A 55203-nucleotide genomic window follows, 5' to 3' on the forward strand; every position below is an offset into this window, starting at 1 on the left:
GGGGCTTGGGGTGGACGGACTCGACCGCCAGGCGCAGCTTGCGCGCCACCGCCTCGGCCCCCAGCGTGAATGGCGGATCACCGGCGCCTTCGAGGCGTTTGATCACGGCCTGATAGCTTTGCTGGTGGACGCTTGCACTGGGATCGATCCAGCGCTCGAACTTTTCCCTTCCGGTGGCCCGGAAGTGGCTCGTGACCGGCCCGGTCTGGATCAGTACCGCCTCGATGCCGCTGCCGCCCAGTTCCTGACGCAGGGTGTCGGTCAGGCCTTCGAGGGCGTACTTCGAGGCGTTGTAGGCGCCCCGCCACGGCAGGCCGATAAAGCCGAGCACTGAGCTGTGCTGGACGATGCGGCCATGGCCTTGAGCCCGCATCGCCGGCAGCACCGTGCGAATCACCGCCTGAGCGCCGAGGACATTGGTTTCGAACTGCGCGCGCAGGGCTTCGCGGGGCAGATCCTCGACCGCCCCCGGCTGGCCGAACCCGGCGTTGTTGAAAACGGCATCAATGCGGCCGTTAGTGCGACCGAGCAGGGTATCCACCGCGCGCTGAATGCTCGCGTCATCATCCACATCCAGGCGCAGCGCATCGTCCAGGCCATCATGCTGCAGGGCCTCGACGTCCTGCGGCTGGCGTGCCGTGGCAAAGACACGCCAGCCGTGGCGTTGCATGGCGAACGCGCAGTGCCGGCCGATGCCGGTGGAGCAACCGGTGATCAGGATGACTGGCTTTGTCTCTGCGCGTTGCGGGGTCTCAGACATGGTCCGTTCCGGTCAGTCGTAGGTCGTTGTGGGTCAGCGGCTCGCCGCCGGCTTCGGTCACCCGCACCGTGTTGCTCATCCCGATGCCCCATTGGCCGGGGATACGCAGCATCAACGGCAGATGAAAGACCATGTTGGTCTGGAACTCGCGCTCGACGCCGCGGGCTATGAACCCGGAGCCCTCCACCCATGAAGGCGGGAACTGGAGCCCGACGGTGTAACCGAACACACCCGAGAAGAACGCCCGGTCGGCAAGTGGGGCGAGGGCCGCCTCGGCTGCGGCCGCCGCGTTATCCATCGACACACCCGGGCGCATGTGCTCGATCAGGGTTGTGTGGATATCCCGGATGCCATCCGCCACCCGACGCATGTCATCGGTTACGGACCCCGCGACGCGTGTGCGCATCATTGGTGCGGTATAGCGCTGATACGCCGACCCGAACTCGATGAACACCGGGTCACCGCCCGCCACCGTGTGACGCTGGTGGTTGCAGTGGATGACGCTTGATCGCCAGCCGGCCGTGACGATCGGCTGCAGGCTCATGAACTCGCTGCCGGCGTTGATCATGGCCGCCGATCCAGCGGCGGCGAGCTGCTGGTCCGTCACGCCCGGGGCGATCAGCTGCTCGGCAGCGGCGATGCCGGCCTCGGTGATCCGGGCGCTTTCCCGCAGCAGGGCGATTTCGGCGTCGCTTTTGACGATCTTGACGGCATCGACCAGTCCCGAGGCATCGATGAGGGGCCGATCCGGGAGTGCGTCCGCGAGTCCGTCCCTGAAACCGGTGCGCAGTGCGGGTCCCCAGTTGTCCGTGCCGATGGGCCCGGAAAGCCCCAGGTCGGCGATGATGCCGGCCATCTGCTCCGCAGCGCCGTTCGCGTCTTCCCAGCGATAGCCAAAGACCGCGTCCACCCGGGCGGTGGTCACGGCCGGGCCGGTCTCGATGGAGGGTACCTGCAGCACCGCTTGTCCGGGTGGGTTGCCCCCGGTCGTGAGCAGTAGTGCGGTATGCACCGAGACCTCGAAAGTGTTGTAGCCGGTGAGATAGCCGATATCCGCCGCGTCGGTGACCAGCAACCCGTCCAGGCCGGCCGCCGCCATTCTCTGCGTGACGGCCCGGCGGCGCCGATCGTACTCGGCGTCATCGAATGGCCGAGTCAGTGAACCGACGCGCTCGGCAAGCACTTCGCGATAGCGATTGAAATCCATGGATGGCTCCCTCTGGCTGGCTGATTACACAATGTGGGACTTCCCGCGATGTTCGTCCAGAACGAGGCGGTCATCCCTGTTCCCGATCCCTTGCACACTCGTCACCCACATCGTTTATACACATCCCCGATACACATCCCCGATACACACTGATCGATACACATTGTGGGTGTGCAAGCCCTCCGGAAGAGGCATCCGCTTCTCGGGATCTTTGGCCTGTACTGGATACCGGATGTGTACGGCCATGCGCTCCAGCGCCTAAATGGCGATCAGTCGGATTAACGATGAGTAAGGCGGCAGTCGGCGGTCGGTGGTGAGCAAGTAAGCAGGCAATCTGAGCGTTTGGGCAACCAGCAAGCGGTCGAATGGATCGCGATTTCCCAGAGGCTCGCGACACTGCAGATCACCCGATTGTCAGGGTTGCTGAGATCGGCCTGCGTGGCTTGAGGCAGTCGCTCGGGTTCTAGCAGTGCGTGCAGGAGGATGTTGGTGTCGAGTGGAAAGCTGCGACTCTCCATGTCATCGCGCGTTATTCACTGCCGTAAAACATTGCTTCGATGGCTGACCGATTCTGATCGTCAAAATCAGCCGGCACCTGAAATTTACCCTTGCCGAGTCCAAGGCGTCGCGGTTCGGTGGTGCGAGTTTCCAGTGCGACGAGCCTCGCAACGGGCCTGCCTCCGCGAGCGACCACGATCTCTTTGCCTGCAGACGCCTCTTCGACATACCGAGAGAGGTGCGTTTTTGCCTCGTGAATATTGATCGAGTCCATCGTAGCGATACCTGAATGATGAGAGGACGTCGACATCAAGTAGGTCCACGTTAGTCCACTTAGGCCAATTCGTAACCATATTGTCTTTACACATCATCTACGCCAGCAACACCGCCACCAGCCCGGTGATGAACACACCGTCAAACGTCCCCGCCCCGCCAATCGAGGCCAGGGGTGAGCCGAGGCCGCGCACGTCGCGCAGGCGCAGGGCGTCGGCGCCCAGCAGCACGCCCAGGGTGCCGCCGATATAGGCCAGCGGGGCGCTGCTCTCAGGCGCCAGCGTGACGGCCGTCACCGCCGCGCTGATCGGCGCGATGAAGATCGGCATCCCGATCCCGACCCCACTGACGGGCCGGCTGAACGCGTAGCAGATGCCGGTCTGGATGGCGACTGCCGCCAGCACGATCCCCGGTGACAGCGGGTTGTGGTTGAGCAGATAGACCGTGAACGCCACGGGGATAATGCCGCCGCCGACATTGACTGCGATAAGCACTTTGTCTGGGTTGAGCCGACGGGCCATGGCGGTCATCCAGCGCAGCCGCTCGGCCCAGCGCGGATCGGGCTCGCGGGTGGCATCGACCGTGAATAGCGGCAGGTTGATGCTGCTGCCGAGCAGCGAGGTGATCAGCAGCAGCATGGCGGAGCCCTGCGACAGTCCCAGCTTGTCAAAGGCGACGGTCACGACGCCGATCTGGATGAACACGAACAGCGTGGCGGCGAGAAAGATGGCAGCGATGATCTGAAGCGGCACTGACGGACTCCTGATGATCCAAAACCGGCTATCATGGCTTGCATTGGGGCAGTCGCGCCCCGACTCAATAACCATTGCACAGGTGACAGGGACCCACAGCATGCCGATCTATGAATACGTTTGCGATGACTGCCGCCACGAGCTCGAGGCACTGCAGGGCATGAACGATGCCGTGCTCACTGAATGCCCCGAGTGTGGCCATGCCGCGCTGCGGCGCAAGATTTCCGCCGCCGCCTTCCGGCTGAAGGGCAGTGGCTGGTATGAGACCGATTTTAAAAAGGATAACCGCCGCAATCTGGCCGGGGATCAGGCCGTGAGCGCCAAGTCCGAGGGGAAATCGGCCGAAGGAGGACGCAAGGATGGCGGCAAGTCGGCCGCTGCGGGCAAAGACAACGGCGCGGGCAAGGGCTCAGGTAAAGCCTCTGGGGGCAGCGCCAAAGAGTAGTTTCGCACCCTGCAACCCGGTTGGGACGGCTTGCCTGCCCCTCCCCCACCGCTTAACATTCGCCGGTTTAAATGATCCATTAATGGCGGTTTGATCCCTATGCGCACCCACTACTGCGGCGATGTCACCGAGGCCCTGCTCGATCAGGATGTAGAAATCTGCGGCTGGGTGCACCGGCGGCGGGACCACGGGGGTGTCATCTTCATTGATCTGCGCGACCGCGAGGGTCGCCTGCAGGTGGTGTTCGACCCGGACCGCGAGGAGGCCTTCGCCACCGCTGACCGCGCCCGGCCGGAGTGGGTGCTGCGAATCAGTGGCCGGGTGCGTCGCCGGCCGGAGGGGACCGCCAACGAGAACCTCGGCTCGGGCCAGGTCGAGGTGCTCGCCCATGACATAGAAGTGCTGAACACGGCCAAGACGCCGCCGTTCCAGGTCGACGAGGACGACGTTGGCGAGGACGTGCGCCTGCGTCATCGCTACATGGATCTGCGCCGCCCGGCGATGCAGCAGCACCTGATCACCCGCGCCCGGGTGACCAGCTTCATGCACCGCTTCCTCGATGGCTACGGCTTTCTCGATATCGAAACGCCCATGCTCACCCGCGCGACGCCTGAGGGCGCCCGGGACTTTCTGGTGCCAAGCCGCCTGCATGCGGGCAGTTTCTACGCGCTGCCGCAGTCGCCGCAGCTGTTCAAGCAGCTTCTGATGATGTCGGGCCTCGATCGCTACTACCAGATCGTGCGCTGCTTTCGGGACGAGGACCTGCGGGCCGACCGCCAGCCCGAGTTCACCCAGCTTGATGTCGAGGCCTCGTTCATGGACGAGGGCGAGATCACTGAGCTGATGGAGCGCATGGTCCGCGAGCTCATGCACGATGTGGCGGGCGTCGATCTCCCTGCGACCTTCCCGCGGATGACCTACGCCGAGGCCATCGAGCGCTACGGCATTGACCGGCCCGACCTGCGCATCCCCATGGAGCTGGTCACGGTCAGTGATCTGCTGACCGGGGTGGATTTCAAAGTGTTCGCCGGGCCGGCCGCAGACCCGCGGGGGCGTGTTGCCGCCCTGCGCGTGCCGGGCGGGGCATCGCTCACCCGCAGGCAGATCGACGAGTACACCGAGTTCGTGGGGCGCTATGGCGCCAAAGGCCTCGCGTACATCAAGGTCAATGACCCGGCGGAAGGCGTCGACGGGCTGCAGAGCCCCATCCTCAAGTTCTTGCCCAAATCCGTGGTCACCGACCTGCTCGCGCGCACCGGCGCCAATGCTGGCGATCTGATCTTTTTTGGGGCGGATCGGGCCAAGGTGGTCAACGAGTCGCTGGCCGCGCTACGGGTGCGGTTGGGCCACGATCTGGGGCTGCTCGAGGGCGAATGGCGGCCGCTGTGGGTGGTCGACTTTCCGATGTTCGAGTACGACGAGGATGATGGGCGCTACTACGCGCTGCATCACCCCTTCACCGCGCCGCGCACGGATTCGGTGGAGGCGTTTCAGGCCGCCGATCCCGAGGCGCTCATCTCCCGGGCCTATGATCTGGTGCTCAACGGCACCGAGCTGGGCGGCGGGTCGATCCGTATCCATCGCCCCGAAATGCAGTGGGCGGTGTTCGAGCGCTTGGGCATCGAGGCGGATGAGGCGCGCGAGAAGTTCGGCTTCCTGCTCGAGGCGCTCGAGTACGGCGCGCCGCCGCATGGGGGGATCGCCTTCGGGCTTGACCGGTTGGTCATGCTGATTGCCGGGGCGGGCTCGATCCGCGACGTCATGGCCTTTCCCAAGACGCAGACCGGCACCTGCCTGCTCACCGATGCGCCGGCGGGGGTGGATACCCAGGCGCTGGATGACCTGCACATCCGCGTGCGCCGGCCGCAGAAGGGCTAGTCGGTCAGCGTCAGCCGAGTGCCGGGTCGGATGCCGTGGCGCTCGGCGGCGCCGGCCGCGAGCTCAAGGGCGGCGGCAATCGGTGCATCGATCCCATAGCCGGTGCCACCGGGGGTCATCCGCTCGACGTCAATCACGACGCCGTCGGCGTTGATATAGGCAATGTCGAGGGCGCCCCGGACGTTCTGCATGTGCCAGCCCACCCGGCGCGGTGGCGCGAAGGCGAACCAGATCGGCTGATCGGCGATCACTGCGGCGGGTAGATGCTGCATGCCCTGGGCGCGCTCGTCGGGCTCATCGGCAATGCGTACGGCGAGGCGGCGGGGCGATGAACCGGTCTTTTCAGCGTCATCGGCTGCCGATGGGGTGATCACGACCTCGCCCGTGGTCATGGACTGCCAGGCGGGGGGCAGGGCAGTGGGATCTGGCGCGGTGCCCGCATCGGCGGATTCGGCCGTCCCGCCGAACAGCCAGGCATCACCCAGCAGGATCGCGCCGGCCAGTGCCAGCCCCGCAATAATCCGTGCAATCCATCGTTTCATGGGTAGCAGGCTAACCGATTCCCGGCGCCGGCGTCGCGGGGTGAAGATCGGTAACGTCGGTGTGGCTGCGGCTGGGACCGGGGTTGTGGGTGGCCGGGGGCGATGGATCGGCGTAGCGTCGGCGGCTGGTTGGTTGCAAGGAGGGGTCATGCCCGCATGGCTGTTACTGGTGGGCGCGGTCACCATGGAGGTGATCGGCACCACGGCGCTCAAGTTATCCGACGGTTTTTCACGCCTTTGGCCGAGCCTCATTGTGGTGGCGGGCTATGGGCTTGCGTTCATTGCGCTGGGGCTGGTGCTCAAGCGCATGGAGGTGAGTGTGGCCTATGCGGTGTGGGCCGGGCTTGGCACTGCGCTGGTGGCCCTGGTGGGGGTTTTCTTTTTTGGTGAGGCGATGAGCTGGGTCAAGGCCGGCAGCCTGCTGCTGATCATTCTGGGGCTGGTGGGGTTGAATCTGGCCGGTTGAGGTGGGATATCTCAGGGACAGGGCATCGATGGTTTGGGTTTAAGCTTGGGCTTGGGCCGCCGTGGTGTTAAATTGGAATGGTTTCAAACAGCACGTCAGGATGACGGAATAAGGAGGTCAACATGGCCACACCGGCAATCAATATCGGGATCGAGGAAAGCGCCCGCGTCGAGATCGCGGAGGGGGTCAGTCGTGTGCTGGCCGACAGCTATTCGCTGTACCTGAAAACCCATAATTTCCACTGGAACGTGACCGGGCCGATGTTCAACTCCCTGCATAACATGTTCGAGGAGCAGTACACCGAGCTCGCCACGGCGGTGGATGACATTGCTGAGCGCATCCGCGCACTGGGGGCCCGCGCGCCGGGTAGCTACAGTGAGTATGCAAAGCTGACTTCCATCCCCGAGGAGAGCAGCACGCCGGATGCCCAGGAGATGATCCGTCAGTTGGTCACGGGTCATGAGATCGTCGCCCGCACGGCGCGCGAGGTGTTTGCCACGGCGGATGAGGCGCATGACGAGCCGACCGCCGATCTGCTGACCGAGCGCATGCAGCTTCACGAGAAAACGGCGTGGATGCTGCGCAGCATGCTGGAGTGATCGTGCGGTCTGGATAGCGGATACGGCGTCGATCGCCGTCGCGGCCGGGGGTGGATGCGTCTGCCCCCGGCCGTTTTTTCTGTGGAAGGCGCGTTGTGATCCCCTTTCTTGCCGAGTGAACACGCGCGCAACACACCGGCTACCCACACGCCTCACCCACACGCCTCATCCACACGCCTGGCCCATATCGCGAGGATGTGGGTGCGGCATACACACGCGGCAGCGGCGCGCCTAAATGCCGCCGAACACAAAGTCGATGGCGCGCATGATCTGCTGCGTCTCGCCGGTGAGGGATCCCGCCGGTTTGCCGAGCGCGTTATCCGATACTGTCATGAGCCGATCGACCACTACGACGAAACGGCCGCCGGGCGAGCACTCCAGCGCAACGATCGGGTGGGCTTCCTGCAGCGGGCGTTCGAAATGGGCCGTGGGCACGAGCGGCGCGACAATCGCCCGACCGAGGGGCTGGAGCAGGGCGTTCTGCAGGCTGACGAGAAACGGCGCCCGCGAGTCGATGCGGAACTTGTCGGCGCGGTATACCGGGTAGGTCGTCGAGGCGAGCTGGCCGCTCAGCCGTCGATCCACCGATTCCTTGAGAATCGGCACACGATCAATCATCGCCCGGACCCACTCGTCGGTCAGAAAGTCGTCATGACCGTTATGACCATCTGCGCCATCGGTGCCGTTAGCGTCGTCGATATCGTCGGTATTGATGAAGGGTATTGGCCTGGTCGGCCGATTGTTCCGGGCGCTCGGGGGGTCAACGCGATTCTCAATCAGGGCGCGACGATTGCGCTTGAGCCAGGTACGGCAGCGGAGTGCATGCAGTGATTCACGCAGATGGTCCTCAAAGAATCCTGAGAGGTTCATCTCCAGCGCCCGGGCCTCGTCGAGGAGATCGGGATCGATGCTGACATTGATGCGCCTTTTCTGAAGCGGCATGCGGGGTGTTCGAGTACCGAGAACCATGTCTTCGTCTGCCTGGTTAGTGTGTATGGGGAGTGTGTATGGAGCGTGTGTATTCAGCGTGTGCGCGGGCCGCGGAAGACAGTTAACAACGTGCTCCTTCGATATCACCGCCCGCGACGCCAGACGGTGCCCACCACCCGATAGCCGGCCTTTTATTCCATCCCAGTCTTTCCTTATCACCACATATTCCAGACGTCTGCGCTCAAACGCGTTAGAGTTTCAGGAGATAATGCGCTCCGATCACAGACCAACAGCGAGATCCCTCCATGAAACTCGAGACCCAGGCCATCCACAGCGGCTATTCCCCGGACCCGACGACCAAGGCGGTGGCGGTGCCGATCTACCAGACCACCTCGTACGCCTTTGACGACACGCAGCATGGGGCGGACCTGTTCGACCTGAAGGTCGAGGGCAACATCTACAGCCGCATCATGAACCCCACCAACGGTGCGCTTGAGCAGCGCGTGGCCGAGATGGAGGGGGGCATCGCCGGGCTGGCTGTGGCCTCGGGGATGGCGGCCATTACCTATGCCATTCAGTGCATCACCCGTGTCGGCGATAACATCGTCACCACCAGTCAGCTCTACGGCGGCACCTACAATCTGTTCGCCCACGCCCTGCCCAACATGGGCATTGAGGTGCGGTTTGCGAGCGGCGACGATCCGGCCGCCATCGAGGCGCTGATCGATGACAACACCAAGGCGGTGTATGCCGAGACCGTCGGCAACCCCAACGGCAACGTGGTGGATATCGAAGCCTTCGCCACCATCGCCCATCGCCATGGTGTGCCGCTGATTGTCGATAACACGGTGCCGACCCCGGTGCTCTGGCGGCCCATCGAGCAGGGCGCCGACATCGTCATCCACTCGCTGACCAAGGCGATGGGCGGGCACGGCACCACCGTGGGCGGCGTGATCGTCGACTCGGGCAACTTCCCCTGGGCGGACTACGCCAAGAAATTCCCCATGCTCACCGAGCCTGATCCGTCCTACCACGGCGTGGTCTACACCGAGGCGCTGGGCGCGGCGGCGTATATCGGGCGCTGCCGGGTCGCACCGCTTCGCAACATGGGCGCGGCGCTCTCACCGATGAACGCGTTTTTGCTGATGCAGGGCATTGAGACCGTGCCCCTGCGCATGGCCCGTCACGGCGAAAACGCCATTGCGCTCGCTGAGCATCTGAAAGCGCATCCGGGCGTGACCTGGGTGAAGTACGCCGGCCTGCCTGACAGTCCCTACTATCCGCTGGTGCAGAAATACATGGGCGGCAATAACGCCGGTGGCATCCTCAGTTTTGGGATCAAGGGCGGCGAAGAAGCGGGCGCGAAGTTCATCGACGCGCTTCAGCTCATCGTGCGTCTGGTGAACATCGGCGACGCCAAGTCGCTGGCCTGCCATCCGGCCACCACCACGCACCGCCAGTTGAACGACGAGGAGCTGGCGAGCGCCGGGGTCAGCCGCGACATGGTGCGGATCTCGGTAGGCATCGAGCACATCGACGACATCCTCGCCGACGTCGATCAGGCGCTAGCGGCGGCGGGACACTAGGCCGCAGCACTCGTGTCGGGTGCTTGATCGAGTTCAGGAGTGGTGGGTCGTGCAGGATTCGAACCTGCGACCAGCGGATTAAAAGTCCGATGCTCTACCAACTGAGCTAACGACCCGACGCGTGCGTATGATACGGCGCCCGTTGCCACCGGGCAATACACGCCGTCACTGAGTTCAGCGGGCGTCGAGCCGCTGCTGGGCGAGGCTGGCGGCGGTGCTGTCCGGGAACGCTTCGATCACCTCGCGCAATGCCGCTCGTCCCTGCTCGTCACGGCCCTGCTCGAGGTGCACATAGCCGATCTTGAGCAGTGCATCAGGGTGCTTGCGACTGCCGGCATGGTTGTCGACGACCTGCTCGAATGATTCCAGGGCGGTGTCAAAGTCGCGCACGACGTAATGCGACTCACCCAGCCAGTAGCGGGCGTTGGCGGCGAGGTCGGCCTCGGGGTAGTCCTGAAGAAAGCCCTGAAACGCCGCGGCGGCGGCATCATAGCGGCCTGCCCGTAATTCGCTGAACGCGGCGTCATAGGCCTCACGGGCCGCGGCGTCAGCGCTGTCGGTTTCGGCGTCGCCGCCGTCACTCGCCCCGGTATCGGCCGGTGCTTCGCCCCCTGAGTCGGCGCTGGCATCAGCCGAGGCGGGCTCACCTGCCGCAGGTCCGTCAGCGGCTGCTTCCTCGTCGCCGGACGATTCCAGTGCCTGCAGCCGGCCATCCAGGTCCAGATACAGCTCCCGCTGCTGACTGCGGATGTCGTCGATCTGGCGCTGCAGCCGTTCGATCTCGCCGCGCAGCGTGGTGACCTCGCGCTGCAGCTGCTCGCTCTGGTTCATCATCCGCATCATGGCCTGGCCCGAGACGCGGTCTTCGAGCCGATCAACCCGGCGCTCGAGGGTCTGCGCCCCGCTGCCGGGGGAGTGGACGATCAGCGCGGTGCCCATCGAAAGGGCCACGGCGATGGCCAGGATCGGGCGGCGGCCTTGGGTGCCGGTCATGAGGCGTACCTCCTGCGGGATCGGATCAGCGCTCGTAGACAAGGGCGGCGCGGCGGTTCTCGGCCCAGGCGGATTCATTGCTGCCGCTCACCGCCGGGCTTTCCTCGCCATAGCTCACCACATCGACCTGAGCGTCGTCGGCACCGGCGATCAGCAGGGCCTGCTTGACCGACTCGGCACGCCGTTCGCCCAGCGCGAGGTTGTATTCACGGGCGCCGCGCTCGTCGGTGTGGCCTTCCACCAGCAGTTGACGGTCGCTGTTGCGGGCCAGGTACTCGCCGTGCGCCTCGATCAGGGTCATGGCCTCGTCACTCAGCGTGGCGCTGTCGTACTCGAAGTAGACCACCCGGTCGGCCAGGGCGCTGTCCGGGTCGTCGAGGGGCTCGCCTGAGACACTGCCGCTGGCGGTGGCGCCGCTTGCGGCGGCCGCGCTTTCTTCGGCGTCGATCTCGGCCTCGGTGGCGGCGGCCTGATCGATCTCGGCCATTTCGGCATCATCGATGGAATCGTCGGTGGTGGCACAGCCGGCCAGTACGGCGGTCAGGGCCAGCAGGGTCAGCCATTGTCGGAGTGAGCGCATGAGAGGATCTCCATTCAGTCAGAAAAGGGCAGGGGTTCAGTCTGCGGACGGCAGCGGACCCCAGTCGGGTTCACGCACGGTGTTGTCAAACTCGGTCAGTCCACCCTGGACCCGGCCGAACACCGACACCGTGGCCAGTTCGGTCGCGTCGCCGGTATCGCGGGTATAGGCGATCATGCTGCTGCTGGCCGAAAAGCTCGGCGACTCGTCGAGCGGACCATCGGTGAGCACCCGCATGATGTCGTCTTCGAGATCGAGCACGGCAATCTGAAAGCCTTCGTCGCGCTGATGGGCGAAGGTGAGGAAGCGGCCGTTGGGCGAGACGCTGGGGCTGGCATTGTAGTTGCCATCGAAGGTGACCCGCTCGGCATCGCCGCCGCTCACCGGCTGGCGGTATATCTGCGGGCTGCCGCCGCGGTTGGAGGTGAAATAGAGGGTCTCGCCATCCGGCGACCAGGCCGGCTCGGTGTCGATGCCGAAGTGCCGGGTGATGGGGCGCGGGTCAGCGTCGCCATCGGGGTCGAGGATGAACACATCGGGATTGCCGTCGCGGGACAGCGTCACCGCCAGGCGCTCGCCGTCCGGTGACCAGGCCGGGGCGCTGTTGATGCCGTCAAACGACGGCAGGGCGGTGCGCTCGCCGGTGGCGACGTTCTGCACGTAGATCTGCGACTGCCGCCCCGACTCCAGCGAGACATAGGCGATGCGCTCGCCGTCCGGCGACCAGTCGGGCGAGAGGATGGGTTCGCTCGAGGTGAGGATGGTCTGCGGTCGGTGGCCGTCGGCCTCGGCCACCATCAGCCGGTGCGAGCGCTCATCCCCCGTGCCCGTCTCCTCGACATAGGCGATGCGGGTATTGAACCCACCCGGCCGGCCGATCAGCGTCTCGAACACCTGGTCGCTGATGGTGTGGGCGAGGTTGCGCAGCCCCGCCGATGTCACGCGAAAGCGCTGACCGGCGATGCGCTCGCCGGCGTAGACATCCAGCAGTTCATAGCGCACGCGATAGGCGTCGCCGTCGAGCGGAGTGATGCGGCCGATGAGTACGGTATCGGCACCCAGTGCGCGCCAGTTCTGAAAGCGCACCTGCTCGAGCCGACTCGGTTGACTGAGGTGGTTGTCCGGGTCGAGCGGCGCGAACAGCCCGCTGCGGAACAGGTTGTCGCGGATGATCCCGGCCAGGTCGACATCGGGGCCATCGCCCTCGGCCGCGTCCTGCATCTGGAAGGGCACGACGGCAATGGGCAGCGCGGCCGCCTCGCCGCCGCTGATCTCGATGCGGACCTGCGCGGCGGCGGGTAGGGCGAGCATTGCCAGTAGGAGGGCGGCGATCAGTGATTTCATTGGGCGATATTCTGCCTGTCCATGGGGGCCTGTGTCGATCCTATCCTAATGGATGGAGGATGTGCGGCGTATTTCAGGCATCGGGGGCAAAGACCATTTCGATGCCCTCGCGGTAGGGCTGGGCCAGATCGGGGTCATCGGGCATGGGCAGCGGGTCGGCGCGCCGCACGGCGGTCACCGCCGAGCGGTCGAAGGCGGCGTTGCCGCTGGAGCGCGCGACTTCCACCGACAGGACGATGCCACCCGGGCCGAGGCGCACCGCGACCAGGGCGCTCAGCCCGTCGGGGATACCGGCGGGGCGGGTCCATGTGCCCTCGACGCGCTGGCGAATGGCGGCGTCGTAGGTGCCACGGGCCTCACGCAGGGCCTCGGCATCGGCCTGGCGCCGGGCTTCGGCTTCGCGCTCGGCCTGGCGTTGGGCTTCGGCTTCGCGCTCGGCGCGGCGCTGCGCTTCGGCCTCTGCCTCGCGACGGGCCTGCTCGGCGGCCTCACGCTGGCGCTCAGCCTCAGCCTCAGCTTCAGCCTCCGCTTCGCGACGGGCCTGCTCGGCGGCCTCGCGCTGGCGCTCAGCCTCAGCTTCAGCTTCGGCCTCCGCCTCGCGGAGGGCCTGCTCGGCCGCTTCGCGCTGGCGTTCGGCCTCGGCCTCCGCCTCGTGGCGGGCCTGCTCGGCGGCTTCGGCGGCCTCGCGCTCGGCCGCCAGGCGTTCCGCCTCGCGCTCGCGCTCGGCTTCCAGCTCGGCCAGTTCCTCTTCGCGGCGGCGCTGCTCGGCGGCCTCTTCTGCCTCCAGTGCCTCGATGGCCTGCTGGACCTCCGCCTCTTCCACGGCCACCGCCTGCACGCTCTGCTCAGTGCCGGGGTTGGCCTGATCGGTGATCCCGGTCATCTGAAAGCTCACCGCAAACAGGCCGAACAGCGCGGCGTGCGCCAGCACCGACAGGCCGATGTCCCCAACCCTGCCCATGCGCCCGCGGGCCTAGCCGTTGTTGGCCGGGGTATCCCCCGACGGTTGTGTCATCAGCCCCACCTGCGGCACCCCGGCACGCTGCAGGGCGGTCATGACATCGATCACGCGGGCATAGGCCACATCGCCGTCGCCGCGCACGAATACCGGCGTGTCGGGACGGGCGCGCATGACGGCGGTCACGTTCAGCACCACATCCTCGGCACTGACCGGCTGGTCGTCATCCTGCTCGCCTACGCTCAGGTAGTAGCGCCCCTGCTGGTCCACCTCGACGATCACCGGCTCCTGCTCCTGCGGAGGCATCGGTTCGGCGCTGGACTGGGGCAGGTCGATTTCCACGCCCTGGTAGAGCAGCGGCGCGGTCACCATGAAGATCACCAGCAGGACCAGCATGACGTCGATGTACGGGACGACATTGATCTCGGCCATGGGCTTGCGGCGACTGCGCCGCCGTCGCGCGGGTTGGGGATTCACGATGCGCCGGCCTGCAGGTGGCGCTGGAGAATGCCGGTGAACTCGTCGATGAACATCTCGTAGCGGTTGGTCATCTGCTCGGACTGGTTGGCGAAGCGGTTGTAGGCGATCACCGCCGGGATCGCTGCGAACAGGCCCAGCGCCGTTGCGATCAGGGCCTCGGCAATGCCGGGGGCGACCGTGGCGAGCGTTGCCTGCTGCATGGCGCCCAGGGCGAGGAAGGCGTTCATGATGCCCCAGACCGTCCCGAACAGGCCGATATACGGGCTCGTCGAGCCGACCGTGGCAAGAAACGGCACCGACTGCTCGACACGGTCCATCTCGCGGTTGAGCGCCACTCGCATGGCGCGCTGGGCGGCCTCGATGACGGGCTCGGGCGCGGGGCTCTGGCGGCGCATGCGGCTGAACTCGCGGAACCCGGCACGAAAGATCCGCTCCATACCGCCCGAGTCGATGTCGGGCTGTTCGCTGTTCTGATAGATCTCGGTGAGGTTGCCGCCGGACCAGAAGCTGTCCTCGAACGCCTCCGCGCCGCCGCGGGCGCGGCGCAGCTCCCGGGCCTTGCGGATGATGATCGCCCACGAGCTGATCGAGGCGAGCAGCAGCACCAGCATGACGAGCTGGACGACCAGGCTGGCCTCGGCGATGAGTTGGGTAATGGACAGATCAACGGTCATGGGCATCCCCTGGCAGAATGCCTGAAAACACTAACGACCGGCGGGGAGCGGCGCAAGCGGCCCGGCTCATGAGCGGCGGAACAGCTCGCCGTTGGGGTCATCGATGCGCGGTGGCGCCGGGATGTCCAGATGGGCATAGGCGTTGCGCGTCGCCATGCGGCCCCGCGGCGTGCGATGCACGAAGCCCTGCTGGATCAGGTAGGGCTCGATGACGTCCTCGATGGTGCCGCGTTCTTCGCCAATGGCGGCGGCCAGGCTCTCGACGCCGACGGGGCCCCCGTCGAACTTGTCGATGATCGCGTGCAGCAGGCGCCGGTCCTGGATGTCGAAGCCGCTGTCATCGACCTTGAGCATGTCCATGGCGTCGGCGGCCACGGCGCGGCTGATGCGGCCGTCGGCACGCACCTCGGCGTAATCGCGCACCCGGCGCAGCAGGCGGTTGGCGATGCGCGGGGTGCCCCGCGCCCGGCGCGCGATCTCGGTGGCGCCGTCGGCGGCCATGCTCAGGTTGAGCAGCCCGGCGGAGCGGTTGACGATGGTGGTGAGCTCATCGACTGAGTAGTACTCAAGCCGCTGGACGATGCCGAAGCGGTCGCGCAGGGGCGAGGTCAGCAGCCCCGCGCGGGTGGTTGCCCCCACCAGGGTGAAGGCCGGCAGGTCGAGTTTAATGGAGCGCGCCGCCGGCCCTTCGCCGACGACGATGTCGATCTGCTGGTCCTCCATGGCCGGATAGAGGACTTCTTCGACCACCGCCGAGAGGCGATGGATCTCGTCGACGAACAGGACATCCCCGGGCTCGAGGTTGGTGAGCAGCGCGGCCAGGTCGCCGGGGCGGTCGATGACCGGGCCCGAGGTCTGGCGCAGGTTGACGCCTAGCTCCTGGGCGATGATGTGCGCCAGGGTGGTCTTGCCGAGCCCGGGCGGACCAAACACCAGCACGTGGTCGAGTGCCTCGGCCCGACCGCGGGCGGCGCCGATGAAGATCTCGAGCTGCTCGCGAACGCCCTGCTGGCCGATGTAGTCGGCAAGCCGCCGCGGGCGGATGGCGCGATCCACGGCCTCGTCATCGGGCGCGGCGTTGCTGGCGATAATGCGGTCGTTGTCGATCATGGCGTCCCGGGTCGCTGCCTGGCGCTAGCGTACCGCCTTTTTGAGGGCGGCGCGGATGAGTTGCTCGCTGTCCTCGGCCTCGATCCCCTGCAGCAGCCGCTGGGCCTCCGCGGGTTTGTAGCCCAGCGCCACCAGCGCGGCGCTGGCCTCGGCGCGCGGGTCGTCGGCGCTCGGCGCGGTGCCGGCTCCGGCGATGGCACCGGGCAGGCCGCCCGCCGCGCTGCCCAGTCCATCCAGCCGGTCCTGCATCTCCAGGGTCAGGCGCTCGGCGATCTTCTTACCGATGCCGGGCAGGCGGGTGAGGGTGGCGGTGTCTTTCTGCTCGACGGAGCGGCGGAACTCCTCGGTGCTGATGCCGGAGAGGATCGCCAGGGCCATTTTGGGGCCGACGCCATTGACCCGGATCAGGGCGCGGAACAGGCCGCGCTCGCCCTCGGTGTAAAAGCCATAGAGCACCGGCACCTCGTCGCGCAGCCCCTGATGGATGCGCAGGACCACGGTCTCGCCGCTTGCCGGCAGCTGGTAGATGCTCGACATGGGCAGTTCGATCTCATAGCCCACGCCGCTCACGTCTACCACCACCCAGGGCGGTTGCTTGTCGATCAGCGTGCCGCGCAGCCGCCCGATCATGCCGCACCCCCGGGTGACGAACGCGCCATCTGGCGACGGAACCGGTCATGCTGGGCGTGGCTGAGGGCCACGGCCAGGGCGTCGGCGGCGTCCTCGCGCAGCTCGCCCTGGAGCCCCAGCACGGTCCGCACCATATAGCCCACCTGAGTCTTCTCGGCCCCGCCGCGGCCCACCAGGGCCTGCTTGATGGCGCGGGCGCTGTACTCCGCCACGCTCAGGCCGGCGCCGGCACAGGCGCAGATCGCCGCCCCGCGGGCCTGGCCCAGCTTGAGCGCGGACTGGATGTTGCGGTTGACGAAGACTTCCTCGATGGCGCTTTCCGTGGCGGCATGCTCGGCGATCACCTCAGTGAGCCCGGCGAAGATGGTGTGCAGGCGCTCAGCGAACGCGCCGCTGCCGGCCTGGATCACGCCGCTGGCGATATAGCGGCTGCGCGCCCCGTCCACGGCGATAATGCCGAAGCCGGTGCGCACCGATCCCGGATCGATGCCCAGTATGCGTCGCTCACCGCCCGCCGCCGCCATGCCGGTCAGGCGTCCTCGTAGGCGGCGGCCTGGAGCTCGGCGTTGGTGTAGACGTGCTGGACGTCGTCCAGGTCCTCGAGCCGCTCGATCAGTTTGACCGCCTTGCGGGCGTCATCATCATCGAGCTCGGTGGTGTTCTCGGGGCGCATGGTCACCTCGGCGTCCGCCGGGGTCAGGCCATTGTCCGTCAGGGTGTCGCGCACGGCGGGAAAGTCCTCGGGCGCGGTCAGGACCTCGAACGAACCGTCATCGTTGGCGATGACATCCTCGGCGCCGGCCTCGAGCGCGGCCTCCATCAGGGTGTCCTCGTCGGTGTCCGGCGGAAACAGCATCACGCCGCGCTGCTGGAACATGAACGCGACACAGCCATCGGTCCCCATGTTGCCGTTGTGCTTGTTGAAGGCGTGGCGGATCTCGCCGACCGTGCGGTTGCGGTTGTCGGTCATGCAGTCGGCCATGATGGCGATGCCACCGGGGCCATAGCCCTCGAACCGGGCCTCCTCATAGGCGGTGCCCTCATCATTGCCGGCACCCCGGGCGGCGGCCTTGTCGATCTTGTCCTTGGGCATGTTCACGCCAAGGGCCCGGTCCACGGCAAGGCGCAGGCGCGGGTTGGCATCGGGGTCGTCGCCGCCCTGACGCGCCGCCACCGTGATCTCGCGGATCATTTTGGTGAAGATCTTGCCGCGCTTGGCGTCCTGCGCCTTTTTGCGGTGCTGGATGTTCGCCCACTTGCTGTGACCTGCCATGATCCCCCTCGATTCGGCCGAATGATCGTGTTCACGAGGCGTTCACATTACCATGTCCGCAAACCCGGCACCGATGGCTGGCTGACAACCTGTGACCCAGATCCCCCTTGCGTTTCCGAGCTCGGCACTCATGACCTTCGCGGCGCTGCGCGCGCGCCTGCCGGCACCGGTATGGCTGGATGGCGCCGCCGGCGGGCGCTACAGCGTGATGAGCGCCGCCCCGCGCGGCCAGTTGGTCAGCCGCCACGGGCGCACGCGCTGGCTGCCCGGCGAGGGGGGTGACGGGGACGATCTGGGGACAGCGGATCCGCTGGCGCTGCTGCACGAGTCGCTGGGCCCGAGGGTGGCGGCGAGTGGGCCGTTCGCCGGCGGGGCCATCGGTTATTTCAGCTACGAGCTGGGCCGGCGCCTGCAAGGTCAGACAACGCGCGATGCGGGCATGCCAGAAATGGCGGTGGGGCTGTATGACTGGGCGCTGGTGCTGGACCATCAGCAGCACTGCGCGTGGCTGGCCGGCGATCCCCCGGCGGACGTCGCCGACTGGCTGGCGACCGGGCCCGCGCAGGCCCCCGGCGCCTGGTGGCCCACCGGCGAGCCCGCCGCCACCCCGGACCGCGTGGCCTATGATCGGGCCTTCCGCCGGGTCCGCGACTATCTGCACGCCGGTGACTGCTATCAGGTCAATCTGGCGCGGCGGCTGCAGGCGCCCTTCGACGGTGACCCGCTGGGGGTCTACCGCGATTTCCGCGAGGCGGCCGGCGGCCCCTTCGCCGCCTACCTTGAGCTCGCCGGTGGGCCGATCCTCAGCGGCTCGCCCGAGCGGTTTCTGGAACTGCGCGACGGCTGGGTCAAGACCGCGCCCATCAAGGGCACGCGGGCCCGGGCGGTGGACCCGCGCGCCGATGCGGCACGCCGCGACGAGCTGCTCAGCAGTGCCAAGGACCGCGCCGAAAACCTGATGATCGTCGATCTGCTGCGCAACGACCTGGGTCGGGCCTGTCGCACCGGATCGGTGAGCGTGCCGCGGTTGTTCGCGCTGGAGTCGTTTGTCACGGTGCACCATATGGTGAGCACCGTGGTGGGGCGGCTGCGCGCCGACCGGACGGCCACGGATCTGCTGCGTGACTGTCTGCCGGGCGGATCGATCACCGGTGCGCCCAAATTCCGCGCCATGGAGATCATCGATGAGCTCGAGGGGGAGCCGCGCGGCATCTACTGCGGATCCATCGGCTATCTCGGCGCCGACGGGGCGATGGACACCAGCATCGCGATCCGCACGATGACCGCCCGCGACGGGGTGCTCGACTATCGCGCCGGCGGCGGACTGGTCGTGGATTCGGAGTGCGGCGCCGAATTTGATGAGACTGAATCCAAGGCGGCGGCCTTTCGCCGGCTGCTGGCGGTGGTAGGGTGATCACGAAGGCAATCAAACGAGTCGGTCGAACAGGAGGCAGGAACGATGGAAGATGTGGTGATCGTGGCCGCGGGCCGCAGTGCGGTGGGGTCCTTCGGCGGCACGCTGGCCCCGCTGGGTGCCGCGGATATCGGCACGCAGGTGATCCGCGGCGTGCTCTCGCGGGCGGATATCGACCCCGCGGTGATTGACGAGGTGGTGCTGGGTCAGGTCCTGACCGCGGCCGTTGGCATGAACCCGGCGCGCCAGTCCGCGCTGAATGCCGGACTGCCTGAGACCACTCCGGCAATGACCATCAACAAGGTCTGCGGCAGCGGCCTGAAGGCGACGCACATGGCCGCCCAGGCCATCGCGCTGGAGGATGCCGGCGTGGTTCTCGCCGGCGGTCAGGAGTCGATGAGCCAGGCGCCGCATGCCCTGCCCAACTCGCGCAATGGCCAGCGCATGGGCCCGTGGAAGCTCGAGGACACTATGCTCAAGGATGGCCTCACCGATGTGTTCAACAACTATCACATGGGTGTGACCGCCGAGAATCTCGCCACCGAGTACGGCATCAGCCGCGAGGAGCAGGATGCCTTCGCGGCGCGCTCGCAGCAGCTTGCCGAGGCGGCGCAGAAGGCCGGACGCTTCAACGATGAGATCGTTCCCGTCGAGATCCCCCAGCGCAAGGGCGACTCGGTGGTGTTCGACACCGACGAGTTCCCGCGCCACGGCACCACCGCCGAAGGCCTGGCGAAGATGCGCCCGGCGTTCGCGAAGGACGGGACGGTCACCGCCGGTAACGCCTCGGGCATCAACGACGGCGCCGCCGTGGTGCTGATGATGGGCGAGAGCCGCGCCCGGGCGCTGGGGCTCGAGCCGATTGCCCGCATCAAGGCCTATGCCAACGCCGGTGTCGCGCCGAGTCTGATGGGCAGCGGCCCGATCCCGGCCACGCAGCGCTGCCTCGAGCGGGCCGGCTGGTCCATCGACGACCTCGAGCTGATCGAGTCGAACGAGGCCTTCGCCGCCCAGGCACTGGCGGTCAACAAGGCGCTCGGATGGGATCCGGAGAAGATCAATGTCAACGGCGGCGCGATTGCCATCGGTCATCCGATCGGTGCCTCCGGCGCCCGAATCCTCGTCACGCTGCTCCACGAGATGCGTCGTCGGGATGTCAACCGCGGCCTCGCGACATTGTGCATTGGCGGTGGCCAGGGCGTTGCGCTGGCGGTGGAACGTTAACCCGGGAGGGTGAGACCGATGACGGACAAGCGCCTGATCAAGAAATACCCCAATCGGCGGCTCTACGACACCGCCATCAGCAGCTACGTGACGCTGGAGGACGTCAAGGGGCTGGTGCTCGATGGGGTGGACTTCGAGGTCACCGATGCTAAATCGGGGGCTGATCTGACCCGCACCATCCTGCTGCAGATCATCAGCGAGGAGGAGGAGGGCGGCGAGCCGATCTTCTCCAGCGATCTGCTCGCGCAGATCATCCGTGCCTATGGCGGCAACATGCAGAGCCTGCTCACCAGCTATCTCGAAAAGAGCATGGCCCTGTGGGCCGATCAGCAGAGTGCCCTGCGCGAGCGGGCCCGGACGTTCATGGATGCCAGCAACCCGGTGAGCATGCTCTCGCAGATCACCGAGCAGAACCTGTCGATGTGGCAGCAGGCGATGGACCGGTACCGTCGCGATCAGGCGCCGCCGTCATCCAGCGATGACGAGTCCGCCGGGGACGACCGCGAGGACGAGCGTTGACAGTCTGATCGCTTCGTTTCTATGATGCTCCGCAACATTTTTTGTGCGACGCACAACTGACAAGGAGCATCATCATGACGCAGCGATTGGCACTGGTAACCGGGGGCGCCGGCGGAATCGGCACGGCCATCTGTCGGCAGCTGGCCGCGGATGGCCGGCGGATCGTCACCACCTGTGTGGATCCCGAGGCCGAGGGCATCGAAGCCTGGGTCGAGATGATGCGCGGTGAAGGCATCGAGGCCGACTGGGTCAAATGCGATGTCAGTGACCATGCCGCCTGCGTGGCCATGGCCGACGAGGTGCGCGAGCGCTTCGGGGGCGTCGACATTCTGGTCAACGTCGCCGGCATCACCAGTGACGGCTTCCTGCACAAGATGAGCGCCGATGCCTGGGACAAGGTCATCGACATCAACCTGAGCGGCGTTTTCAACGTCACCCATCAGTTCGTCGCCGGCATGCGCGACCAGGGCTTTGGCCGCGTGGTGAACATCTCGTCGGTCAATGGTCAGACCGGTCAGTTCGGCCAGACCAACTATTCCGCCGCCAAGGCGGGCATGCACGGCTTTACCATGGCCTTGGCCAAGGAGGGCGCGGCCAAGGGCGTGACGGCCAATACGGTTTCGCCCGGGTATGTGAAGACCAGCATGACCGATGCCATGCCCGATAAGGTGCGCGACGCCATCGTCGCCCAGATCCCCGCCGGCGACATGGGCCAGCCCGAGGATATCGCCCGTGCGGTGGGCTTTCTGACGGCGGATGAGGCGGGCTACATTAATGGCGCGAACCTGCCGGTGAACGGCGCGCTGTTCTGTAGCTTTTAATCGAGGGGATGTGTTGCGCTGCAGCACGAGACGCCGAAAAAAGGGGAGACGATGTCTCCCGAGGAAAATGCACCCTCATGACGGGGTGCTTTATCCGTGGCCCCTCCACCTTTTGTGATGCTTGATCATCGGTGGAGTCCGCCGGCTCCTCCTCTTGGCGCTTTATCGTTGTGATTCACGACGTTAATGGGCCGTCTGGCGCAACGCAAGCACTTTCGTTGTTGCGCCGCACGACTGCGATCGCTTCATTCGGCCGCACCGGCGAGCTGGGCGTCCACGGCGGCCCGGTCCGGCAGTGCCGCGGCGGCGCCGGCCCGGGTCACCGACAGGCCCGCGGTGGCACAGGCCCGGCGCGCGGCGGCGGGCAGATCGCGGCCCTCCGCCAGTGCGGCGGCAAGGGCGCCGTTAAAGGCATCGCCGGCGCCGATGGTGTCCACCACTGGCCCGGCATTGATCGCCGGAATCATCCCCTGAAAGGCATCACTGTCGATATACACGCCGCGCTCGCCCAGCGTGATGAGCACGTTGCGCGTGCCCCATTGCCGCAGGGTGGCGGCGGCGCGGGCGACCTGGGCATCGGTTTCAACCGGATGGCCCACGAGTTCGGCGGCCTCCGATTCGTTGGGCGTGAGGTAGTCGATGGCCGAGTAGATCGCCGCCGGCAGTGCGCAGGCCGGCGCCGGGTTGAGGATGACCGGCACGCCTTGGCGCTGCGCCAGACGGATCCCGTGCTCGCTGACCGCCAGGGGCAGTTCGAGCTGGCAGACGAACACGGCCGAGGCGGCGATCGCCGATTCGGCCGCGCTGACATGCCCGGTGGTCAGATGCGCGCACGCACCCGGGTCGATGACGATGGCGTTATCGCCCCGGTCATCATCCACCAGGATGGTGGCCGTGCCGGTGTTGAGCTCGGCATCGGTGCCGACATGGTTCGTGTCGATGCCGACGGATTCGTAGAGGGTGCGGGCGATGGGGGCGAAGGCGTCATCCCCCAGACGCGAGATGAACGTGACCGCCGCGCCCTGCTGAGCGGCGGCGACGGCCTGGTTCGAGCCCTTGCCGCCGGCCATCAGGCGAAAGCCCCGGCCATGCAGGGTTTCGCCCCAGACCGGCAGACGGGTCGTGCGGGTGATCAGATCGGCGCAGAAAAGGCCCAGAACGGTTACACGGGTCATGGTCAGTGGCTCCTCAGCCAGTCGAGTAGGGCGGGGTAGAGCTGCTTGTGCGCGCGTCCCCCGATGAAAAGCCCGAGGTGCCCCCCGGGCAGGCCGTGCTCGGCGCAGTCGCCACCGAGGTGCGCGGCAAGCGCGCGGGCGGTGGCCGGTGGGACCAGATGGTCATCCTCGGCCCAGGCGTTGAACACCGGCGTGTCGATGGCCGCCAGGCGCACCGGCTGGCCGTCGAGGGTGAGCGTATCGCGGATCAGCGCGTTGTTCTGATAGATCTCGCGGGCGAACTCGGCGAACGCCTGGCCGGCCAGATCCGGCCCGTCGTACATCCAGCGCTCCATGCGCAGGAACGCATCGCGTGCCGCCGCATCGGCATCCGCCAGGGCCGCCAGGCCGTTGTAGCGCCGTGGGCCCAGGGCGAATGGCTTGAGGCTGGCGAACACCGTGGCCAGCCCTTCGCCGGTGACATTGCCGGTGGCCGTGACCAGAGCATCAAAGTCGATGCCCCGCGCCAGCCGCGCCAGCGCGTCATCGGCGCTGTCGGTGGCAATGGGCGTGGCCAGGGTGGTCAGGCTGCGGATCTGCCGCGGGCGCAGCGCCGTCTGGCAGAGCGCCAGCACCCCGCCCTGGCACACACCCAGCAGATGCGGGCGCATGGCGTGCCGATCGGCCACCCAGTCGACGGCATCGGTGATGTCACCGAGCACATAGTCGGCCAGCCCCAGATAGCGCCGCGCCGCGCCGGGCGGGTACCAGGCCAGCAGGTACACGCAGAAGCCGCCGGCGAGCAGCCGGGCGATCACCGATCGCTCGGGGCTCAGATCAAGGATCGCCGGGCGGTTGACCAGCGAGTAGATGATCAGCAGGGGCGGATCGTCGGGCGTGCCATAGCGGTGCAGCGTGGCGTTGTCCGTCTCGGTGACGACCGCGCTGGGGGTGATGGGATCGGTCTCGGCCATGGCGGTCGCTGCCCCGGCGCTAGCGGGCCGATTCACCGTCGCCGTGCAGCTGCGCCCGCAGCGCCGCGATCTCGGCCCGCAGTGCCGCGGTCTCGCGGCGCTGGCGGCGGCGCTGGCGCTGCAGCTCGGCCGCCAGGTCGTCCATGCCGCGGGCCGAGGGCAGGCCGAGGCCTTCGAGGAGATCGTCGGCAAGGGCCCGCAGGGTGGTCTGGAGCGCGCTCCAGGCGTTGACCAGTGCGGCGATGCGCCGCTCGGTATCGGGCCGGGCAAGCCAGGCCTCGTAGCGGGGCTCGGCAATGGCGGCCCAGCGCTCGGCCAGCGCGCCAGGGTCCGGCGGCGGGGCGTCGGCGGCGTTGAGCTCGGCGCGCAGGTCGTTCAGACAGGCCTCGGCCAGGTCGGTGACGCCGTCCAGATGATCGGCCAGTGCCGCCTGATAGGTATCGATCTGTTCGCCCAGCGCCCGCAGCTGGTCCTGACGGCGGGGATAGGGGCCCAGACTGGGGGTGTCCGTGGGCCGATGGTCGGGGAATGCCGGGGCGATGGCCTGCAGGGTGGTGGACCACTGCTCGAGCAGCGTATCGAGCTGATCGCCCTGCCGCTGCCGGTATTCGCGCTCGGCGGCAATGGCATCGCCGAGGGCGCGGAGCGCGTCGGCCGGTGTACGGGCCTGCCCCAGCGCGTCGGCACTGCGAATCAGCAGCGCCTGCACGCCCAGCGGATCCGACTGCGGGGAAAACGCCCCCAGCCACGCCGCCCAGTCACCCTGATCGGTGCCGTCCTGCCGCTTTGATCCGTCGCTGACCATGACCCCCTCCGATTGGATGGGAGCATGCTAACACTGCGCCCCGTGGGGTGCTCAGCCGGCGCTGTCGAGCTGTGCCTCCCAGCGGCTGCGCAGCGCATCGGCGCGGGATCGTTGCCCGGCGGTGGCGCTGATGTCGCTGACCCGCCGCAGCTGCGAGAGCCCGGCGCGCAGATCACCCTGCACGGCATAGTGGTGGGCCATCGCCAGTGCCGATTCATCGGGGTCCGAGGCGGCGCTGGCGGCGCGGGCATGCAGCGCCCAGATCCCCGGGGCATCGGGCTGGTCATGGGTCAGGCGGCGGGTGGCGGCCAGCGCGTCCTGGGCCCGATCCGCCTGCAGCAGCGCCTCGATGCGGGTCACCCGCAGGCCGACGCTGTCCGGGAACAGGCTCAGCCCGTCATCGATGCGCCCCAGCGCGGCGTCGGTCCGATCGGCTTCGAGGGCGGCCTCGGCCAGCGCCAGGTACAGCAGGTCATGGGCGCCGGCGTCATCGAGCAGCGCCTCGAGCCGCCGGGTGGCGGCCGCCGGCTGGCCGTCGGCAATCAGTGCCACGGCCCGGCCATAGCGCTGGGGGTGGCTGTCATCCCCCGATTCGATGCGGGCGCGGAAGGCCTCAAGGGCCGCGTCCGGCTGATCCGCGGTGGCTACCTCGACCCGGGCGCGGATGTAGCCAAAATCCGGGCTCTCGAACACCGAGTCGGGCTGCAGATCACGGGCCATCGAGCGCACTTCGGCGATCCGGGCCCGGGTCAGCGGATGGGTGCTCAGAAACGCCGGTGCGCGGCTTCGATAGCGATTGTCGGCCTGCAGCACTTCAAAGAAGTCGGCCATGCCCATGGGCTCGAGGTTGGCCCGGGTCAGGATGCGCATGCCGGTGCGATCCGCCTCGCGTTCGTGATCGCGGGAGTAGGCCAGCTGGCTGTCGATGCCCGATGCCATTCCGGTGGTGACCGCCGCCGCGCCCGCCTGCGGATTCTGCGAGCCGATCACCAGCCCGGCGAGCACCATGGCGGCCGTGCGCAGACTGGTTTGCTCGGCCGCGGCGATGCGCCGGGCGATGTGGCGCTGGGTGACATGGGCCAGCTCATGGGCGATCACCGATCCCAGTTCGCTTTCATTGCGCGCGGCGCTGATCAGGCCGGTATGCACGCCGATGAATCCGCCCGGCATGGCAAAGGCGTTGATGCGCGGGTCGTTGATGACGAAAAACCGGTAGTCGGCCGCCGGGGTGTCGGTGGCGGTGGTGATGCGCGCCCCCAGATCACGGATGTAGGCATTGACCGCGGGGTCGTCCAGCCCGTCCACCTCCCGGCGGATCTCGCGCATCATCTCCTGGCCGATCCGCGCCGCTTCACCCGCCGGCAGCGCCTGGCTGGACGGGTTGCCGAGATCGGGCAGCGACAGGTCGAGGTTGTCGGCCTGCGCCTTCGCCGCCGGTCCCGCCAGCGCCACCGCCGCCGCCAGCGCGAGCGCGCCCAGCGTTACCCGAATGCCCACCGCCAGTGTGTCTCTCATCATGTCTCCATGGACCGATGCCCTGACCGGCACGTTCCACCGTCGCGCCGTTTGTGGGACAGTATAACCCGGCTGCAGGAGGTTGCCTTGTCGACGCCCATGTACCCCATCCGCCAATGGCTCAACCGCCACCTGAGCAATCCGCAGGTGGTGGGACTGACCGTGATACTGCTGATCGGCGTCGCCGTGGTGACGTTTCTGGGCAGCATGCTGGTGCCGGTGTTCGCCTCGATCGTGCTGGCCTATCTGCTTGAGGGCATCGTCCGCACCCTGACCCGCTATCACGTCCCGCGCGGGCCGGCCGTGCTGATCGTCTATCTGCTCTTTCTGCTGTGTCTGGTGGCGGGGCTGCTGGCGCTGCTGCCGACCATCGTCAACCAGGTCATTCAGCTGGTGGAAAACCTCCCGGCCATGCTCGAGCAGGGTCAGCAGGCCCTGCTGCAGCTGCCCGAGCGCTATCCCGCCTACTTTTCGGCCGACCAGGTCGCGGCGCTGCTGGATACCATCCGCCGCGAGGCCATTGGCTACGCCCGCAGCCTGGCCTCGTCGCTGTCGCTGGCCTCGGTGGTGATGGTGGTCACGATCATGGTCTACGCGGTGCTGCTGCCGGTGCTGATCTTCTTTTTCCTGTGGGACAAGTCGCGGATCCTGGGCTGGACGGTGCGCTTTTTGCCGCGCCATTACGGCCTGGTGGCCTCGGTGTGGCACGAGGTGGATCTGCAGATCGGCAACTATGTGCGTGGCAAGTTCGTTGAGGTGGCGATCGTCTGGGTGGGCAGCTACCTGACCTTTCTCGCCCTGGGGCTCGACTTCGCCATGCTGCTGGCGCTGATGGTGGGGCTGTCGGTGATCATCCCCTATGTGGGTGCCATCGTCGTGACCCTGCCCATCGCCATCGTCGCCTATTTCCAGTTCGGGGCGAGCAGCGAGTTCATGTGGGTGCTCATCGCCTACGCCATCATCCAGGCCATCGATGCCAATGTGCTGGTGCCGCTGCTGTTCTCCGAGGCGGTCAACCTGCATCCGGTGGCCATCATCATCGCCATCCTGATCTTTGGTGGCATCTGGGGGTTCTGGGGGGTGTTCTTCGCGATTCCGCTGGCCAATCTCATCCAGGCGGTAATCAATGCCTGGCCGCGGGTCAGCATCGAGGATGAGGACGGCGAAGACGGGGCGGGCGAGGCGGACGCCGCCGGCTAGAGCACGTCGCTGGCGTAGGCGGCGAGGCGCGAGCGCTCGCCGCGGGTCAGGGTCAGATGACTGCCGTGAGGCCAGTCCCGAAAGCGCCGCACGAGATAGGTCAGTCCCGAGGTGGTGGGGGTCAGCCAGGGCGTGTCGATCTGGCCGATGTTGCCGAGGCAGACGATCTTGGTGCCGGGCCCGGCCCGGGTGATCAGCGTGCGCATCTGCTGCGGGGTCAGGTTCTGCGCCTCATCGAGCACCATGAACCGGTTGAGCAGGGTGCGCCCGCGCATGAAATTGAGTGAGCGGATGCGGATACGGCTATGGAGCAGGTCCTGGGTGGCGGCCTGGCCCCAGCGATTGCCGCCACCGGCCCCCCGGGACGGCGCGCTCAGCACCTCGAGGTTGTCCATCAGCGCCCCCATCCACGGTGACATCTTCTCTTCCTCGGTGCCGGGCAGATAGCCGATCTCTTCACCAATGGCCACCGTCGCGCGGGTCATGAGGATTTCATCGTAGCGGTCGGTTTCCAGGGTCTGGGTCAGGCCCGCCGCCAGGGTGAGCAGGGTCTTGCCGGTGCCCGCCGGCCCCAGCAGCGTCACCAGATCGACTTCGGGGTCGAGCAGCAGGTCGAGGGCCAGTGCCTGCTGGCGATTGCGGGCATGAATGCCCCACACTGACTCGCCCCCTGGCCGGTAGTCGACCACCGGCGTTGGCTCGAGCGCGCCGCTGGCGCCGGGCACAAGGCGCCAGGCCTGCTCGTCGCCAAGCAGGAACTCATTGGCCGTGGCCGTCGCGGGGGGCTCGGTGGCGGCCGGGGTGCCGGGCGGCAGGGTGTGCATGCCGTCGGGCAGCAGGTCCGGGTCGTCGAGGCGCGCCTCGCTCTCATGGTCACTGGCCTCGAGCCCCAGCACACTGGCCTGGATGCGCAGGTTGATGTCGCGGGCCACCACCGTGAGCTGCATGTCGGGGTGGGTGCGTGCCAGGGTCTGCGCGGCGGCGAGCACCGGCGGGGCCTGGCCGGCCTCGGTGTCGGTTAGAAAGTAAAGCCGCCCCAGCCCCTCGCCCAGTGGCAGCCCGTCGGCCAGCGACCGGGGGGCGACACCCGCGAGCCGCTCGTCGAGGAAACGGGCCGCCTGCAGGGCGTTGCGCGCCTCCTCACTATTGCCATGGCGCGCGGCATCCAGGCCGTGCAGCACCGCGAGCGGCAGATAGATATCGCGCGACTCGAAACGGAACAGCGCCGCCGGGTCGTGGAGCAGCACGGAGGTGTCGAGCAGGCAGGCTTGATGCATATGCCGGTGTGCCTAGCCGCCGCTGTGGGCGCGCAGGGCCTCGAGGACCGCCTCGGCGTGACCCTCGACGCTCACCTTGCGCCATTCCTCGCGCAGCACGCCCTCGGGGTCGATCAGAAAGGTGCTGCGCTCGATCCCGCGGGCGGGCTTTCCGAACATCATTTTGTCGCGCATGACGCCGAACTGGTTGCAGACGGTTTCATCCTTGTCGCTGAGCAGCACGAACGGGAAGTCGTACTTGGCCCGGAAGTTGGCGAGCGCCCGCGGGCCGTCCCGGGAGATGCCGGCCACCTGCGCGTTGAGGGCGTTGAAGCGCGGGTCGAGGTCGCGGAAGGCCTCGCTTTCCACCGTGCAGCCCGGCGTGCTCGCCTTGGGGAAGAAGTACAGCACCACCCAGCCGCCGCGCTGGTCGGCGAGCCGCCAGGTGTCACCACGGTCGGTGGGCCGTTCGAAATCGGCAACCGGTTGATTGAGCAGGATCTCGGTCATGGCGTCAGTGCCTCAGGGGTTCGATGATGGCGTCGAGGTTGAGCTGGTCGCAGAAGTCCATAAACTCCTCACGCAGCCGCGCGATATGCAGCGAGGCGGCGACGTCGATGGTCATCTGCAGCTGGAACATGGGCGTTCGGGTATGGGCCGCGGCATAGGTGGTCGTGGTCAGGTCGCGGACATTGATCTCGCGACTGGCGAAGAAATGCCCGAGCTGATGGACGATGCCGGCATGATCCACGCAGACCACCTCGACGCTGTAGGGCATGACATTGGCGGTGGGCTGGGGTGGGCGGGTGCGACGCACCTGCACATCCAGGTCCAGCCGGCGGCCGGCGGCGGGCAGCGATGACTCGAGCTTGGCCAGCTCGTTCCAGCGGCCTTCCACCGTCAGGATCATCGCGAAGTCGCCGCCGAGCACGCTCATGCGGCTGTCGCCGATGCTGCAGCCGGTATCGCGGATGAGGGCCGAGACGGCCTCCACCAGCCCGGGGCGGTCTTCGCCCAGGGCGGAAACGACGAGGTAGTTTTTGTGCATGCCGCTGCCCGATACTGCCCGCTTGAAGCCCCGTGATCGAAGCGCCGCAGTGTACCACGTCAGTGCCGCCCGGCGGCTTGTCAGTCCGGGAGTGCGCGGCTAACATCCTCGCATTGTGGCAGCGGCGGGGATTTTGGCGATGTTCCAGGGCAGCATGGTTGCGATGGCAACCCCCATGCACACTGACGGGGCCCTGGACGAGGCAGGCCTCGAGCGGTTGGTGGAGTTTCATATCGATCGGGGCACCGATGCCATCGTCGCGGTGGGCACCACCGGCGAGTCGGCCACCCTCGATCATGATGAGCATCATCATGTCATGCGCCGCACGGTGGAGATCGCCCGCGGCCGGATCACGGTGATGGGTGGCTGCGGCGCCAACAGCACCTGGGAGGCCGAAGCGCTGGCGCGCCGCGCCCTCGAGGTGGGCTGCGCGGCCGCGCTGCTGGTCACCCCCTACTACAACAAGCCCACCCAGGAAGGGCTCTATCAGCACTTCCGGCACATCGCCGACCGGGTGCCGATCCCGCAGATCCTCTACAACGTGCCGGGCCGCACCGGGGTCGATCTGCTGCCCGAGACCGTCGACCGGCTCGCCGACATCCCCAACATCGTCGCCATCAAGGAGGCCTCCGGCAGCCTTGAGCGTGCCGAGGAGGTGATCGAGCGCTGTGGCGATCGCATTGACCTGTACTGCGGCGAGGATGCCCGCAACCTGGCGCTGATGAATGCCGGCGCCCGGGGCTGCGTGTCGGTGACCGCGAATGTCGCCCCGGCGCTGATGCATCAGATGTGCGCGGCGGCGCTGGCCGGCGATCAGCCGCGGGCCGAGGCGCTGGACGCGCGGCTGGCGGCGTTGCATAACGCGCTTTTCCTTGAGACCAATCCCATCCCGGTCAAATGGGCGCTGCACGAAATGGGGCTCATCGAGGACGGCATGCGACTGCCGATGACACCGCTGTCCGCGCCGTATCACGAGACGGTGCGCCAGGCCCTGAAACTGGCGGATGCCCGATGAGGCGGATCATGGCGGGACTGCTGGCGCTGGCGCTGACCGGCTGCGGATTGATGAGTGGCCCCCCGGACGAGGCGGAACGCCGCGCCGAGGCCCTGCGTCAGCCTCCGGACGTGCTGGCCGACGCGCGACCGGCCGCCGGTGACGGGTCGGCCGATGCGGATGCCCGGGCCGATGCCGACGGCCGGGAGGCGGCGACGCCTGAGCGCAGTGCGGTGCGAACGCTGGACGGTCAGCCGGTGCTGGATCTGGGCCTGCCGTTGAACGCGGCCTGGGCGGTGACCGGTCGTGCCATCGATCGGGTGGGTTTTGAGCTGCTGGGCTCCGATCGCGACCGGCATACCCACCGCATCCGCTACGACGGCTCCGTGGCCTCGGAAGTGGAGAATGATGGCGACGCGGGCCTGCTGGACTCGCTGGCGTTCTGGCGTGAAAAGCCCGAAGGCTCGCTGCAGCCGTATGAAGTGGTGGTCACCGAGCGCGGCACGGGGGCCCGCGTGACGGTGCAGGACGACAGCGGCAATCCGGCCGCCCCGGGCGCGGCCCGACAGGTCCTGGCCGTGCTGGCCGAACAGCTCAAGCCCTGAGCCTGATGCAGATCCTGGTCAGTCAAGCCGGTTGGGCGTCGGTGACCGATGCCCGTCAGTGCCAGCGGGCCCGTGCCGCCGAGCCGGTGATACGCGAGCTCTACGCGCTGGCGGTCTATTTCGTTGACACCGAACGGGCCCTGACCGCGGCCGAGGCCGAGCGGCTGGCCACCCTGCTGGATGCCGAGCCGATCGAGGCGGGCGCCGAACCGGTGGAACTGCTGGTGGTGCCGCGCCTGGGCACCCTCTCGCCATGGGCGAGCAAGGCCGGCGATATCGCCGAGCACTGCGGACTGAATGCGGTGGTGCGGCTCGAGCGGGGCCTCGCCTATCGCGCCGTCGATGCCGCCGGCTCGGCGCTGGACCTGCGGCGCCGGCCCGCCCTGCAGGCCGCCCTGCACGACCGCATGACCGAGTCGGTGCTGACCACCCTGGATGACGCCGAGGGCCTGTTCGCGACCCATCCCGCCCGGGCGCTCGAGTGGATCGATGTGCGCGGCGGCGGCGCCGACGCCCTGGCCGCCGCCGACCGCGATCTGGGCCTGGCCCTGTCCGCCGATGAGCGTGACTACCTGCTCGAGAACTATCAGGCCCTGGGGCGCAATCCCACCGACGTCGAGCTGATGATGTTCGCCCAGGCCAATTCCGAGCATTGCCGGCACAAGATTTTCAATGCCGACTGGGTGATCGACGGGGTGGCCATGGACGCATCGCTGTTCGCGATGATCCGCCACACCCACGCCATGCGCCCCGAGGGAGTGCTGTCGGCCTACAGCGACAACGCCGCGGTGATCGAAAGCGCGCCGGTGGATCGCTTCTACCCGGGGCCGGATGGCCATTACCGGCATCACCACGCCCCGGCGCATCTGGTCATGAAGGTCGAGACCCATAATCATCCCACCGCCATCTCGCCGTTCGCCGGCGCCGCCACCGGGGTGGGCGGCGAAATCCGCGACGAGGCGGCCACCGGCCGGGGCGCCCGCACCAAGGCGGGTCTGGCGGGGTTTTCGGTGTCCAATCTGCGCATTCCGGGGGCGGAACAGCCCTGGGAGGTGGACCATGGGCGGCCGGCGCGTCTGGCCTCGGCGCTTGAAATCATGCTGGACGGGCCCATCGGTGCGGCGCGCTACGGCAACGAGTTCGGCCGCCCGCAGCTGTGTGGCTACTTCCGCAGCTACGAGCAGGCCCAGCCCGGGCCGGACGGCGACGAGGTCCGGGGCTATCACAAGCCGGTGATGATCGCCGGCGGCATGGGGGCCATCGCCCCCGAGCAGGTGGACAAGGGCATCGCCCCCGAGGGATCGCCGCTGGTGGTGCTGGGCGGCCCGGCCATGCTGATCGGCTTGGGGGGCGGCGCGGCGTCGTCGGTGGCGAGCGGCGAGAGCGCCGAGGCACTGGATTTTGCCTCGGTGCAGCGCAGCAACCCCGAAATGGAGCGGCGCTGCCAGGAGGTGATCGATGCCTGCTGGCGGCTGGGTGAAGCCAACCCGATCATCGCCGTGCACGACGTCGGCGCCGGGGGCCTGTCCAACGCGCTGCCCGAGTTGATGGACGACTCCGACCGCGGCGGGCGGCTCGAGCTGCGCACCATCCCCTGCGCCGAGGCCGGGCTGTCGCCGCTGGAGATCTGGTGCAACGAGGCCCAGGAGCGCTATGTGCTGGCGCTGGATGCCGCGCGTCTCGAGACCTTTCAGGCCATCTGCGAGCGCGAGCGGGCCCCGTTCGCCCAGGTGGGCGAGGCCACCGACGAGCGCCAGCTGGTGCTGGGGGACGCCGAGTTTGACAGTACCCCGGTGGATATCCCCATGGATCTGCTGCTGGGCAAACCGCCCAAGATGCGCCGCGTGGTGGAACGCCGCGCCCCGGTGCGCCGGGCGTTGCAGCTGGACGGGGTGAGCATCCGCGAGGCCGCCCACCGCGTGCTGCGCCTGCCCACGGTGGCGAGTAAGGAATTCCTGATCACCATCGCCGATCGCAGCGTGACCGGACTGACCGCACGCGATCAGATGGTGGGGCCCTGGCAGGTGCCGGTGGCCGATTACGGCCTGACGCTGGGGGATTATCAGGGCTATCGCGGCGAGGCCATGGCGATGGGCGAGCGCAGCCCCGTGGCGCTGCTGGACGCGCCGGCGTCGGGCCGGATGGCCATCGCCGAGGCGCTGACCAACCTGATGGGCGCCGGCGTCGGGCGGCTGCGCGCGGTCAACCTGTCGGCGAACTGGATGGCGGCCTGTGATCACCCGGGCGAGGCGGCCCGCCTCTACGACACCGTGGCGGCGGTGGGCCGCGAGCTCTGCCCGCAGCTCGGCATCGCCATTCCGGTGGGCAAGGATTCGTTGTCCATGAAGACCGTCTGGCCCGCTGAGGGCGGCGAACGGTCGGTGACCTCGCCGCTCACCCTGGTGGTGTCGGCGTTTGCGCCGGTGGCGGATGCGCGTCAGGCGCTGACCCCGCAGCTCGCCACCGATCCTGGCAGCCACCTGTATCTGCTGGATCTGGGTGGCGGCCGTCGGCTGGGTGGCTCGGCGCTGGCGCAGGTTTACGGCCAGATCGGCGATCAACCCGCCGACCTGGATGACCCGGATGCCCTCGCGGCCGGCTTCGACACCGTCCAGGATCTGATGGGCGCCGGGCGGCTGCAGGCACTGCATGACGTCTCGGACGGCGGCCTGCTGGTGACGCTGGCCGAGATGGGCTTCGCCGCACGCACCGGCCTGGCGGTGGATGTCTCGATGCTGGGGGATGACCCCATGGCCGCCGTGTTTGCCGAGGAACCGGGCGTGGTGCTGCAGGTGCTCGATGCCGACCGCCCGGCGGTGGAGGCGGCGTTCGAGGCGGCGGGGCTGGGCGCGCGGGTGCATCGCATCGGCCGCCCGGCCGCCGGCGGGCATCTGCTGATCCGCCATCATGGCGCGGTGGTGCTGGACGAATCGCTGGCTGATCTTGAACAGGTCTGGCACGAGACCAGCCACCATCTGCAGGCGCTGCGCGATGACCCGGACTGCGCCGACGAGGCCCATGCGGCCATCGCCGAGCGCGATGATCCGGGGCTGCGCGCGCAGCTAAGCTTTGATCCGGCCGAGGCGGTGGCCCCGGCGGTGCAGCGCGGCGCCGCGCCGCGCGTGGCGGTGCTCCGCGAACAGGGGGTGAACAGCCACATCGAAATGGCGGCGGCCTTCGAGCGCGCCGGCTTTGAACCGGTCGATCTGCACACCACCGATCTGATGGCCGACCCCGAGCGGCTCGCCGACTGCCAGGCACTGGTGGCCTGTGGCGGTTTCTCCTACGGCGATGTGCTGGGTGCCGGCCAGGGCTGGGCGCGCACGATCCTCTATAACGAGCGGCTGCGGGATGCCTTTGCCGGCTTTTTCGCGCGCCCCGACACCCTGGCGCTGGGGGTGTGCAACGGCTGCCAGATGCTCTCGGCATTGCGCGGGATCATCCCCGGCACGGCGCAGTGGCCGGATTTTCGCGGCAATCGCTCGCGCCAGTACGAGGCGCGCCTCGCGCAGGTCGAGGTGTTGCCGTCCCCCTCACTCATGCTGGGCGACATGGCCGGCTCGACCCTGCCTATCGTGGTGGCCCATGGCGAGGGCCGGGCGGTGTTCGACAACGCCGGGGGTGCTGCCGCGGCGGCGGGTCTGGTGGGGCTGCGCTATGTGGATGCCCGGGGCGGACCGGCCGTGCGCTATCCCGCCAATCCCAACGGCTCGCCGGACGGGATCACCGGGCTGTGCAATGCCGATGGCCGGGTGACGATCATGATGCCGCATCCTGAGCGGGTGTTCCGCTCGATCCAGCATTCGTGGTGTCCGGCGCCCTGGGGTGAGGATGGCGCCTGGATGCGGCTGTTCCGCAACGCCCGGCGGGCGCTCGACTGAACGCCTAACCGCCGGGTGGCGCAAGCCCGCGGGCGCCCACCCAGTCGCGGGCGAACTGCCAGGCCACCCGACCACTGCGCGAGCCGCGGGCCCGCGCAAAGCGCAGCGCATCGGCCCGCCAGGCCTCGGGCTCGGGGGCCGGCGCCGGGTGCAGGCGCCCGACCCACAGCGCGCAGATATCCAGATAGCGGTTCTGGTCAAAGGGCTGGAATGACAGCCACAGACCGAAACGCTCGGACAGGGAAATCTTTTCTTCCACGGCCTCGCCGGGATGGATCTCGCCGTCCACCGGCCGCGCCTGTTCATTCTCGGAGAAGTATTCGGGCAGCAGGTGACGCCGGTTTGAGGTGGCGTAGATGACCAGATTGTCGGGCGGTGCCGCCACCGAACCGTCGAGCGCCGCCTTGAGCGCCTTGTAGCTGGGATCGTCGGCCTCGAATGAGAGATCGTCGCAGAACAGGATGAAGCGCTCGGGCCGGCCGTCGAGGGCGGCGATGATCCGCGGCAGGGCGATCAGGTCGGCGGGCTGCACCTCGACCAGACGCAGGCCCTGCGCGGCGTACTCATTGAGCAGCGCCTTGATGAGTGACGACTTGCCCGTCCCCCGGGCGCCGGAGAGCAGGACATTGTTGGCCGGCAGCCCGGCGAGGAACTGCCGGGTGTTGCGCTCGGCGGCGTCGCGGGCACGCTCGATATGCTGCAGCGCATCGAGGCGGATGGGGTGACGGTGGGCCACCGGCTCGAACCCGCCGCCGCGCGGGCCCTCCACCCAGCGCGCCGCGACCTGATCGGACCAGTCGATGGCCGCGGTCCGCGCGGGCAGCAGCGGCTCGAGCCGGTCGAGCAGGGCATCGATTCGGTCGGCCAATGAGTCCAGTCGATCCATGCCCCTATGTTAGCCTCTCGCAATGGAAAAGGAAGCGGGCAATCTCAAGCGCGTCTACGTCGTCGCCGACCCGCTGATCGCCGGCCACATCGAAACAATCCTCAGCGAGCGCGGTATTCACTGCTTTGTGCGCAACCGGTTTCTGACCGGGGCGGCGGGCGAGGTGCCGCCGCTGGAGGCATGGCCGGAGGTCTGGGTGCCCGCCGAGGACGAGGCCGTCGCCCGGCGTCTGATCGATGAAGTGATCGGACCGCCGGACGCGCCCGTGGGTGAAGACTGGCAATGCCCCGACTGCGGCGAAGTCATCGAGGGGCAGTTCGCCGAATGCTGGCGCTGCGGAGGGCGCCCGGAATGATTCAGCTGCGCGACATCACCCTTCGACTCGGGCCCGACCCCTTGCTCGAGGACGCCCGCCTGACCGTGCACGCCGGCCGCAAACTGGGGCTGGTCGGGGCCAACGGCACCGGCAAGTCGACCCTGTTCGCGCTGCTGCGTGGCGAACTGTCAGTGGACGCCGGCGAGGTGTCCATCCCCAATGACTGGCGGATGGCCTGGATGGCGCAGGAGACCCCGGGCGTGCCGCGGCCCGCCATCGAGTACGTGCTGGATGGTGACTCGGCCCTGCGCGCCGCCGAGGCCGAGGTCGAGGCCGCCGAGGCCAGTGGCGATGGCGAGCGCATCGCCTATGCCCATGCCGACTTCGGCGCCGCCGAGGGTTATGACGCCCGCGCCCGGGCGGGCATGCTGCTGCACGGCCTGGGGTTTGATCCGGCGGTCCAGGAGCGGCCGGTGAGCGAGTTCTCCGGCGGCTGGCGGGTGCGCCTCAACCTGGCCCGGGCGTTGATGGCGCCGTCGGATCTGCTGCTGCTCGACGAGCCCACCAACCACCTCGACCTCGAGACCGTGATCTGGCTCGAGCAGTGGCTGCAGAGCTATACCGGCACACTGATCCTGATCGCCCATGACCGGGACTTTCTGGACGCCGTGGCCGAGGGGATCGTCCAGATCGAGCATCGCCGCCTGCACCAGTACACCGGGGGCTACAGCGCCTTCGAGCGTCAGCGCGCCGAGCGCCTCGCCCAGCAGCAGGCCCTCTACGAGCGCCAGCAGCGCGAGATCGCGCACATGGAGCAGTTCATCGACCGGTTTCGGGCCAAGGCCACCAAGGCACGCGCCGCGCAGAGCCGCATCAAGGCGCTGGAGCGCATGGAAACCGTGGCCCCGGCGCATGTCGACTCACCCTTCCACTTTCAGTTTCCGCCCGCTCCGGATGCCGGTAATCCGCTGATCGGGTTCGAGGATCTGAGCCTCGGATACGCTGGCGCGCCGATTCTCAGTGGCCTGCGCCAGACCCTGGCGCCGGGTGATCGCATCGGCCTGCTGGGCCGCAATGGCGCCGGCAAGTCGACCCTGATCCGCGCGCTGGCGGGTGATCTGGAACCGCTGGGCGGCCGCATTCAGCGGGCCCGCAATCTGGCGGTGGGGTATTTCGCCCAGCATCAGCTCGAGCAGCTGGATGCCGAGGCAAGCCCGGTGGTCCATCTCCAGCGACTCTCACCCAATGCCGATCCGCAGAAGCTGCGGAGTTTTCTGGGCGGTTTCGACTTCCGCGGCGATCAGGCGCTTGACCCGGTGGCGCCTTTCTCGGGCGGCGAAAAGGCCCGGCTGGTGCTGGCCATGCTGGTCTGGCAGGCGCCCAATCTGTTGCTGCTCGACGAGCCCACCAACCATCTGGATCTGGAAATGCGCCATGCCCTCAATGTGGCGCTGCAGGCCTTCGAAGGGGCGGTGGTGGTGGTCTCCCATGATCGCAGCCTGCTCGAGAGCACCGTGGCGGACTACTGGCTGGTGGCGGACGGCACGGTGCGCGACTTCAAGGGCGATCTCAACGATTATCGGCGCTGGCTGGCGCAGCAGGAGCGGGACAGCCGCCGTGCCGCCCGCGCTCCGACCGCTGCGCCAGCCGCCGCCCCGGCAAAGCCGGCCCGCGACGAGGCCCGTCTGCGGCCGCTGGAAAAGCGCGTGCGCGCCGCCGAGACCGCCTTCGAGGCGGTGGATGCACGGCTGGAAGCCATTGACGCCCAACTCGCCGACCCGGCGCTCTACGCCGAGGGAGCCGAGGCGAGACTCCAGTCCCTGCTGGACGAGCAGCGTCGCGAACAGGCCGAGAAGACGCGGGCCGAGGCCGAGTGGATGGCCGCCGAGGAAGCCCTGGAGGCCGCGCGGGACGGCGCGGATGCCGATCAGACGGCCTGATCGGGTGCCACTTTGCCTCGACGGCCGGGCCTGCGTATTCTCGACGTCGTAACCATTCTGCAACCATTCAGCGGAGTCTGTGACATGAGCATCAATGGCAAGCTAGCAGGGGCGCTGGGCGCCCTGTCCCTGGCCGTCGCCGCCGGCGGCGCCCAGGCCGAACTCAAGGTCGGGGCGCTGTTGCCGCTGACCGGCGATCTCCAGGCCTATGGCGAGAGTTCGCGCAACGGCATCAACCTGGCCGCCGAAGAGATCAACGCCGCGGGCGGTGTGCTGGGCGAGCCCATGACCATCGAGATCGCCGACACCCAGACCGAACCGCAGTCGGGCGTCGATGCCGCCCAGCGGCTGGTCTCGGTGCAGGGGGTTTCGGCGATCGTCGGTGCCCTGTCGAGCGGTGTCACCATTCCGGTGGCCAGCAGTGTCTCGGCGGTGGAAGGCGTGCCGCAGATCTCCGGGGCCTCGACCTCGCCGGTGATGACCGATCTCGATGACAACGACTTCCTGTTCCGCACCACGCCCTCGGACGCCTTCCAGGGCACGGCGCTGGCCGAAGTGGCCGGCGATGAGGGCATGGACAGCGTCGCCATCATGTACATCAACAATGACTATGGCGAAGGCCTGGCCGATGCCTTCACCGACTCGTTCGAGGCCGCCGGCGGAGAGGTCGTGGGCACTTCCGCCTATGAACCGGGCCTCGCTTCTTATCGCGGCGAGCTGAGTCAGGTCTCGGATGGCGAGTCACCGCTGCTGCTGATCGGCTATCCCGAAAACGGTCAGACCATCCTGCGCCAGGCGCTCGAGGGCGGTCATTTCCGCGACTTCCTGTTCACCGATGGCATGAAGTCGCCGCAGATCGTGGAGAACCTGGGCGCGCAGTACCTGAACGGCAGTGCCGGGACCGTGCCACAGGCCCGCGATGACACGGACGCCGCGCAGCACTTCACCGAGGCCTACGAGGCCAGCTTTGGCGAGCTGCCGCCGGTGCCCTACATCGACACCGCTTATGATGCCGTCTACACCATCGCCCTGGCCGCGGTGGCGGCCGACAGCACCGATCCGGTGGCCATCCGCGATCATCTGCGGGCGGTGAACGATCCGGACGGCGAGCCGGTGGGCCCGGGTGACTTCGCCGAGGCCGCCGAGCTGCTCGGCAATGGCCAGGCGGTCAACTACGAGGGGGCTTCCGGCAGCGTCAACTACGACGACAATGGCGATGTGGCGGGCACCTTCGCCCATTGGGAGATCGAGGACGGCGAGTATGTGACCGTCCGGGTGTTCGAGCCCTCGATGTAAAAGAGCCCTCAACCCGCACCGGCCGCCGGGTCGGTGCGGGGCCAGACGATTGGCTGGGGCGCCTGGACGTAATCGCTGAACAGGTGGCCGTGCTCGGGAATCGCAAAATACCGTTCACCGCGCTGCGGTCTGCGGGCATCGAATGCCGAGTGCGAGATGCCCACTTCCCAGAGATCCTCACTTTCCCAGCCATCGGGGCGGAGTTCGATACGTACCTCCGCACCGATCAGATTGACCGCCTCGACCCGCAGGGGCAGATAGGCATCGGCGGTGGGCTGATCGACCAGTCGCAGGGCATGCGGGCGCACGTAGAGCTGCGCTGACTCCCCGGCATACGCAGCGGGCAGTCGGACGAACGCCACACCCTGGGTCAGGGCATTGTCATGCACCGACCCTGACAGCACGTTGACGCGACCCAGGAAGTCGAACACGAAACGACTCGCCGGATGCTGGTACAGGCGCTGCGGGGCATCGATCTGCTCGACACGGCCCTGGTTCATGACCACCACCTGATCGGACAGCTCCAGCGCCTCTTCCTGGTCGTGGGTAACGAACACGCTGGTGAAATGCAATTGATCGTGCAGATTCCGCAGCCACCGGCGAAGCTCTTTACGCACCCGCGCATCAAGGGCACCGAACGGCTCATCGAGCAATAGAATGTCAGGTTCCACCGCCAGCGCCCGGGCCAGAGCAATACGCTGTTTCTGGCCGCCTGATAGCTGGGCGGGATGGCGATCCGCGAGGTGGCCGAGCTGCACCATGTCGAGCAACTCATTCACCCGCTGCCGAATGCGTGTCGAATCAGGGCGCGTCCGGCGGGGCCGTACGCTGAGCCCAAACGCGACATTCTCGGCCACACTCATGTGCCGGAACAGCGCATAATGCTGAAAGACGAAGCCCACCCGCCGGTCCCGCACCGGCACATCAGTGACATCGCGACCAGCCAGCCGGACGCGGCCCCGATCGGGGGCTTCGAGCCCGGCGAGGATGCGCAGCAGCGTGGTCTTGCCTGACCCGGACGGGCCAAGCAGGGCGGTGAGCTGTCCCGCCGGGAGTTCCAGATCGATCCGGCCCAGGGCGTTCACGCCGCGGAAGGACTTTTCTATCGCATCAATCTCGATACTCATCCAATGATCCTCATGGACGGTCCTGCCGCCACTCGACGATGGATTTGGCGACCAGCGTGACCAGCGCAATCGCGGCCAGCAACGAGGCGGCGGCAAAGGCGCCGGCGACGTTGGCATCCTGATAGAGCAGTTCCACCTGCAACGGCAGGGTATTGGTCTGCCCCCGGATGCTGCCCGAGACCACCGAGACGGCACCGAACTCACCCACCGCCCGGGCGTTGGTCAGGATCACCCCATAGAGCAGCGCCCAGCGGATATTGGGCAGGGTCACCCGCCAAAACAGTTGCCAGCCCGAGGCACCCAGCACGACGCCGGCTTCTTCCTCGTCGCTGCCCTGCTGCTGCATGACCGGGATCAGCTCGCGGGCGACGAACGGGCAGGTCACGAAAATCGTGACCATCACGATGCCGGGCCAGGCAAACATCAGCTGGATGTCCTGACTGCCAAGCCATGCGCCGATCCCGCCGTTGCGCCCGTAGAGCAGCAGATACAACAGGCCGGCGACGATGGGCGAGACTGCAAAGGGGATGTCGATCAACGCGGTCAGCAACCGACGCCCGGGAAACCGGAAGCGGGTGACCAGCCAGGCCAGAAACACCCCGAAGACCATATTGAGCGGCACGGTCAGCAGCGCGACGAACAGTGTCAGACCGATGGCGTCCAGGGTGTAGGGATCGAGCAGCGTGCCGGTGTACCCGCTCAAGCCCTTGGCGAAGGCCTCGGTCACAATCACCACCAGCGGCATGAACAGGAAAAGCCCACTGATCAGCGTGGCGAGCCCGATCAGTATTCGCCGCACGGCGGCGCCGTCTCCCACCCGACGAGCGATGCGTGCCGGCATCGGCTAGCCCCCGCGCAGGCGCTTCACACTGCGCTCCTGCCAGATGTTGATCACCAGCAGCAGTACCAGCGAAGCGGTCAGGACCACCGCCGCAATGGCACTGGCTGCCGGGAAGTCGTATTCCTCGAGTCTCACAAGAATCATCAGGCTGATCACCTCGCTGATATACGGCGAGTTGCCAGCGATGAAGATCACCGCTCCGTACTCGCCCAGGCTACGCGCGAAAGACAGCCCACCGCCGGTGACGATCGCCGGCCACAGACTGGGCAGCAGGATGCGCCGAAACACCGTCAGGTCCGAGGCGCCCAGGCTCATGGCCGCTTCCTCGTCCTCACCGGGCAGATCTTCGAGTACCGGCTGCACAGTCCGCACGACGAACGGCACACTGGTGAATGCCATGGCCACTATGATGCCAAGCGGGGTGTAGGCCACTTCGATGCCCACCCGAGCCAGGGCCTGACCGTACCAGCCGTTCTCGGCGAACAGCGCTGCCAGAGTGATGCCGGCCACCGCCGTGGGCAGGGCGAAGGGCAGATCCATGAGGGCATCCAGCAGACGTCGCCCCGGAAATGAATAGCGTACCAGTACCCAGGCCATCAGGACCCCGAACACGCAGTTGAATAGTGATGCTGCCAGCGCGGTCAGGACGGTGACCCGGAAGGCGGCCACCACCCGCGGGTCGCTGATCACGAACCAGAACGCCTCCCAGCCCATCCCGGCTGCTCGGATGAACAGACCGGTGATGGGCAGGAGGACGACAAGGCCGAGAAAAAACAGCGAGACGCCGAGGCTCAGACCAAACCCCGGCAGGACGCGCTTAGCGACGCTGGAGCTGATCGAGTCTGCCTCCGCTTGCAAAGATCTCCATCGCGTTGTCCCAGCTGCCCGCAATTTCCTCGACGCTCAGCAGTTCGACGTTAGGGAACCGGTCTGCGTTTTCCGCCTGGACGGTATCGTCGTGGACCCGGTAATTGAAGCCGGCCAGCAGACGCTGCGCCTCGGTGGAGTAGAGGTGCTCGAGATAGGCCCGCGCCAGATCCTCAGTGCCGTTGGCTTCAACGTTCGCATCGATCATCGTGACGGGGAATTCGGCACGGAAACTGACCTCGGGCACTACGACCTCGAAGCGCTGGTCGGGATGCAGAGTGGCGATGTTGTTGACCTCGGACTCGAAGGTAAGCAGCACATCACCCAGGCCACGCTCGACAAACGTGGTGGTTGAGCCACGCCCGCCCGAGTCGAATACCTGCACCCGCTCGAGCAGATCGCTCAGGAAGGCATCGATGCGCTCGGGATCGTCGCCGAAGCGCTGTTGGGCGTAGCCCATGGCGGCGAGGAAGGTGTAGCGCGCGTTCCCGGAGGTCTTGGGGTTGGGCATGATCAGGTCAACATCCTCGCGCACCAGATCATCCCAGTTGTCGATATCCTTCGGGTTACCCTCGCGGACCAGAAAGGCCATGGTCGAGTAGTAAGGCGAGCTGTTGTTGGGTAGCCGGTCAGCCCAGTCCGTCGGGATCAGACGGCCGCGCTCGGCGAGGATGTTGACGTCGGTGACCTGGTTGTAGGTCACAACATCCGCCTTGAGCCCCTGCAGGATCGCACGGGCCTGCTTGGACGAGCCGGCATGGGACTGGCGGATGGTGACGGTCTCGCCGGTCTGCTCCTTCCAGTGGGCCTTGAACAGGGTGTTGTAGTCGGCGAACAGCTCCCGGGCGATGTCGTAGGAGGAGTTCAGCAGCTCGCGGGTCTGCGCCGAGGCCGGTGCCGTAACGGCAATGGCCAGCGCGAGCGCGGTGATCAGGGATCTGGTCGTCTGGGTCATGGCGATGAATGCTCCGATTGTCGACGGTTCAATATGCACTTTTGAACTATGAAAAGTGTCTCGTTAGAACCGGAAGATAGTCGGACAGTCGCTCAGCCACAATGGATCGAGCAGACGGATTCGGACTCAGCTTACAACCCTGAGTTATAGGGTGATGGCCGTCAGCGTTTCTCGCCGGGCATCGGCGGGCGCTTCTCCGGCAGCAGACCCTGCGGCCGGCTGACCAAGATGATCTGCAGCAGGATGCCGATCAGGAACACGCGGAAGGCGCTTTCGCTGCCGATCAGCGCAGTGGGCACCAGCCCGGCGATCATCTCGGTGGACGACCAGATCAGCCACACCACCAGCGCCCCCAGCATGGCGCCCAGGTTGTTGCCACTGCCGCCGGCGATGAGCATCACCCAGACGAGGAAGGTGCCGTAGAGCGGCCGGAAGGCCTCGGGGCTGACGAAGCCGACGAAGTGGGCATACAGCCCGCCGCCGAGCGCCATCAGGCAGGAACCGGTGACGAATGCCTGCCGCCGGAATCGCGCGATGTCCTTGCCCGCGGCGGCCGTGGCCGGTTCATTATCGCGGATGGCCCGCAGGACCCGGCCCCAGGGCGAGCGCCGGGCGATTTCCACCAGCAGCCAGGTGACCGCGACGAACGCGGCGATGATCAACAGGTATCCGTTGTTGCCCAGACCGAAGGGTTTCTCGATGCCAGGGATACCGCGTGTGCCGTTGCTCAGCCAACCCTCGTTGACGAAGAACAGGCGGATGATCTCGGCGATGCCGATGGTGGCGATGGCCAGATAATCCGTACGCAGCCGTGCGGTGATGCGGGCCACCAGCCACGCCACCGGGATACAGGCGATCACCGACCCGACCAGTCCCACCCCAAACGGCAGATCAAAGCCACCGACGCGGCCCTCGGCCGGGGCGGTGGTCAGGATGGCCGTGGTATAGGCGCCCACGGCAAAGAAGCCGGCGATGCCGATGTTGAACTGCCCGGTCATGCCCCACTGCATGTTCAGGCCCAGCGCCATGATCGCGTAGATGCCGACCAGGCTCAGAAAAAACACCGCGTAGGCGCTCAGTCCCGCAATGTCCATCAGGCATTCCCCTTAATAATGCCCTGGGGCCGGAAGACCAGCGTGGCCACCATGATGGCGAACGCCACCGCCGGCTTATAGGCCCCGGGAATGACCAGTGTCGAGAGCTCCATCGCACAACCGATCACCAGGCCGCCCAGAATCGCCCCGTACGGTCGGCCGATCCCGCCAAGGATGGTGGCGGCAAAGATCGGCAGCAGCAGTGTCCAGCCCATGACCGGATGCAGGCGCGTGTCCATGCCCAGGAACACGCCCGCCGCGGCGGCTAGCGCGCCGCCGATGCCCCAGGTCCACATGATCACCCGGTTGGCGGGGATACCGGTCACCAGGGCCAGGTCCATGTTGTCGCTCATCGCCCGCATGGCCTTACCCATACGGGTGCGGCTGAGGAACAGGTGTACGATCAGCACCAGTCCCGCCGCCGCGGCGAAGATCAGCAGGTGATCGGGCTTGACGGTGAGCGGACCGAATCGCAGCGGCAGCTGGATGCCCGCCTCGTAGACCTGGTTACTGCCGCCCCAGACCATCTGGATGAAGGACCGCAGGACCAGCGCGGTGGCGAACGAGGCGATCAGCAGGATCACCGGCTGCACCCGGCGGATGCGGCGATAGACCACCTGGTCGATGAGGATCGCCAGCCCACCGGTCAGCAGCATCGCCACGGGCAGTGCCGCCAGCACCGGCAGGTTGAACACCGTCACCACGGTGAGTGCGAAGTACGCGCCAATCGCCATGAAATCGCCGTGGGCGAAATGCGCGAAGCGCAGCACGCCGAAGATCATGGTGGCCCCCACCGCGCCCAGTGCCAGAATGCTGCCGAGCAGGATGCCGTTGATGAGCAGCTGGATGATCTCGATCATGTGCGCCTATCCACCCAGAAACATTTCGGCGACTTCGGTGTTGGCGAGCAGGGCGGGGCCGGTGTCCTCGTAGCGGTTCTCGCCGGTGGCCAACACATAGCCGCGATCGGCAGCCGCCAGGGCCTGACGGGCGTTCTGCTCGACCATGAGCACGCCGATGCCCAGCTGGTTGATGCCCCGGATGCGCTCGAACGTCTCGTCGATCAGCCGCGGTGACAGCCCGGCGGTGGGTTCATCGAGCATCAGCAGCGTCGGCTCGACCATCAGCGCCCGGCCCATGGCAACCATCTGGCGCTCGCCACCGGACATGACCCCCGCCTGCTGGTGGCGGCGCTCCTTGAGCCGGGGGAAGATCTCAAAGACCCGCTCCATACGCGGGCCGTTGGGGCCGCGCAGCACATAGGCGCCCAGCTCGAGGTTTTCCACCACGCTCAGGGACGGGAACACGTTGGCCTCCTGGGGGACGTAGGCGATGCCGCGGCTGACCATGCGCTCGGCGGGGCGGTTGGTGATGGCCTCGCCGCGATAGCGCACCTGACCGCTGCGGATGGGCACCAGCCCGAACATCGCCTTCATGGCGGTGGACTTGCCGGCACCGTTGGGTCCGATGATGACGACGATTTCGTCGGCCTCCACCCGCAGGTGCAGGTCGCGCAGGATGTCGACACCGCCGTAGCCGGCGTATAGCGCCTCGGCACTCAGCAGGCTCATGACGCGACCCCGCCGGCGTTGCCGCTGACGCCGGTGCCGAGATACGCCTCGCGGACCTGGGGATTACGGCGCAGCGTCGCCATGTCGCCCTCGGCGATCAGCTCGCCGTTGGCCATCACCATCACCGGGTCGCAGAGCCGCGCGATCAGGTCCATGTCATGCTCGATAACGCAGAAGGTGTAGCCACGCTCGCGGTTGAGCCGCTCGATGGCGTCAGCAAGCTTGCCGAGCAGCGTCCGGTTGACCCCGGCACCCGGCTCGTCGAGTAGCACCGCCTTGGCGTCGGTCATCATGGTGCGGCCCAGATCGAGGAGTTTTTTCTGTCCCCCCGAGAGATTGCCGGCCAGCTCGTTACGCAGGTGACCGATCTCAAGAAAGTCGAGCACCTCGTCGGCCTGGCGCAGGATGGCGCGGTCCTCCTCGATGACCCGCGGCCAGCGCAGCCAGCTGTGGATGAGGTTTTCGCCCCGCTGGTGGGCCGGCACCACCATCAGATTCTCGCGCACCGTCATGCGCGAGAATTCATGGGGGATCTGGAAGGTGCGCACCAGCCCTTGATGGAAGAGCTGATGGGTGGGCAGGCCGGTGATGTCTTCGCCGCGCAGGCGCACGACGCCACTGTCCGGTGCCAGGGCGCCGGCAATGATGCTGAAAAGCGTCGATTTGCCGGCGCCATTGGGGCCGATCAGCCCCGTGACACTGCCCTCGGCGACCGTGAACGAAACCGACCGCACTGCCTGCAGGCCACCGAATGCCCGGGAGATCCGCTCGATTTCGATCATGGGGTGGCCCTGGGTTATTCCGCCGCTTCGCCGTCGTGGTCGCCGTCGTGGACGTGGCCGTGCTCGAGCTCTTCGGCCGAGGCTTCGCGCACGTCCGAGACCTTGACCTTGAAGTTGAGCGTCTGGCCGGCGAGGGGATGGTTGGCATCCACCGTGACGTTGTCGCCGCTGACCGCGGCCACGGTCACCACCTGGGTGCCGGACTGGGTCTGGGCCTGAAAGCGCATCCCGGCCTCGACGTTGTCGACGCCCTCGAACATGCTCTTGGGCACGTCCTGCTGGAGGCGGTCATCACGCTCGCCATAGGCCTCTTCCGGCGGAATGCTCACGTCGACATCCTCACCGGCGGTCTTGCCCTCAAGGGCGTTCTCGAGCCCGGGGATGATGTTGCCGGCGCCATGCAGGTACTGCAGTGGCTGGCCTTCGGGGGAGGCGTCGAGCACCTCGCCCTCGGTGTCGCGCAGGGTATAGTCGATGGCAACCACCGCGTTCTTTTCGATCTGCATGGAATCCTCTGGATCTATTGAATTAAAGCGCTAGTGTAAACGCCCGCCAATCACCGGACAAACCTCGGTGGCTGGCCATTACGGCATGGGGGCGCTAGCCTTTCCGCCCTGTCCGACAACTCCCGGGAGGTAAGTCCTTGGCTGTCCCCACACCCGGCGCATCGCTTGCGCAGGCGAGTGATCATGCCCGCGGCCTGATGCTGGCCGGCGGTGCCGTGCTGCTGATCAGTTTTGATGCCCTGCTGGTGCGCTTGGCCGATGCGCCGCACTGGGATGTGGTGTTCTGGCGCGGCTTGCTCATCGCCCTGACCCTGGCCGCCTGGATGCTGGTCAGTGGCCAGCGCCTGCACCTGCCGCCGCGGCGGCGCGACCGCTGGCTGATCGGCCTGAGCGTGGTCATGCTCTCGGGCAACACCACGCTGTTCGTGCTGTCGGTGACCTATACGGCGGCGGCCAATACGGTGGTCATCCTGGCGGCGTCGCCGTTTTTCGCCGCCCTATTCTCGGCGCTGTTCCTGCGCGAGCGGGTGCCATTGCGCACCTGGGTGGCCATCGCAGCGGCCATGGCCGGGGTGATCGTGGTGTTTGGCGGCGGCATGCGCGGCGGCACCGGTCTGGGGGACTTCTTTGCCATGACCCTGGCGGTAACGGTGGGTGCGCATCTGACCATCCTGCGCCGGTTTCCGGCGGTGCCGCGGCTGCCGCTCATCTGCCTGTCGGGCGTGCTCGCCGCGCTCACCGCCGTCGCCTTCGCCAACCCGCTGGCCCTGAGTGCCGAGAGCTATGCGGTGATCGCGCTGATGGGGGTGGTGCAGATGCCGCTTGCCACCGTGATGCTGGCCGTGGCGACCCGTTACCTGCCCTCGCCCGAGGTCAGTCTGGCGCTGCTGGTCGAGACCGTGCTGGCGCCGATCTGGGTGTGGTGGGTGCTCGGTGAGGCGGTGCCGTCGCTGACCGCCGTGGGCGGATCCGTGATTCTATTGACCGTGGCGGTGCACGCCATGCTTGCCCTCAAAGAGGAGAAAACCTGATGGCGACGACGCCTGGCACCCCTGCGCCGGTGGCTGCGCGCCAGCCGGTGACCGACACCCGTCACGGCATCACCCGCGAGGATCCCTATGCCTGGCTGCGCGATCCGAACTGGCGCGAGGCGATGGTCGAGCCTGAGCGCCTTGACCCCGCGATCCGGGATTACCTGAGCGCGGAAAACGCCTACGCCGACTCGGTGATGGCGCCGCTTGAGGCGATCCGCACCGAGCTGGTCGCTGAGCTGCGCGGGCGCATCCGCGAGGATGATTCCAGTGTGCCGGCCCCCGATGGCCCATGGGCCTACTATTCGCGCTACCGCGAGGGCGGTCAGCATGTGCTGCTGTGCCGCCGTCCGCGGGAGGGCGGCGATGAGCAGATCCTGCTCGACGGCGACGCCGAGGCCGAGGGCAGCGACTACTTTCAGCTGGGCGGCGCCGCGCACAGTCCCGATCACCGCTACCTGGCCTGGGCCGAGGATCGCGCCGGCGCCGAGTCGTTCAGCCTGCGGGTGCGGGATCTGGCGACCGGCGGGGATCTGGCCGAGGTCATCCAGCCGGCGCGTGGCGACATCGCCTGGGCCAGTGACGGGCAGACGTTTCTCTACACCGTCATCGACGACGAGCATCGCCCGCGCTGGGTGTATCGGCATGTGCTGGGCACCCCGGCCGATGCCGACGAGGCGGTCTACACCGAGACCGATGCCGGCTTTTTCCTGGGCGTGGAGCGCACTGAAAGCGGCCGCTTCCTGATCATCGACAGTCACGATCACACCACCTCGGAGGTGCGCTGGCTGCCGGCCGACCGCCCGGCCGCCGAGCCGCAGCTGATCGCCCCGCGCGAGCGCGGCGTGGAGTATTCGGTGAGCGATCATGGCGATGAGTGGCTGATTCACACCAACGCCGACGGCGCCGAGGACTTCATGATCGCCCGTGCGCCGATCACCAGCACCGGCCGCGGCGACTGGACGCCGTTGGTCACGCACCGCCCCGGGCGGCTGATCGAGGGCATGCGCGTCTATGCCGACTGGCTGGTGCGCCAGGAGTTGGAGGATGCCGAGTCGCGGCTGGTGATCCGGGCCCTCGCGAGTGGCGCGGAGCAGGTCCTGGATCAGCCCGACCCCTGCGTTGAAGTGGGCCTGATGGGCGGGCTTGAGTACTGCACGGACTGGCTGCGCTTTGGGGTGAGCGGCTTTGCTCGACCCGCCCAGGTGTTCGACTACAACATGCGCAGCGGCGAGCGCGTGCTGCGCAAGACCCAGGCGGTGCCCTCGGGGCATGATCCGGCGGCCTATGTGTCACGCCGGCTGATGGCGACGGCACCGGATGGCGAGCGGGTGCCGATCTCGCTGTTCCACCGCCGCGACCTGCAGCCCGATGCCGACACGCCGCTGCTGCTCTATGGCTATGGCGCCTATGGCATCAGTGATCTGCCCGGCTTCAGTCCCAATCGGCTGTCACTGGTGGATCGCGGCTTCGTCTATGCCATTGCCCACGTCCGCGGGGGCAAGGAGCGCGGTTATCGCTGGTACCGCCAGGGGCGGCTGTCCGAGAAGGCCAATACCTTCAGCGATTACATCGCCTGCGCCGAGGCACTGATCGAGGCGGGCTACACCGGCACCGGGCGGATCGCGGCCCATGGCGGGAGTGCCGGCGGCATGCTGGTGGGGGCGGTGCTCAATCAGCGCCCCGAGCTGTTCCAGGCGGCGGTGGCGGACGTGCCGTTCGTCGACGTGCTCAATACCATGCTCGATCCCGACCTGCCGCTGACACCGCCGGAGTGGCCGGAGTGGGGTAACCCGATCGACAGTGCCCGCGCCTATGCCGATATCGCCGCCTATTCGCCCTACGACAACATCGCGCCGCGGGCCTACCCGGATCTGCTGGTGACCGCCGGGGTGTCGGATCCGCGGGTGACCTACTGGGAGCCGGCCAAGTGGGTGGCCCGGCTGCGCAGCGAAGGCCGGCCCGCCGGGACGGTGCTGCTGCACACCCACATGAGCGCCGGCCACGGCGGGCCGGGCGGGCGTTTCCAGTACCTCGAGGAGGTCGCCTACCGCTACGCCTTTCTGCTGTGGAGCTACCAGATCATATCGTCGGGGACCGGGAAGTCGGCGTAGGCATCGTCCTCATCGTCGCCGCCACTGTGCTCGGCGGTCCAGGCGATCAGAAACGGCGCCCGGGCATGGACGAACTCGACGATGTCCGCCGGGATCAGCCGGTAGCGCCCCCGGGTGCGGGCGATGGCGAGCCGTCCGGCCGCCAGATCGCGGCGCTGGGCGGCACTGACGTGGATCGGGCGGATGCGCCCGTTGTGGCTGAACTGAAAACGCTCATCGCCGTCGTGGCGGATCTGCGTGTCGAGGACCTTCTGCCGCGCCGCCTGTTCGGCCTCGTGCTGGCGCCGCTCTTCCTGGCGGCGGGCATTGAGGGTGCGGTCGCGGGCACGACGGTCGGCCTCGCGCTGGGCGGCGGCGTCGCTGGCGGCGGCCTGTTCGGCATCGGTTTCGCCGCGACGGCGCTTTTTGCGTTTGCTGCTGCGGGTCTTCTTGACCGACTGTTCGTCGACCAGACCCGACTTGAGCAGCTGATCGCGCAGGCTGTCACTCATGTGCCCTGGACCCTTCAGTAGGCTTCGTCGAGAACCCGCTCACGGAGCTGTTCGTATTCATTCTGATTGATCAGACCCCGATCGCGCAGCGCCTCGAGCTCTTCAAGCCGGCCGGCCAGCGAATCGGTGGCCGGGGCTGTGTTTTCGGAGCCTCTTGATTCGAACTCGGCAAACCCCTCCCCAATTATTCTGTAAAACCCGTTCGTGCAGAATCCTCTCTCACTGATATCGCCAGTGCCATCGACCCAGATATAATCCGCACCATTATTCTTGGCACGCTGCATCAAAACGGTTCGCGCCTCCTTTTCAGCCGCCCGTCGACTGCTTTGGATGTTGCATTGCGCCGAGGCGATCCCGCGGTGCATCCCAGTGCTACGTGCATCAAAGTCAGGTGGCGTTTTTGATAGGACGACATCTGCCGTGGCAACTCCAGAGGTGTCTCCCGTTAACTCGGAGAGGTTTGTCCCGGCCATATCAACGCCAGAACACCCCCCAATAACAGTCCCAAGTAGGCCAAGGGATGCAAGTAGGCTGAGTCTCATCAATCACTCCCGTTAGTTTAGCGTGAGTATTGCCGATGGGGGCGGGGCTTGGCCAGCCCGATACTTGGCCAGCCCGATACTGGCCAAAATGGGACTGCGGGGGTACGATTTCGGGATCGGGCCGCAGCGGCCCCCGTCCTTGAAACCGCAAAAGGAGATCCAAATGGCCTTTACGCTACCGGATTTGCCCTACGACTATGATGCACTGGACCGCTCCATCGATGCGCGCACCATGGAGATCCATCACACCAAGCATCACAACACCTACGTCACCAAACTCAACGCCGCGGTGGAGGGGACCGAGCACGCCGATAAGCCGCTCGAGTCGCTGCTGACCGGTGTCTCGGCCCTGCCGACGGCGGTGCGCAATAACGGCGGCGGGCACTACAACCATTCGCTGTTCTGGAAGATGCTCTCGCCCAACGGGGGCGGCGCGCCCAATGGCGCGGTGGCCGATGCCATCAACGCGGCGTTCGGCTCGTTCGAGACCTTCCGCGAGACGTTCACCAACGCCGCACTGGGCCGGTTCGGCTCGGGCTGGGCGTGGCTGATCCACACGCCGGAGGGCCTCAAGGTCACCTCGACGCCCAATCAGGACAACCCGCTGATGGACGTCGCCGAGCAGCCGGGCCACCCGGTGCTGGGCATTGATGTCTGGGAGCACGCCTACTACCTGCGCTACCAGAACCGTCGCCCGGATTATGTCGAGGCGTTCTGGGACGTGGTGAACTGGGACGAGGTCAACCGTCTGCTGGCGGACGCGGGCTGAACCGCGCCAGATCCCGGTCCATGGCGCCCGCCAGCGGCAGCTGCGCATCATGGGGATGCAGCCCGATGCGCAGCCCCGCCGCCGGCGCGCGGCGTCGGTTGACGGCGTTGCTCACCTGCAGCGCCGCCTTCTGCAGGCGGTTGCCCGCCTCGTAGCCAAGCAGCGCCCGATAGCGCCAGCGCCCGTCGGCGCGTGAATGAATCCCCCGCAATGTCTCCACCAGGCTGAACGGCTGCTCGTCGAGGCGTCGCAGCGGCAGGGCGCCGAGCGCCCAGGCCGGCGGCACATAGAGCCCGTCGGGGGTCAGGTCATGCTGGCCAAACCAGGCGTGACAGCGCCGCATCAGCGCCAGGATGCCTTCGGCGTCCAGGCTCAGGTGCTCGGCCACGCGGCGCGAGATGAGCGCGCTGTGGACACGGTGCCCAATCCCACCGAAACCATCGATGGCGTGGCGCCAGCCGTGGCCGGCCAGCGGGTGGCCGTCGGCCTGCCAGCGCTGCAGCTGGCTGATACCGGCGCGGTCCCAGTCGCGTCCGGGCACCACCAGCAGCGTGGGGGGCGGCCAGCCATGGCGCCGGCAGCGGTCGATCAGGGCCGTCACCGGGGTCAGGGTGTCGGGCATGACATCGTGAATGCTCAGACAGACGGCTGGGTGGCTCATGGCCGGATCAGCGCCTGCCATTCATCCAGACAGCGCCGGGTCATGGCGACCGCCTGGGCCCGGGCCGTCGCGGCACAGTCGGCAAGGGCCGCCGGGGGTTCGCTGAAAAGCCGCTCCAGGGCCTGTTCGACCGTCTCGTCGGCGGCCATCACCCGCAGACCCGGCGCAAACTCCGGCCAGTCGGCAATCCCGCAGCCCGGCGAGACCAGCGTCACCCGCCCGCGGGCCATGGCTTCGAGGGCGACCGTGCCGAACGCCTCGACCTGTGAGGGCAGGACCAGCAGGTCGCTGGCGTCGAGTGCGCTGAGCAGGGCGCCACGATCCAGCCAGCCCAGGTACTCGAGGTTGTCGAGCCGCGCGGCGGCCGCCTGGACGGTGCCGCGCTGCGGGCCGTCGCCGGCGATGCGCACCGTGCACCCCGGGTGGGCCGCGGCGGCGTCAATCACCGATTCGACGCGCTTTTCCGCCGCCAGCCGGCCGACGAACAGTATCCGCCGTGGCGGGGTTTCGAGCGCTGCCACGGGTGTGTCGAGAAACGCCCGGGGGACCGGGGTATGGACGCGGACCGCGTGATGGGCGCCCTTGTCGCGGGCCAGCTGGTGCATGTGCGCCGAGTTGCTGACCACCACCGCGGCGCGCCGGAAGACCACCGCGTTGACCCGCGCCATCACCGCGCGGTTCAGCCAGCCCCGCAGTCGGCCCCAGTAAAGGGTGGCCAGCGCCTCGTAGTCGGTGTGCAGACCAAAGATGAGCCGCGCGCCCAGGCGTCGCGCCATCAGAGCGGCGAGTACGCCGTAGGGCCCGGGGGTGGCTACGATCAGCGTGTCCGGCCGCCAGGCCTCGAGACTGCGCCAGAACGCGCGTGGCGCCGGCACCGCGATGCGCTGGGTGGCATCGCCGGGCAGGCCGGTCTCGAACCAGTGGCGGCGGGGATGCGCCGGGTCGCCGGCGGCGATCAGGGCGATGTCACCGACGCTGTCGCGCAGATGTTCGATGAGATCGCTGTAGTAGGTGCCCACGCCATTGCGCTGGGGCGCGGCGTCCGAGACCACCAGTACCCGCGGACGAGGATCCATCGGCGTCGCCTCGTCGGCCTTGAGCGGTCGGGTGGCGGTAAAGTCGAAGGCCGCACGAATGTCGGCGAAGCGCTCGGCGATGGTGTCGGCGTCCAGGTCATGGTCGCCCAGGGCGTGACGGTGCCCCGAGCGATGCTGGCGTGCCCGTGCATCGAGGGTCTCGAGATGCCCGGCAAAGGCCGGGTCCAGGGGCAGGTCGAGGGCGGCATAGGTCTCGCGCAGGGTGGCGGCCAGGCCCTGGCGCTGGGCGGGCAGCGGGATCAGCACGGCGCGACCGGCGGCGCGTCGGGGCAGCACCGAGAGCAGTTCGGTATAGCCGAAATGCAGCTGCCGGAGCATGCGCCGGGCGAGGGCGCCGCGGTGGATGCGCCCATGCAGTGCCTCCAGCCCCGGGGCAAGGCTTGAGAGCTGCGACGAGACCACCTCGGCGGGATCGCGCAGGCAGGCGATGAAACGTGCATCCGGGAAGGCGGTCTGCAGCGTCGCCACCAGGGTCGCGTGGCTGGCGTTCTTGGCCAGATAGGTGCGTTGGCCGCCATGAAAGAACAGGTGGCGCTGGATGTTGCGCCGGTAGTGGCGCATCAGGCGTCGTTTTTCGGCCTCGGTGAGTGCGGCGTCGCCGCGGCCCAGGCGCCACAGTCGGCGGCTGTCGGGAAACGCCACCACCAGGATGAACGCCGACAGCCACGGTAGCAGGCTGAGATAGTCTTCCTCGGGCGCGCGGGCCGCGATGGGGTGGGCATCGGTGAGCGGCGCCAGAAAACGGCGGTTGAGGGCGCCGGCCAGGCGTTGCAGCGGCCGCCCCAGACGTCGGTCGAGGCGTGCCAGTCCGTGCCAGGCGTAGCGGTGGCTGATGGCCGGGGCGAGCAGGCATTCCCAGGTCTGCTGGGTGGTGAACCGGGGATCGTGGGCAAGCGCTTCATGCAGCGCCGTGGTGCCGCTGCGTGGCA

General features: G+C 67.4%; 56 protein-coding genes and 1 tRNA gene (1 of these 57 only partly in view). 19 read left to right on the top strand and 38 right to left on the bottom strand.

Going from position 1 to position 55203, the window contains the following annotated elements; genetic code table 11:
- From BA899_RS01815 to BA899_RS01830, 4 genes are all read right to left on the bottom strand, one after another.
- A partial coding sequence (locus tag BA899_RS01815; protein WP_159299556.1) for an SDR family NAD(P)-dependent oxidoreductase occupies positions 1-760 on the bottom strand: 760 nt, incomplete at its 3' end.
- Positions 753-1967 (bottom strand): Xaa-Pro peptidase family protein, encoded by a 1215-nt coding sequence (locus tag BA899_RS01820; protein ID WP_159299557.1) that lies wholly within the window; start codon positions 1965-1967, stop codon positions 753-755. The genes BA899_RS01815 and BA899_RS01820, both read right to left, overlap by 8 nt.
- A gap of 529 nt (positions 1968-2496) precedes the next feature.
- Complete coding sequence (locus tag BA899_RS01825) at positions 2497-2739, bottom strand: type II toxin-antitoxin system Phd/YefM family antitoxin (protein WP_159299558.1); 243 nt, start codon at positions 2737-2739, stop codon at positions 2497-2499.
- A gap of 97 nt (positions 2740-2836) precedes the next feature.
- Entirely contained in the window at positions 2837-3490 is a 654-nt protein-coding gene (locus tag BA899_RS01830) for a DUF1614 domain-containing protein (protein ID WP_144347178.1), read from the bottom strand.
- A gap of 100 nt (positions 3491-3590) precedes the next feature.
- Between BA899_RS01830 and BA899_RS01835 the strand changes: the two genes are divergently transcribed.
- Both BA899_RS01835 and aspS read left to right on the top strand, forming a co-directional pair.
- The gene (locus BA899_RS01835) at positions 3591-3935 is read left to right on the top strand and encodes an FmdB family zinc ribbon protein (protein ID WP_159299559.1); all 345 of its coding nucleotides are present in this window, start codon (positions 3591-3593) and stop codon (positions 3933-3935) included.
- Between the two features lie 99 nt (positions 3936-4034).
- A complete protein-coding gene (gene aspS, locus BA899_RS01840) occupies positions 4035-5813 on the top strand; it encodes an aspartate--tRNA ligase (protein WP_159299560.1) in 1779 nt (592 codons plus the stop codon).
- Here aspS and BA899_RS01845 read toward each other — a convergent pair.
- The gene (locus tag BA899_RS01845; RefSeq protein ID WP_159299561.1) at positions 5810-6355 is read right to left on the bottom strand and encodes a DUF192 domain-containing protein; all 546 of its coding nucleotides are present in this window, start codon (positions 6353-6355) and stop codon (positions 5810-5812) included. The genes aspS and BA899_RS01845 overlap by 4 nt on opposite strands.
- A 148-nt stretch (positions 6356-6503) precedes the next feature.
- Here BA899_RS01845 and BA899_RS01850 point away from each other — a divergent pair, with 148 nt between their 5' ends.
- Both BA899_RS01850 and BA899_RS01855 read left to right on the top strand, forming a co-directional pair.
- Entirely contained in the window at positions 6504-6821 is a 318-nt protein-coding gene (locus tag BA899_RS01850) for a multidrug efflux SMR transporter (protein ID WP_110882502.1), read from the top strand.
- 122 nt (positions 6822-6943) lie between these two features.
- Entirely contained in the window at positions 6944-7420 is a 477-nt protein-coding gene (locus tag BA899_RS01855) for a Dps family protein (RefSeq protein WP_144347864.1), read from the top strand.
- 231 nt (positions 7421-7651) lie between these two features.
- Here BA899_RS01855 and BA899_RS01860 read toward each other — a convergent pair whose 3' ends face one another.
- Positions 7652-8362 (bottom strand): CcdB family protein, encoded by a 711-nt coding sequence (locus tag BA899_RS01860; RefSeq protein WP_159299562.1) that lies wholly within the window; start codon positions 8360-8362, stop codon positions 7652-7654.
- A 293-nt stretch (positions 8363-8655) separates the two neighbouring features.
- Between BA899_RS01860 and BA899_RS01865 the strand changes: the two genes are divergently transcribed.
- The gene (locus tag BA899_RS01865) at positions 8656-9936 is read left to right on the top strand and encodes an O-acetylhomoserine aminocarboxypropyltransferase/cysteine synthase family protein (RefSeq protein ID WP_159299563.1); all 1281 of its coding nucleotides are present in this window, start codon (positions 8656-8658) and stop codon (positions 9934-9936) included.
- A 40-nt stretch (positions 9937-9976) separates the two neighbouring features.
- On the opposite strand, the gene BA899_RS01870 is transcribed toward BA899_RS01865, so the two are convergent.
- The 11 genes from BA899_RS01870 to BA899_RS01920 all read right to left on the bottom strand — a co-directional run bounded on the left by BA899_RS01870 (position 9977) and on the right by BA899_RS01920 (position 17978).
- Positions 9977-10052: transfer RNA gene (locus tag BA899_RS01870), tRNA-Lys, on the bottom strand.
- A 58-nt stretch (positions 10053-10110) separates the two neighbouring features.
- Positions 10111-10929, bottom strand: coding sequence for a tol-pal system protein YbgF (ybgF, locus tag BA899_RS01875; protein WP_159299564.1), 819 nt, complete (start codon positions 10927-10929; stop codon positions 10111-10113).
- Between the two features lie 25 nt (positions 10930-10954).
- Positions 10955-11509, bottom strand: coding sequence for a peptidoglycan-associated lipoprotein Pal (gene pal / locus BA899_RS01880; RefSeq protein ID WP_148121665.1), 555 nt, complete (start codon positions 11507-11509; stop codon positions 10955-10957).
- Positions 11510-11545: 36 nt separating this feature from the next.
- Positions 11546-12853 carry a Tol-Pal system beta propeller repeat protein TolB gene (gene tolB / locus BA899_RS01885; protein WP_148121666.1) on the bottom strand — a complete coding sequence of 436 codons (1308 nt, stop codon included), beginning with the start codon at positions 12851-12853 and terminating at the stop codon, positions 11546-11548.
- A gap of 73 nt (positions 12854-12926) precedes the next feature.
- Positions 12927-13814: a cell envelope integrity protein TolA gene (gene tolA / locus BA899_RS01890; RefSeq protein WP_159299565.1), complete on the bottom strand. Its 888-nt coding sequence runs from the start codon at positions 13812-13814 to the stop codon at positions 12927-12929.
- Positions 13815-13826: 12 nt separating this feature from the next.
- A complete protein-coding gene (gene tolR / locus BA899_RS01895; RefSeq protein ID WP_148121668.1) occupies positions 13827-14243 on the bottom strand; it encodes a protein TolR in 417 nt (138 codons plus the stop codon).
- A gap of 41 nt (positions 14244-14284) precedes the next feature.
- Positions 14285-14965: a protein TolQ gene (tolQ, locus tag BA899_RS01900; protein WP_110882581.1), complete on the bottom strand. Its 681-nt coding sequence runs from the start codon at positions 14963-14965 to the stop codon at positions 14285-14287.
- Between the two features lie 66 nt (positions 14966-15031).
- The gene (gene ruvB / locus BA899_RS01905; protein WP_110882511.1) at positions 15032-16075 is read right to left on the bottom strand and encodes a Holliday junction branch migration DNA helicase RuvB; all 1044 of its coding nucleotides are present in this window, start codon (positions 16073-16075) and stop codon (positions 15032-15034) included.
- A gap of 24 nt (positions 16076-16099) precedes the next feature.
- Positions 16100-16705 carry a Holliday junction branch migration protein RuvA gene (ruvA, locus tag BA899_RS01910; protein ID WP_159299566.1) on the bottom strand — a complete coding sequence of 202 codons (606 nt, stop codon included), beginning with the start codon at positions 16703-16705 and terminating at the stop codon, positions 16100-16102.
- Positions 16702-17229 carry a crossover junction endodeoxyribonuclease RuvC gene (gene ruvC / locus BA899_RS01915; protein WP_159299567.1) on the bottom strand — a complete coding sequence of 176 codons (528 nt, stop codon included), beginning with the start codon at positions 17227-17229 and terminating at the stop codon, positions 16702-16704. Before ruvC ends, ruvA begins: the two co-directional genes overlap by 4 nt.
- A 5-nt stretch (positions 17230-17234) precedes the next feature.
- Positions 17235-17978: a YebC/PmpR family DNA-binding transcriptional regulator gene (locus BA899_RS01920; RefSeq protein WP_144347848.1), complete on the bottom strand. Its 744-nt coding sequence runs from the start codon at positions 17976-17978 to the stop codon at positions 17235-17237.
- Between the two features lie 91 nt (positions 17979-18069).
- On the opposite strand from BA899_RS01920, the gene pabB reads away from it, so the two are divergent.
- The 4 genes from pabB to phbB all read left to right on the top strand — a co-directional run bounded on the left by pabB (position 18070) and on the right by phbB (position 21956).
- A complete protein-coding gene (gene pabB / locus BA899_RS01925; protein WP_200833029.1) occupies positions 18070-19392 on the top strand; it encodes an aminodeoxychorismate synthase component I in 1323 nt (440 codons plus the stop codon).
- Positions 19393-19437: 45 nt separating this feature from the next.
- Positions 19438-20616, top strand: a complete 1179-nt coding sequence (locus BA899_RS01930) for an acetyl-CoA C-acetyltransferase (protein ID WP_159299568.1) — start codon at positions 19438-19440, stop codon at positions 20614-20616.
- Positions 20617-20634: 18 nt separating this feature from the next.
- Positions 20635-21135 carry a polyhydroxyalkanoate synthesis repressor PhaR gene (phaR, locus tag BA899_RS01935; protein WP_148121674.1) on the top strand — a complete coding sequence of 167 codons (501 nt, stop codon included), beginning with the start codon at positions 20635-20637 and terminating at the stop codon, positions 21133-21135.
- Between the two features lie 74 nt (positions 21136-21209).
- The gene (phbB, locus tag BA899_RS01940; RefSeq protein WP_159299569.1) at positions 21210-21956 is read left to right on the top strand and encodes an acetoacetyl-CoA reductase; all 747 of its coding nucleotides are present in this window, start codon (positions 21210-21212) and stop codon (positions 21954-21956) included.
- 245 nt (positions 21957-22201) lie between these two features.
- Here phbB and rbsK read toward each other — a convergent pair whose 3' ends face one another.
- From rbsK to BA899_RS01960, 4 genes are read right to left on the bottom strand one after another with little or no spacing between them, the layout of a single operon-like run.
- Positions 22202-23131: a ribokinase gene (gene rbsK / locus BA899_RS01945; RefSeq protein WP_159299570.1), complete on the bottom strand. Its 930-nt coding sequence runs from the start codon at positions 23129-23131 to the stop codon at positions 22202-22204.
- A gap of 2 nt (positions 23132-23133) precedes the next feature.
- On the bottom strand, positions 23134-24084 hold the full coding sequence (locus BA899_RS01950) for an alpha/beta fold hydrolase (RefSeq protein ID WP_159299571.1): 951 nt from the start codon (positions 24082-24084) through the stop codon (positions 23134-23136).
- Positions 24085-24103: 19 nt separating this feature from the next.
- On the bottom strand, positions 24104-24889 hold the full coding sequence (locus tag BA899_RS01955) for a poly(R)-hydroxyalkanoic acid synthase subunit PhaE (RefSeq protein WP_148121678.1): 786 nt from the start codon (positions 24887-24889) through the stop codon (positions 24104-24106).
- Between the two features lie 51 nt (positions 24890-24940).
- Complete coding sequence (locus BA899_RS01960) at positions 24941-26407, bottom strand: M48 family metalloprotease (RefSeq protein ID WP_148121679.1); 1467 nt, start codon at positions 26405-26407, stop codon at positions 24941-24943.
- 96 nt (positions 26408-26503) lie between these two features.
- Here BA899_RS01960 and BA899_RS01965 point away from each other — a divergent pair, with 96 nt between their 5' ends.
- The gene (locus BA899_RS01965) at positions 26504-27604 is read left to right on the top strand and encodes an AI-2E family transporter (RefSeq protein WP_144347921.1); all 1101 of its coding nucleotides are present in this window, start codon (positions 26504-26506) and stop codon (positions 27602-27604) included.
- On the opposite strand, the gene BA899_RS01970 is transcribed toward BA899_RS01965, so the two are convergent.
- Genes BA899_RS01970 through BA899_RS01980 form a run of 3 tightly spaced genes read right to left on the bottom strand, consistent with a single transcriptional unit; the run spans position 27601 to position 29908 of the window.
- The gene (locus tag BA899_RS01970) at positions 27601-28881 is read right to left on the bottom strand and encodes a PhoH family protein (protein WP_159299572.1); all 1281 of its coding nucleotides are present in this window, start codon (positions 28879-28881) and stop codon (positions 27601-27603) included. The genes BA899_RS01965 and BA899_RS01970 overlap by 4 nt on opposite strands.
- Before the next feature lie 12 nt (positions 28882-28893).
- The gene (locus tag BA899_RS01975; RefSeq protein WP_159299573.1) at positions 28894-29370 is read right to left on the bottom strand and encodes a peroxiredoxin; all 477 of its coding nucleotides are present in this window, start codon (positions 29368-29370) and stop codon (positions 28894-28896) included.
- Between the two features lie 4 nt (positions 29371-29374).
- On the bottom strand, positions 29375-29908 hold the full coding sequence (locus BA899_RS01980) for a glycine cleavage system protein R (protein WP_148121681.1): 534 nt from the start codon (positions 29906-29908) through the stop codon (positions 29375-29377).
- 139 nt (positions 29909-30047) lie between these two features.
- Between BA899_RS01980 and dapA the strand changes: the two genes are divergently transcribed.
- From dapA to purL, 3 genes are read left to right on the top strand one after another with little or no spacing between them, the layout of a single operon-like run.
- Positions 30048-30923, top strand: a complete 876-nt coding sequence (dapA, locus tag BA899_RS01985) for a 4-hydroxy-tetrahydrodipicolinate synthase (RefSeq protein WP_148121682.1) — start codon at positions 30048-30050, stop codon at positions 30921-30923.
- Between the two features lie 8 nt (positions 30924-30931).
- Entirely contained in the window at positions 30932-31507 is a 576-nt protein-coding gene (bamC, locus tag BA899_RS01990; RefSeq protein WP_148121683.1) for an outer membrane protein assembly factor BamC, read from the top strand.
- Between the two features lie 5 nt (positions 31508-31512).
- The gene (purL, locus tag BA899_RS01995; RefSeq protein WP_159299574.1) at positions 31513-35388 is read left to right on the top strand and encodes a phosphoribosylformylglycinamidine synthase; all 3876 of its coding nucleotides are present in this window, start codon (positions 31513-31515) and stop codon (positions 35386-35388) included.
- Positions 35389-35392: 4 nt separating this feature from the next.
- Here the strand turns inward: purL and BA899_RS02000 are convergent, their stop codons facing one another.
- Positions 35393-36274: an ATP-binding protein gene (locus tag BA899_RS02000; protein ID WP_148121685.1), complete on the bottom strand. Its 882-nt coding sequence runs from the start codon at positions 36272-36274 to the stop codon at positions 35393-35395.
- 22 nt (positions 36275-36296) lie between these two features.
- On the opposite strand from BA899_RS02000, the gene BA899_RS02005 reads away from it, so the two are divergent.
- From BA899_RS02005 to BA899_RS02015, 3 genes are all read left to right on the top strand, one after another.
- Complete coding sequence (locus tag BA899_RS02005) at positions 36297-36629, top strand: DUF2007 domain-containing protein (RefSeq protein ID WP_148121686.1); 333 nt, start codon at positions 36297-36299, stop codon at positions 36627-36629.
- Entirely contained in the window at positions 36626-38530 is a 1905-nt protein-coding gene (locus BA899_RS02010; protein WP_144347834.1) for an ABC-F family ATP-binding cassette domain-containing protein, read from the top strand. The genes BA899_RS02005 and BA899_RS02010 overlap by 4 nt, the downstream gene beginning before the upstream one ends.
- Positions 38531-38614: 84 nt before the next feature.
- The gene (locus BA899_RS02015; RefSeq protein ID WP_148121687.1) at positions 38615-39826 is read left to right on the top strand and encodes an ABC transporter substrate-binding protein; all 1212 of its coding nucleotides are present in this window, start codon (positions 38615-38617) and stop codon (positions 39824-39826) included.
- An 8-nt stretch (positions 39827-39834) separates the two neighbouring features.
- Here BA899_RS02015 and BA899_RS02020 read toward each other — a convergent pair whose 3' ends face one another.
- The 9 genes from BA899_RS02020 to BA899_RS02060 all read right to left on the bottom strand — a co-directional run bounded on the left by BA899_RS02020 (position 39835) and on the right by BA899_RS02060 (position 47569).
- Positions 39835-40953 carry a sulfate/molybdate ABC transporter ATP-binding protein gene (locus tag BA899_RS02020; protein ID WP_148121688.1) on the bottom strand — a complete coding sequence of 373 codons (1119 nt, stop codon included), beginning with the start codon at positions 40951-40953 and terminating at the stop codon, positions 39835-39837.
- Positions 40954-40963: 10 nt separating this feature from the next.
- A complete protein-coding gene (gene cysW / locus BA899_RS02025) occupies positions 40964-41794 on the bottom strand; it encodes a sulfate ABC transporter permease subunit CysW (RefSeq protein ID WP_144347831.1) in 831 nt (276 codons plus the stop codon).
- 3 nt (positions 41795-41797) lie between these two features.
- The gene (gene cysT / locus BA899_RS02030) at positions 41798-42652 is read right to left on the bottom strand and encodes a sulfate ABC transporter permease subunit CysT (RefSeq protein ID WP_148121689.1); all 855 of its coding nucleotides are present in this window, start codon (positions 42650-42652) and stop codon (positions 41798-41800) included.
- Entirely contained in the window at positions 42612-43616 is a 1005-nt protein-coding gene (gene cysP, locus BA899_RS02035) for a thiosulfate ABC transporter substrate-binding protein CysP (RefSeq protein WP_148121690.1), read from the bottom strand. The genes cysT and cysP overlap by 41 nt, the downstream gene beginning before the upstream one ends.
- Before the next feature lie 161 nt (positions 43617-43777).
- Positions 43778-44710 (bottom strand): branched-chain amino acid ABC transporter permease, encoded by a 933-nt coding sequence (locus BA899_RS02040; protein WP_110882532.1) that lies wholly within the window; start codon positions 44708-44710, stop codon positions 43778-43780.
- On the bottom strand, positions 44710-45570 hold the full coding sequence (locus BA899_RS02045) for a branched-chain amino acid ABC transporter permease (protein ID WP_110882533.1): 861 nt from the start codon (positions 45568-45570) through the stop codon (positions 44710-44712). The genes BA899_RS02040 and BA899_RS02045 overlap by 1 nt, the downstream gene beginning before the upstream one ends.
- 6 nt (positions 45571-45576) lie before the next feature.
- Positions 45577-46281, bottom strand: a complete 705-nt coding sequence (locus BA899_RS02050; protein WP_144347828.1) for an ABC transporter ATP-binding protein — start codon at positions 46279-46281, stop codon at positions 45577-45579.
- Positions 46278-47063 (bottom strand): ABC transporter ATP-binding protein, encoded by a 786-nt coding sequence (locus BA899_RS02055; protein WP_159299575.1) that lies wholly within the window; start codon positions 47061-47063, stop codon positions 46278-46280. Before BA899_RS02055 ends, BA899_RS02050 begins: the two co-directional genes overlap by 4 nt.
- A gap of 14 nt (positions 47064-47077) precedes the next feature.
- Positions 47078-47569, bottom strand: a complete 492-nt coding sequence (locus tag BA899_RS02060) for a peptidylprolyl isomerase (RefSeq protein WP_110882536.1) — start codon at positions 47567-47569, stop codon at positions 47078-47080.
- 137 nt (positions 47570-47706) lie between these two features.
- On the opposite strand from BA899_RS02060, the gene BA899_RS02065 reads away from it, so the two are divergent.
- Both BA899_RS02065 and BA899_RS02070 read left to right on the top strand, forming a co-directional pair.
- Positions 47707-48600, top strand: a complete 894-nt coding sequence (locus BA899_RS02065; protein ID WP_235013280.1) for a DMT family transporter — start codon at positions 47707-47709, stop codon at positions 48598-48600.
- The gene (locus tag BA899_RS02070; protein ID WP_159299576.1) at positions 48600-50714 is read left to right on the top strand and encodes a S9 family peptidase; all 2115 of its coding nucleotides are present in this window, start codon (positions 48600-48602) and stop codon (positions 50712-50714) included. Before BA899_RS02065 ends, BA899_RS02070 begins: the two co-directional genes overlap by 1 nt.
- Here the strand turns inward: BA899_RS02070 and BA899_RS02075 are convergent.
- Both BA899_RS02075 and BA899_RS02080 read right to left on the bottom strand, forming a co-directional pair.
- Positions 50675-51205, bottom strand: a complete 531-nt coding sequence (locus tag BA899_RS02075; protein ID WP_148121693.1) for a DUF2058 family protein — start codon at positions 51203-51205, stop codon at positions 50675-50677. The genes BA899_RS02070 and BA899_RS02075 overlap by 40 nt on opposite strands.
- 14 nt (positions 51206-51219) lie before the next feature.
- Positions 51220-51678 carry an SHOCT domain-containing protein gene (locus tag BA899_RS02080; RefSeq protein WP_159299577.1) on the bottom strand — a complete coding sequence of 153 codons (459 nt, stop codon included), beginning with the start codon at positions 51676-51678 and terminating at the stop codon, positions 51220-51222.
- A 232-nt stretch (positions 51679-51910) separates the two neighbouring features.
- Between BA899_RS02080 and BA899_RS02085 the strand changes: the two genes are divergently transcribed.
- Positions 51911-52516 (top strand): superoxide dismutase, encoded by a 606-nt coding sequence (locus BA899_RS02085; RefSeq protein ID WP_148121694.1) that lies wholly within the window; start codon positions 51911-51913, stop codon positions 52514-52516.
- On the opposite strand, the gene BA899_RS02090 is transcribed toward BA899_RS02085, so the two are convergent.
- Both BA899_RS02090 and BA899_RS02095 read right to left on the bottom strand, forming a co-directional pair.
- A complete protein-coding gene (locus BA899_RS02090) occupies positions 52488-53177 on the bottom strand; it encodes a DUF2334 domain-containing protein (RefSeq protein WP_159299578.1) in 690 nt (229 codons plus the stop codon). The genes BA899_RS02085 and BA899_RS02090 overlap by 29 nt on opposite strands.
- Positions 53174-55203, bottom strand: the 3' portion of a protein-coding gene (locus BA899_RS02095; RefSeq protein ID WP_159299579.1) for a sulfotransferase. It continues 226 nt past the right edge of the window; only the last 2030 of its 2256 coding nucleotides appear in the window; the start codon falls outside the window, past its right edge; the stop codon is at positions 53174-53176. Before BA899_RS02095 ends, BA899_RS02090 begins: the two co-directional genes overlap by 4 nt.

The sequence above is a fragment of the Spiribacter sp. SSL99 genome (genome assembly GCF_009805925.1).
GTDB classification, from domain to species: Bacteria; Pseudomonadota; Gammaproteobacteria; order Nitrococcales; family Nitrococcaceae; genus Spiribacter; species Spiribacter roseus.

What these genes read in the sequence shown, in the direction of transcription:
- tolR (WP_148121668.1), bottom strand. Translation starts at nt 14,243, where the DNA reads ATGGCCGAGATCAATGTCGTCCCGTACATCGACGTCATGCTGGTCCTG.
- BA899_RS02015 (WP_148121687.1), top strand. Translation starts at nt 38,615, where the DNA reads ATGAGCATCAATGGCAAGCTAGCAGGGGCGCTGGGCGCCCTGTCCCTG.
- cysW (WP_144347831.1), bottom strand. Translation starts at nt 41,794, where the DNA reads ATGCCGGCACGCATCGCTCGTCGGGTGGGAGACGGCGCCGCCGTGCGG.
- BA899_RS01865 (WP_159299563.1), top strand. Translation starts at nt 8,656, where the DNA reads ATGAAACTCGAGACCCAGGCCATCCACAGCGGCTATTCCCCGGACCCG.
- BA899_RS01965 (WP_144347921.1), top strand. Translation starts at nt 26,504, where the DNA reads ATGTACCCCATCCGCCAATGGCTCAACCGCCACCTGAGCAATCCGCAG.
- BA899_RS01920 (WP_144347848.1), bottom strand. Translation starts at nt 17,978, where the DNA reads ATGGCAGGTCACAGCAAGTGGGCGAACATCCAGCACCGCAAAAAGGCG.
- BA899_RS02005 (WP_148121686.1), top strand. Translation starts at nt 36,297, where the DNA reads ATGGAAAAGGAAGCGGGCAATCTCAAGCGCGTCTACGTCGTCGCCGAC.
- BA899_RS01825 (WP_159299558.1), bottom strand. Translation starts at nt 2,739, where the DNA reads ATGGACTCGATCAATATTCACGAGGCAAAAACGCACCTCTCTCGGTAT.
- BA899_RS02060 (WP_110882536.1), bottom strand. Translation starts at nt 47,569, where the DNA reads ATGCAGATCGAAAAGAACGCGGTGGTTGCCATCGACTATACCCTGCGC.
- ruvC (WP_159299567.1), bottom strand. Translation starts at nt 17,229, where the DNA reads ATGGCGGCGGCGGGCGGTGAGCGACGCATACTGGGCATCGATCCGGGA.
- dapA (WP_148121682.1), top strand. Translation starts at nt 30,048, where the DNA reads ATGTTCCAGGGCAGCATGGTTGCGATGGCAACCCCCATGCACACTGAC.
- purL (WP_159299574.1), top strand. Translation starts at nt 31,513, where the DNA reads ATGCAGATCCTGGTCAGTCAAGCCGGTTGGGCGTCGGTGACCGATGCC.
- phbB (WP_159299569.1), top strand. Translation starts at nt 21,210, where the DNA reads ATGACGCAGCGATTGGCACTGGTAACCGGGGGCGCCGGCGGAATCGGC.
- BA899_RS01980 (WP_148121681.1), bottom strand. Translation starts at nt 29,908, where the DNA reads ATGCACAAAAACTACCTCGTCGTTTCCGCCCTGGGCGAAGACCGCCCC.
- BA899_RS02020 (WP_148121688.1), bottom strand. Translation starts at nt 40,953, where the DNA reads ATGAGTATCGAGATTGATGCGATAGAAAAGTCCTTCCGCGGCGTGAAC.
- ruvB (WP_110882511.1), bottom strand. Translation starts at nt 16,075, where the DNA reads ATGATCGACAACGACCGCATTATCGCCAGCAACGCCGCGCCCGATGAC.
- BA899_RS01930 (WP_159299568.1), top strand. Translation starts at nt 19,438, where the DNA reads ATGGAAGATGTGGTGATCGTGGCCGCGGGCCGCAGTGCGGTGGGGTCC.
- BA899_RS01835 (WP_159299559.1), top strand. Translation starts at nt 3,591, where the DNA reads ATGCCGATCTATGAATACGTTTGCGATGACTGCCGCCACGAGCTCGAG.
- BA899_RS02085 (WP_148121694.1), top strand. Translation starts at nt 51,911, where the DNA reads ATGGCCTTTACGCTACCGGATTTGCCCTACGACTATGATGCACTGGAC.
- BA899_RS02075 (WP_148121693.1), bottom strand. Translation starts at nt 51,205, where the DNA reads ATGAGTGACAGCCTGCGCGATCAGCTGCTCAAGTCGGGTCTGGTCGAC.
- tolA (WP_159299565.1), bottom strand. Translation starts at nt 13,814, where the DNA reads ATGGGCAGGGTTGGGGACATCGGCCTGTCGGTGCTGGCGCACGCCGCG.
- ybgF (WP_159299564.1), bottom strand. Translation starts at nt 10,929, where the DNA reads ATGACCGGCACCCAAGGCCGCCGCCCGATCCTGGCCATCGCCGTGGCC.
- BA899_RS01820 (WP_159299557.1), bottom strand. Translation starts at nt 1,967, where the DNA reads ATGGATTTCAATCGCTATCGCGAAGTGCTTGCCGAGCGCGTCGGTTCA.
- bamC (WP_148121683.1), top strand. Translation starts at nt 30,932, where the DNA reads ATGGCGGGACTGCTGGCGCTGGCGCTGACCGGCTGCGGATTGATGAGT.
- BA899_RS01975 (WP_159299573.1), bottom strand. Translation starts at nt 29,370, where the DNA reads ATGACCGAGATCCTGCTCAATCAACCGGTTGCCGATTTCGAACGGCCC.
- BA899_RS02040 (WP_110882532.1), bottom strand. Translation starts at nt 44,710, where the DNA reads ATGGACATTGCGGGACTGAGCGCCTACGCGGTGTTTTTTCTGAGCCTG.
- BA899_RS01845 (WP_159299561.1), bottom strand. Translation starts at nt 6,355, where the DNA reads ATGAAACGATGGATTGCACGGATTATTGCGGGGCTGGCACTGGCCGGC.
- BA899_RS02050 (WP_144347828.1), bottom strand. Translation starts at nt 46,281, where the DNA reads ATGAGCCTGCTGAGTGCCGAGGCGCTATACGCCGGCTACGGCGGTGTC.
- BA899_RS01950 (WP_159299571.1), bottom strand. Translation starts at nt 24,084, where the DNA reads ATGGCCGAGACCGATCCCATCACCCCCAGCGCGGTCGTCACCGAGACG.
- BA899_RS01850 (WP_110882502.1), top strand. Translation starts at nt 6,504, where the DNA reads ATGCCCGCATGGCTGTTACTGGTGGGCGCGGTCACCATGGAGGTGATC.
- tolB (WP_148121666.1), bottom strand. Translation starts at nt 12,853, where the DNA reads ATGAAATCACTGATCGCCGCCCTCCTACTGGCAATGCTCGCCCTACCC.
- BA899_RS01970 (WP_159299572.1), bottom strand. Translation starts at nt 28,881, where the DNA reads ATGCATCAAGCCTGCCTGCTCGACACCTCCGTGCTGCTCCACGACCCG.
- BA899_RS02070 (WP_159299576.1), top strand. Translation starts at nt 48,600, where the DNA reads ATGGCGACGACGCCTGGCACCCCTGCGCCGGTGGCTGCGCGCCAGCCG.
- BA899_RS01960 (WP_148121679.1), bottom strand. Translation starts at nt 26,407, where the DNA reads ATGATGAGAGACACACTGGCGGTGGGCATTCGGGTAACGCTGGGCGCG.
- BA899_RS02010 (WP_144347834.1), top strand. Translation starts at nt 36,626, where the DNA reads ATGATTCAGCTGCGCGACATCACCCTTCGACTCGGGCCCGACCCCTTG.
- tolQ (WP_110882581.1), bottom strand. Translation starts at nt 14,965, where the DNA reads ATGACCGTTGATCTGTCCATTACCCAACTCATCGCCGAGGCCAGCCTG.
- phaR (WP_148121674.1), top strand. Translation starts at nt 20,635, where the DNA reads ATGACGGACAAGCGCCTGATCAAGAAATACCCCAATCGGCGGCTCTAC.
- BA899_RS01860 (WP_159299562.1), bottom strand. Translation starts at nt 8,362, where the DNA reads ATGCCGCTTCAGAAAAGGCGCATCAATGTCAGCATCGATCCCGATCTC.
- cysP (WP_148121690.1), bottom strand. Translation starts at nt 43,616, where the DNA reads ATGACCCAGACGACCAGATCCCTGATCACCGCGCTCGCGCTGGCCATT.
- rbsK (WP_159299570.1), bottom strand. Translation starts at nt 23,131, where the DNA reads ATGACCCGTGTAACCGTTCTGGGCCTTTTCTGCGCCGATCTGATCACC.
- aspS (WP_159299560.1), top strand. Translation starts at nt 4,035, where the DNA reads ATGCGCACCCACTACTGCGGCGATGTCACCGAGGCCCTGCTCGATCAG.
- BA899_RS01955 (WP_148121678.1), bottom strand. Translation starts at nt 24,889, where the DNA reads ATGGTCAGCGACGGATCAAAGCGGCAGGACGGCACCGATCAGGGTGAC.
- pal (WP_148121665.1), bottom strand. Translation starts at nt 11,509, where the DNA reads ATGCGCTCACTCCGACAATGGCTGACCCTGCTGGCCCTGACCGCCGTA.
- BA899_RS02055 (WP_159299575.1), bottom strand. Translation starts at nt 47,063, where the DNA reads ATGATCGAAATCGAGCGGATCTCCCGGGCATTCGGTGGCCTGCAGGCA.
- BA899_RS02080 (WP_159299577.1), bottom strand. Translation starts at nt 51,678, where the DNA reads ATGGCCGGGACAAACCTCTCCGAGTTAACGGGAGACACCTCTGGAGTT.
- BA899_RS01855 (WP_144347864.1), top strand. Translation starts at nt 6,944, where the DNA reads ATGGCCACACCGGCAATCAATATCGGGATCGAGGAAAGCGCCCGCGTC.
- BA899_RS02000 (WP_148121685.1), bottom strand. Translation starts at nt 36,274, where the DNA reads ATGGATCGACTGGACTCATTGGCCGACCGAATCGATGCCCTGCTCGAC.
- BA899_RS02090 (WP_159299578.1), bottom strand. Translation starts at nt 53,177, where the DNA reads ATGAGCCACCCAGCCGTCTGTCTGAGCATTCACGATGTCATGCCCGAC.
- ruvA (WP_159299566.1), bottom strand. Translation starts at nt 16,705, where the DNA reads ATGATCGGGCGGCTGCGCGGCACGCTGATCGACAAGCAACCGCCCTGG.
- BA899_RS02045 (WP_110882533.1), bottom strand. Translation starts at nt 45,570, where the DNA reads ATGATCGAGATCATCCAGCTGCTCATCAACGGCATCCTGCTCGGCAGC.